52 protein-coding genes and 1 pseudogene (1 of these 53 cut by a window edge) are annotated in these 57,671 nt (G+C 58.7%); 9 read left to right on the top strand and 44 right to left on the bottom strand.

Translation table 11 applies throughout. The annotated features are described in order from the left end of the window. Positions 1-183: 183 nt before the first annotated feature. The 3 genes and pseudogenes from BPRO_RS21650 to BPRO_RS21655 all read right to left on the bottom strand — a co-directional run bounded on the left by BPRO_RS21650 (position 184) and on the right by BPRO_RS21655 (position 2,011). Positions 184-678, bottom strand: a complete 495-nt coding sequence (locus tag BPRO_RS21650) for an Lrp/AsnC family transcriptional regulator (protein ID WP_011485210.1) — start codon at positions 676-678, stop codon at positions 184-186. Positions 679-738: 60 nt separating this feature from the next. After that, a pseudogene (locus tag BPRO_RS30560) lies at positions 739-890 on the bottom strand (arginase); the annotation flags it as partial. 23 nt (positions 891-913) lie between these two features. Next, positions 914-2,011, bottom strand: a complete 1,098-nt coding sequence (locus BPRO_RS21655; protein ID WP_049764286.1) for an ornithine cyclodeaminase — start codon at positions 2,009-2,011, stop codon at positions 914-916. Positions 2,012-2,121: 110 nt separating this feature from the next. Here BPRO_RS21655 and BPRO_RS21660 point away from each other — a divergent pair, with 110 nt between their 5' ends. After that, complete coding sequence (locus BPRO_RS21660; RefSeq protein ID WP_011485212.1) at positions 2,122-3,282, top strand: IS30 family transposase; 1,161 nt, start codon at positions 2,122-2,124, stop codon at positions 3,280-3,282. A gap of 197 nt (positions 3,283-3,479) precedes the next feature. On the opposite strand, the gene BPRO_RS21665 is transcribed toward BPRO_RS21660, so the two are convergent. From BPRO_RS21665 to BPRO_RS21715, 11 genes are all read right to left on the bottom strand, one after another. Continuing rightward, the gene (locus BPRO_RS21665; protein ID WP_011485213.1) at positions 3,480-5,060 is read right to left on the bottom strand and encodes an ABC transporter substrate-binding protein; all 1,581 of its coding nucleotides are present in this window, start codon (positions 5,058-5,060) and stop codon (positions 3,480-3,482) included. Beyond that, positions 5,061-5,432, bottom strand: coding sequence for a RidA family protein (locus BPRO_RS21670; RefSeq protein WP_011485214.1), 372 nt, complete (start codon positions 5,430-5,432; stop codon positions 5,061-5,063). Positions 5,433-5,548: 116 nt separating this feature from the next. Further along, complete coding sequence (locus BPRO_RS21675; RefSeq protein ID WP_011485215.1) at positions 5,549-6,547, bottom strand: ABC transporter ATP-binding protein; 999 nt, start codon at positions 6,545-6,547, stop codon at positions 5,549-5,551. Then, a complete protein-coding gene (locus BPRO_RS21680; protein ID WP_011485216.1) occupies positions 6,544-7,548 on the bottom strand; it encodes an ABC transporter ATP-binding protein in 1,005 nt (334 codons plus the stop codon). The genes BPRO_RS21675 and BPRO_RS21680 overlap by 4 nt, the downstream gene beginning before the upstream one ends. Then, entirely contained in the window at positions 7,545-8,426 is an 882-nt protein-coding gene (locus BPRO_RS21685; protein WP_011485217.1) for an ABC transporter permease, read from the bottom strand. Before BPRO_RS21685 ends, BPRO_RS21680 begins: the two co-directional genes overlap by 4 nt. Beyond that, on the bottom strand, positions 8,423-9,334 hold the full coding sequence (locus BPRO_RS21690) for an ABC transporter permease (protein ID WP_232291443.1): 912 nt from the start codon (positions 9,332-9,334) through the stop codon (positions 8,423-8,425). Before BPRO_RS21690 ends, BPRO_RS21685 begins: the two co-directional genes overlap by 4 nt. A 26-nt stretch (positions 9,335-9,360) precedes the next feature. Continuing rightward, positions 9,361-10,752, bottom strand: coding sequence for an NAD(P)/FAD-dependent oxidoreductase (locus BPRO_RS21695; protein ID WP_011485219.1), 1,392 nt, complete (start codon positions 10,750-10,752; stop codon positions 9,361-9,363). Next, a complete protein-coding gene (locus tag BPRO_RS21700) occupies positions 10,749-11,045 on the bottom strand; it encodes a (2Fe-2S)-binding protein (RefSeq protein ID WP_011485220.1) in 297 nt (98 codons plus the stop codon). The genes BPRO_RS21695 and BPRO_RS21700 overlap by 4 nt, the downstream gene beginning before the upstream one ends. Next, on the bottom strand, positions 11,026-12,153 hold the full coding sequence (locus tag BPRO_RS21705; protein ID WP_011485221.1) for an NAD(P)/FAD-dependent oxidoreductase: 1,128 nt from the start codon (positions 12,151-12,153) through the stop codon (positions 11,026-11,028). Before BPRO_RS21705 ends, BPRO_RS21700 begins: the two co-directional genes overlap by 20 nt. Positions 12,154-12,285: 132 nt before the next feature. Continuing rightward, entirely contained in the window at positions 12,286-13,866 is a 1,581-nt protein-coding gene (locus BPRO_RS21710) for an ABC transporter substrate-binding protein (protein WP_011485222.1), read from the bottom strand. A 959-nt stretch (positions 13,867-14,825) separates the two neighbouring features. Beyond that, on the bottom strand, positions 14,826-15,956 hold the full coding sequence (locus BPRO_RS21715) for an NAD(P)/FAD-dependent oxidoreductase (RefSeq protein ID WP_011485223.1): 1,131 nt from the start codon (positions 15,954-15,956) through the stop codon (positions 14,826-14,828). A 434-nt stretch (positions 15,957-16,390) separates the two neighbouring features. Between BPRO_RS21715 and BPRO_RS21725 the strand changes: the two genes are divergently transcribed. Both BPRO_RS21725 and BPRO_RS21730 read left to right on the top strand, forming a co-directional pair. Then, complete coding sequence (locus tag BPRO_RS21725) at positions 16,391-17,317, top strand: LysR family transcriptional regulator (RefSeq protein WP_232291444.1); 927 nt, start codon at positions 16,391-16,393, stop codon at positions 17,315-17,317. Between the two features lie 34 nt (positions 17,318-17,351). Then, positions 17,352-18,278: a LysR substrate-binding domain-containing protein gene (locus BPRO_RS21730; protein WP_011485226.1), complete on the top strand. Its 927-nt coding sequence runs from the start codon at positions 17,352-17,354 to the stop codon at positions 18,276-18,278. Positions 18,279-18,417: 139 nt separating this feature from the next. Here the strand turns inward: BPRO_RS21730 and tkt are convergent, their stop codons facing one another. The 8 genes from tkt to BPRO_RS21770 form a co-directional block, all read right to left on the bottom strand. Beyond that, positions 18,418-20,499 (bottom strand): transketolase, encoded by a 2,082-nt coding sequence (gene tkt, locus BPRO_RS21735; protein WP_011485227.1) that lies wholly within the window; start codon positions 20,497-20,499, stop codon positions 18,418-18,420. A 77-nt stretch (positions 20,500-20,576) separates the two neighbouring features. After that, positions 20,577-21,539 (bottom strand): transaldolase, encoded by a 963-nt coding sequence (gene tal, locus BPRO_RS21740; RefSeq protein ID WP_011485228.1) that lies wholly within the window; start codon positions 21,537-21,539, stop codon positions 20,577-20,579. 94 nt (positions 21,540-21,633) lie between these two features. Then, complete coding sequence (locus BPRO_RS21745; RefSeq protein ID WP_011485229.1) at positions 21,634-22,545, bottom strand: amino acid ABC transporter substrate-binding protein; 912 nt, start codon at positions 22,543-22,545, stop codon at positions 21,634-21,636. After that, on the bottom strand, positions 22,530-23,087 hold the full coding sequence (locus tag BPRO_RS21750; protein ID WP_041389008.1) for a TIGR00725 family protein: 558 nt from the start codon (positions 23,085-23,087) through the stop codon (positions 22,530-22,532). Before BPRO_RS21750 ends, BPRO_RS21745 begins: the two co-directional genes overlap by 16 nt. Beyond that, on the bottom strand, positions 23,038-23,859 hold the full coding sequence (locus BPRO_RS21755) for an ABC transporter permease (RefSeq protein WP_011485231.1): 822 nt from the start codon (positions 23,857-23,859) through the stop codon (positions 23,038-23,040). The genes BPRO_RS21750 and BPRO_RS21755 overlap by 50 nt, the downstream gene beginning before the upstream one ends. Before the next feature lie 21 nt (positions 23,860-23,880). Further along, a complete protein-coding gene (locus tag BPRO_RS21760; protein WP_011485232.1) occupies positions 23,881-24,960 on the bottom strand; it encodes an extracellular solute-binding protein in 1,080 nt (359 codons plus the stop codon). 27 nt (positions 24,961-24,987) lie between these two features. Further along, the gene (locus BPRO_RS21765; protein WP_011485233.1) at positions 24,988-26,016 is read right to left on the bottom strand and encodes an ABC transporter ATP-binding protein; all 1,029 of its coding nucleotides are present in this window, start codon (positions 26,014-26,016) and stop codon (positions 24,988-24,990) included. Next, positions 26,013-26,777, bottom strand: a complete 765-nt coding sequence (locus tag BPRO_RS21770; protein ID WP_011485234.1) for an ABC transporter permease — start codon at positions 26,775-26,777, stop codon at positions 26,013-26,015. The genes BPRO_RS21765 and BPRO_RS21770 overlap by 4 nt, the downstream gene beginning before the upstream one ends. Positions 26,778-26,928: 151 nt before the next feature. On the opposite strand from BPRO_RS21770, the gene BPRO_RS21775 reads away from it, so the two are divergent. Further along, entirely contained in the window at positions 26,929-27,834 is a 906-nt protein-coding gene (locus tag BPRO_RS21775; protein ID WP_041389009.1) for a LysR substrate-binding domain-containing protein, read from the top strand. Between the two features lie 349 nt (positions 27,835-28,183). Here BPRO_RS21775 and BPRO_RS21780 read toward each other — a convergent pair whose 3' ends face one another. From BPRO_RS21780 to BPRO_RS21805, 6 genes are all read right to left on the bottom strand, one after another. Beyond that, positions 28,184-29,344 carry a mandelate racemase/muconate lactonizing enzyme family protein gene (locus BPRO_RS21780; protein WP_011485236.1) on the bottom strand — a complete coding sequence of 387 codons (1,161 nt, stop codon included), beginning with the start codon at positions 29,342-29,344 and terminating at the stop codon, positions 28,184-28,186. Between the two features lie 177 nt (positions 29,345-29,521). After that, positions 29,522-31,222 carry an ABC transporter permease subunit gene (locus BPRO_RS21785; protein WP_198140958.1) on the bottom strand — a complete coding sequence of 567 codons (1,701 nt, stop codon included), beginning with the start codon at positions 31,220-31,222 and terminating at the stop codon, positions 29,522-29,524. 101 nt (positions 31,223-31,323) lie between these two features. Further along, the gene (locus tag BPRO_RS21790; protein WP_011485238.1) at positions 31,324-32,373 is read right to left on the bottom strand and encodes an ABC transporter substrate-binding protein; all 1,050 of its coding nucleotides are present in this window, start codon (positions 32,371-32,373) and stop codon (positions 31,324-31,326) included. Positions 32,374-32,401: 28 nt separating this feature from the next. Then, complete coding sequence (locus BPRO_RS21795) at positions 32,402-33,490, bottom strand: ABC transporter ATP-binding protein (protein WP_011485239.1); 1,089 nt, start codon at positions 33,488-33,490, stop codon at positions 32,402-32,404. Beyond that, positions 33,490-34,695, bottom strand: a complete 1,206-nt coding sequence (locus BPRO_RS28100; RefSeq protein ID WP_011485240.1) for a M24 family metallopeptidase — start codon at positions 34,693-34,695, stop codon at positions 33,490-33,492. Before BPRO_RS28100 ends, BPRO_RS21795 begins: the two co-directional genes overlap by 1 nt. Positions 34,696-35,249: 554 nt before the next feature. Then, entirely contained in the window at positions 35,250-36,299 is a 1,050-nt protein-coding gene (locus BPRO_RS21805) for a LacI family DNA-binding transcriptional regulator (protein ID WP_011485241.1), read from the bottom strand. 259 nt (positions 36,300-36,558) lie between these two features. On the opposite strand from BPRO_RS21805, the gene BPRO_RS21810 reads away from it, so the two are divergent. Next, positions 36,559-37,974, top strand: a complete 1,416-nt coding sequence (locus BPRO_RS21810) for an amidase (protein WP_011485242.1) — start codon at positions 36,559-36,561, stop codon at positions 37,972-37,974. Positions 37,975-38,015: 41 nt separating this feature from the next. Here BPRO_RS21810 and BPRO_RS21815 read toward each other — a convergent pair whose 3' ends face one another. Next, positions 38,016-38,609 carry a helix-turn-helix domain-containing protein gene (locus BPRO_RS21815; RefSeq protein WP_011485243.1) on the bottom strand — a complete coding sequence of 198 codons (594 nt, stop codon included), beginning with the start codon at positions 38,607-38,609 and terminating at the stop codon, positions 38,016-38,018. Positions 38,610-38,700: 91 nt separating this feature from the next. Here BPRO_RS21815 and kbl point away from each other — a divergent pair, with 91 nt between their 5' ends. Further along, positions 38,701-39,903 carry a glycine C-acetyltransferase gene (gene kbl, locus BPRO_RS21820; protein ID WP_011485244.1) on the top strand — a complete coding sequence of 401 codons (1,203 nt, stop codon included), beginning with the start codon at positions 38,701-38,703 and terminating at the stop codon, positions 39,901-39,903. Beyond that, entirely contained in the window at positions 39,900-40,874 is a 975-nt protein-coding gene (locus BPRO_RS21825) for an NAD-dependent epimerase/dehydratase family protein (protein WP_011485245.1), read from the top strand. Before kbl ends, BPRO_RS21825 begins: the two co-directional genes overlap by 4 nt. A 65-nt stretch (positions 40,875-40,939) precedes the next feature. Here the strand turns inward: BPRO_RS21825 and BPRO_RS21830 are convergent, their stop codons facing one another. Then, positions 40,940-41,842: a LysR family transcriptional regulator gene (locus tag BPRO_RS21830; protein ID WP_011485246.1), complete on the bottom strand. Its 903-nt coding sequence runs from the start codon at positions 41,840-41,842 to the stop codon at positions 40,940-40,942. A gap of 124 nt (positions 41,843-41,966) precedes the next feature. Between BPRO_RS21830 and BPRO_RS21835 the strand changes: the two genes are divergently transcribed. After that, on the top strand, positions 41,967-43,361 hold the full coding sequence (locus BPRO_RS21835; protein WP_011485247.1) for an L-serine ammonia-lyase: 1,395 nt from the start codon (positions 41,967-41,969) through the stop codon (positions 43,359-43,361). Positions 43,362-43,462: 101 nt separating this feature from the next. Here BPRO_RS21835 and BPRO_RS21840 read toward each other — a convergent pair whose 3' ends face one another. The 11 genes from BPRO_RS21840 to BPRO_RS21890 form a co-directional block, all read right to left on the bottom strand. Continuing rightward, positions 43,463-44,356 carry a glutaminase gene (locus BPRO_RS21840; protein ID WP_011485248.1) on the bottom strand — a complete coding sequence of 298 codons (894 nt, stop codon included), beginning with the start codon at positions 44,354-44,356 and terminating at the stop codon, positions 43,463-43,465. Between the two features lie 76 nt (positions 44,357-44,432). After that, positions 44,433-45,578, bottom strand: a complete 1,146-nt coding sequence (locus BPRO_RS21845; protein WP_041389010.1) for an ABC transporter substrate-binding protein — start codon at positions 45,576-45,578, stop codon at positions 44,433-44,435. 94 nt (positions 45,579-45,672) lie between these two features. Further along, positions 45,673-46,026 (bottom strand): RidA family protein, encoded by a 354-nt coding sequence (locus tag BPRO_RS21850; RefSeq protein WP_011485250.1) that lies wholly within the window; start codon positions 46,024-46,026, stop codon positions 45,673-45,675. A 59-nt stretch (positions 46,027-46,085) separates the two neighbouring features. After that, entirely contained in the window at positions 46,086-47,243 is a 1,158-nt protein-coding gene (locus BPRO_RS21855) for an NAD(P)/FAD-dependent oxidoreductase (protein WP_011485251.1), read from the bottom strand. Further along, entirely contained in the window at positions 47,233-48,648 is a 1,416-nt protein-coding gene (locus BPRO_RS21860) for an NAD(P)/FAD-dependent oxidoreductase (RefSeq protein WP_011485252.1), read from the bottom strand. Before BPRO_RS21860 ends, BPRO_RS21855 begins: the two co-directional genes overlap by 11 nt. Continuing rightward, positions 48,638-49,015 carry a (2Fe-2S)-binding protein gene (locus BPRO_RS21865; protein ID WP_011485253.1) on the bottom strand — a complete coding sequence of 126 codons (378 nt, stop codon included), beginning with the start codon at positions 49,013-49,015 and terminating at the stop codon, positions 48,638-48,640. The genes BPRO_RS21860 and BPRO_RS21865 overlap by 11 nt, the downstream gene beginning before the upstream one ends. After that, positions 49,005-50,156, bottom strand: coding sequence for an NAD(P)/FAD-dependent oxidoreductase (locus BPRO_RS21870; RefSeq protein ID WP_011485254.1), 1,152 nt, complete (start codon positions 50,154-50,156; stop codon positions 49,005-49,007). Before BPRO_RS21870 ends, BPRO_RS21865 begins: the two co-directional genes overlap by 11 nt. A 7-nt stretch (positions 50,157-50,163) precedes the next feature. Further along, the gene (locus BPRO_RS21875; protein WP_011485255.1) at positions 50,164-50,961 is read right to left on the bottom strand and encodes an ABC transporter permease; all 798 of its coding nucleotides are present in this window, start codon (positions 50,959-50,961) and stop codon (positions 50,164-50,166) included. A 28-nt stretch (positions 50,962-50,989) separates the two neighbouring features. Continuing rightward, positions 50,990-51,907 (bottom strand): ABC transporter permease, encoded by a 918-nt coding sequence (locus BPRO_RS21880; protein WP_011485256.1) that lies wholly within the window; start codon positions 51,905-51,907, stop codon positions 50,990-50,992. Further along, positions 51,900-52,967, bottom strand: coding sequence for an ABC transporter ATP-binding protein (locus BPRO_RS21885; protein WP_011485257.1), 1,068 nt, complete (start codon positions 52,965-52,967; stop codon positions 51,900-51,902). The genes BPRO_RS21880 and BPRO_RS21885 overlap by 8 nt, the downstream gene beginning before the upstream one ends. Before the next feature lie 92 nt (positions 52,968-53,059). After that, positions 53,060-54,103 carry an ABC transporter substrate-binding protein gene (locus tag BPRO_RS21890; RefSeq protein WP_011485258.1) on the bottom strand — a complete coding sequence of 348 codons (1,044 nt, stop codon included), beginning with the start codon at positions 54,101-54,103 and terminating at the stop codon, positions 53,060-53,062. 203 nt (positions 54,104-54,306) lie between these two features. Between BPRO_RS21890 and BPRO_RS21895 the strand changes: the two genes are divergently transcribed. Next, positions 54,307-55,218, top strand: coding sequence for a LysR substrate-binding domain-containing protein (locus tag BPRO_RS21895; protein ID WP_011485259.1), 912 nt, complete (start codon positions 54,307-54,309; stop codon positions 55,216-55,218). 190 nt (positions 55,219-55,408) lie between these two features. On the opposite strand, the gene BPRO_RS21900 is transcribed toward BPRO_RS21895, so the two are convergent. From BPRO_RS21900 to BPRO_RS21915, 3 genes are all read right to left on the bottom strand, one after another. Continuing rightward, positions 55,409-55,636, bottom strand: a complete 228-nt coding sequence (locus tag BPRO_RS21900; protein WP_157045848.1) for a hypothetical protein — start codon at positions 55,634-55,636, stop codon at positions 55,409-55,411. A gap of 256 nt (positions 55,637-55,892) precedes the next feature. Next, entirely contained in the window at positions 55,893-56,960 is a 1,068-nt protein-coding gene (locus BPRO_RS21905) for a porin (RefSeq protein WP_011485260.1), read from the bottom strand. A gap of 371 nt (positions 56,961-57,331) precedes the next feature. Beyond that, a protein-coding gene (locus tag BPRO_RS21915) for an aspartate/glutamate racemase family protein (RefSeq protein WP_232291445.1) crosses the window boundary here: on the bottom strand, positions 57,332-57,671 show its 3' portion. It continues 413 nt past the right edge of the window; 340 of the gene's 753 nt are visible here — the last part of the coding sequence; its start codon lies beyond the right edge, outside the window — the gene reads right to left on this strand; its stop codon occupies positions 57,332-57,334.

The raw sequence follows: 57,671 nt of genomic DNA on the forward strand, positions 1-57,671 counted from the left end.
AGACTAACGAAGGTATTCGTCACGTTGATGTCGACGCAGGTCGTCGAGGCGAAATGGTTGCGCTTTCTTGGCTGGTACCTCGATTGCTCCACGTGCCCTTCGAAGCTCGGCCATGGTCAAGCTTGGTGAAAGAGTATGAAATAGAAATGCGGGGGACAGCAGTAGTGACTTCCAAGGAAACTGTCAGAAGTTAAGGCCATTTTTTGGTAAGAATGGCTGATCACTGTTCGAGGCTGTGCTACGGCGATCAATTTTTCGGCTAAGCACCATGGAGGTTTGTGTGTGATTGACGCCGTCGATCTGTCCTAACTGATCAAGGATCATGTCCAATTTTTCAGGCGTGTCGCATCGCAGGAGGACCATGTAGTCGATCTGGCCGCTGACTGCCCAAACCTCCTCCACCTCGGGCCGACGCTCTAGCGCCTTCATGACCGCAGACGCACCCTTGGCGTTGACGCTGAGGCCGCAGAATGCTCGCACTGCGGCTTGTTCGAGCTGTCGTCCGAGACGAACGCCATACCCCGAAACAATGCCCGTGCGCTCCAGTCGCGCAATTCGTGCGACAACCGTGGTTCTGGCGACCTTCAACTTGCGCGCCAGGTTGGCCGCCGGCTCTCGGGCATTGGCTTGCAGCAAGCTCAGTAGATGACGATCGAGGTCATCAAGTCGTGAGTCCATGTCCACCTTCTAGCAATATTTCAATGGATTGACAATGTGCCGGCAAGAGCCATGGCCTCATCAAGGCGTTTTACCAAATAGGCTCTCCATCAAATCCACCGCCACCTCGGCCGTGCCGCTACGACATTAACTGCCGGGTTGAGTTCCATCACGTCGGGTGAGCCCGGTAGGAAGGTGTCGGCAATCATTTCCATGCACAGCTGTGCTTCGCGGGGAAGGCGGGCTGCAGATTTCATCACCGCGCCATTTCGAGAGGTGTTCCGGTGATCGTATCTTGCGGAGTTTTGGCCACTGATTTGCTACCGCCTACAGCCAGCAAGCCAAAAAGGTCTTTCGGGTTGTCAAGGTGTGGGATCAGATCAATTTGCAGGCGGCCTTTGGCATCAGTTTGTAGTTTTTGCAGGTAGCAAAGGGCTGAGTAATCTTCAAGTGCGAAACCTACCGAGTCAAAAATCGTGACCTCGAGCGGCGTGGCGCGTGCAATTGCCGTGCCGTTCAACACATCTGCAAATTCGTTTACCTTGAAATCTTCGGACAGTTGCTGGATTTCGCCTTCAATACGCGACTGAGGCTCGTATTCAACGATCACACGCGCATCGCTTCTGAGCAAAATGTCAGCGTGCAGCTCGGTCTTGCCAGGGCAGTCACCGCCAACGGCATTAATGTGCATACCGGGCTCAATCATTTCGGGCGTCAGGATGATGGCATTGCATTTGTCGGCGGTGACCGTGGTCACAATGTCGGCGCCTTTTACGGCCTCAAGCGCCGAGTTGCAGATCACTACCTTCAGGCCTTCCAGGCTCATGCCGGCAAGGTTACGGGCCAGCTTCTCGCTGGCCTTGACGTCAATGTCAAACAAACGAACTTCGCGAATTCCGACCATACGGTGAAAACCAATCGCCTGGAACTCGCTTTGCGCCCCATTACCAATCAACGCCATCACGCGACTGTCGGGTCTGGCCATCCACTTGGCGGCCAACGCTGACATAGCGGCGGTGCGCAGTGCGGTGGTAATCGTCAGCTCTGACAGCAGCAACGGGTAGCCGGTATCCACGTCAGCGAGCACGCCAAAAGCTGTCACGGTCAGCAAGCCGACTTCGGTGTTTTTGGGGTGGCCGTTAACGTATTTGAAGGAATACATGCGCCCGTCGCTGGTCGGCATTAGCTCGATCACACCGACGGGCGAATGAATTGCGTGACGCGCTGACTTGTCAAACTCTTTCCAGCGGCGGTAATCAGACTCGATCTCGTGTGCAAGGCCCTCGATGAAGGCAGCAGGGCCCGATCTGGCCACAATTTTCTGAATACTTTCAATACCAATGTAATCAACCACGATGGGCTCCTTTTTTTTTGCCATGAAGGCGTGAAAGCCTGCTATATGCCTTGGATTCAACCGGTCGATGCAACACATTAAATACTGCGTGAGCAGTAGGAGTGTTGCAGATGAAGTACAGAACAAGGATTTACTATTCAGAGAGCCAGAAGGCTCTGATGTGGGAACGCTGGAAGAAGGGCGAATCCCTTCAACAGATTGCCCAGTTGTTTGATCGAAACCACTCATCTGTCAGTCGCATCCTGGCTGAGACTGGTGGCATACGCCCGGCACAACGCTGTCGTTCCCAATTTGCTTTGAGCTTGGCCGAACGGGAAGAGATATCACGCGCATTGGTGGCGGGACAGTCGATCCGGTCAATTGCTTCCCAACTTGGGCGAGCTCCGTCAACCGTCAGCCGTGAGATCAAGCGCAACGGTGGCCAAGGCAGCTACCGTGCGACCCAGGCCGACCAGGCTGCATGGGATAGAGCACATCGTCCCAAACGCTGCAAGCTGGCTCAGAACCGAATCTTGGCGCGCGTCGTGGCAGGCAAGCTCCAACGTCAGTGGGCTCCCCAGCAAATTGCAGGATGGCTCAAGCATACTTACCCGTGCGACGAGGACTACCACGTGTCACACGAAACCATCTACCGCAGTCTGTTCATTCAAGCCCGAGGCGCATTGAAGAAGGAACTACTGCAACATTTGAGACGCACCAGGGCCATGCGCCGTTCGCGCCACCACACCCAGAAGACAGACAACCACGGCAAGATCACCAACGCCGTGTCCATCAGCGAGCGTCCAGCCTCGGTGGAGGATCGGGCCGTACCAGGCCACTGGGAAGGCGACTTGCTGTTTGGTAACCTTAACACCCAGATTGCGACACTGGTTGAGCGGCAGACGCGTTACGTGATGCTGGTGAAGGTTGCAAGTAAAGATACCCAGACGGTCATCAATGCACTTATCAAAAACGCTCGCAAGTTGCCCCAGGAACTCTACAAGTCGTTGACTTGGGATCGGGGCAAAGAAATGGCTGACCACAAACGTTTCACATTGGCCACCGACATCAGCGTTTACTTCTGTGATCCCCAGAGTCCTTGGCAGCGTGGGAGCAATGAAAATACGAATGGACTATTGCGGCAGTATTTCCCCAAGGGAATCGATATCTCGAATTACTCACAGGCACAGTTAAATGCAATTGCGAGAAAACTGAACGAACGCCCAAGGAAAACTCTAAACTACGAAACGCCCGCTGAACGATTCAGCCAACTTGTTGCATCGACCGGTTGAATCCAAGGCCCACAACAGACACAACAGATAATTGGGGCAAGAGCCAAGCCAAATAAAAATCAGCAGATTGCGTTTTACTTATATTCAGTTCGGCAACCCACTGATCACGCGGCCGAGTAGTACGCAACTGAAGCCGTCGACCCCGCAACCGATTACGGCGAGATCGCAGTTCACCACTCAGGTACTGCTCGTAGCGATCATTTCTTCAGTGTCGATTTTTCGTTGATCGGCGGAAAGAGGTTCATTGCGCCCTCAAGAGGCACTCCATAGTCGAGCGCACCGCGACGGGCCCAGACCTGCTGCAGATCAAATAGCGGGATGGCGCAGAGATCTGCGTTGATCTTCACCTGTGCCACGCGCCAAAGCGAGCTTCGCGCAGCCGCATTTGGGGTTGCGCGCGCCGCATCAATTTCCTTGTCGGCTGCATTGCAGTGGGAGAAATTGGTAACCTGAGTAGGTGCGCCGATCTCGGAGCGGGAGTGATAGAACTCTGTGAGGTAGGAATCGGCCACCGGGAATCGAGCAGCGCCGTAGAAGACGATTGCACTCACGTCCTTGCGGATCTGCGCGTGATAAGCGGCGTGCTCGACCACGTCCATGGTTAAGTTGATGCCCGCGCGCTTGAGCTGTTTCTGCACCACATCCATAACCGACAGTTGCGAGGCGGTACTGGACACTACCGCCCTTAGGGTGATGCCGTTGGCGTAGCCGGCTTCCGTCAGCAAAGCTTTTGACTTGCCGACGTTATAAGGAAACTTTGGCCCAACGTCTACCTCACCTGCGTAGCCTGGCGGAATGACAGATCTGCCAGGCTTGACGATATCCGCGCCGACGAAGTGAACTAGTTCCTGCACATCCACGGCGCGTGCTACGGCTTCCCGAACACGCGGGTCGTCCAGCGGCTTGATGCGCCGATTGAGCATCAGGGTACGAAATTCACCTGGTCCGAAGACATCGACTTTGACGGACGATTGGTCCTTAGGCGGCGCCCAGAGCCGGGCCCGCTGCACCCAGCGCTGATCGCGCTGGCCGGCGACCAGGTCAAGCTCGCCAGTAGCGAACGCTAGCCCCCGGACGGCCTCGGAGGGGATGAATCGGTAAACGATGCGCTCTATCTTCGGCTTCCCACGGAAATACTTGTCGTGCGCCTTCAGCACCACCTCGCGCTGTTTCTGATGTTCAACGAACTCGAAGGGCCCAAAGCCAACTGGCTTCAATTTGAACGCGTCTTTCAGATCCTGGTCGGCCTTGCGGCTTACGACCATTCCGCCGTGGTAGTTGGCAACCAGTCCCAGCAGACTGGGTACTGGCGCCTTGAGCTGTATGCGCACCGTATGCGAATCGAGCGCGCTCACTTCCTTCACCGGCTCAAAGGTAGACGAAAACGAGGACCGCTTTGGATCGGCTGCGCGCATTAGGCTATAAACCACATCCTCCGCATTCACCTCGCCATAGTTGCGGTGGAACTGCACACCGTGACGCAGCTTGAATGTCCAGGTCAGTCCATCAGCAGAAGCCTGCCAGCTCTCGGCCAAATCACCTTCTATTTTCTCGGGGTCAGCGGAACCGGGTGGAAATCTCACCAAGCCACCGAAGATCATGCTAATCAAGCCCTTTTCTTCCGACACCGCCGTGCGGTGCGGATCCAGAGTAGTGATGTCAATCGCATCACTTCCGATGCGGAGGATGGACTCCTGAGCAAATACCGGCCCGACAAGGCCAATACATGCGGCGATGAGGAGCGCTCGACACGCGATCACATAGTCGACCGCCTTCATTTATGCTACTTCCTTTTTTGCGATGGCCGCAGTGACGATCATCTCTATAAGAACGTCGGGTGCTCCCATCTCGCACTGGGCAGTGGCACGGGTGGACGTCGCGCCAGGCGGAGTCCATGCATCCCAGATCTCATTCATGCCCACGAAGTCATTCTTGATATCTTTGAGCCAGATCTGCGTGGTGAGCAAGCGGCTCTTGTCGGTACCAGCCTCGGCGAGAAACTTGTCTATCTTTTCCAGGGTCTGCCGGGTCTGGCCGCGGATGTCCTGGCTTCGGTCATCGGCGGTTTGCCCGCCTACGAAGACGATGCCGTTGTAGACCACGACGCTGCTGCGGCGCTTGGTGGTAGCGATACGAGTGATGTCGTTCATCTGACTTTCCTTTTTTTGAGTGAAGAAATTCCCGCACATGGCCAGTTCATGGCTGTGCTCGCCTCGAAGAGGTGCTCTTATGCTGGGGTGGCCGCGCGAATCAAGCGGTAGCGGCGCTACGGAGTTATTAATCGACCTGCAGGATCCTTTACCAACGGATAAAAGCAAGCCACTGCACGTCCTGGCCCGATACCCTCCATAGTCGGCACTCGCGACTCGCAATCCGGGCGTGCCCGGGCACAGCGTGGATGGAAAGTGCAGCCAGAAGGCAGATTCGTCGGCGCCGGAATTTCGCCCATGATCTTCGACAGGCGTACCCGCGCCGCTGGATCTGGCACCGGAGAGGAATCGCGCAACACGCGGCTGTAGGGATGCAGCGGACTATCCAGCACCTGTGCAGTCGGGCCTTGTTCGATGATGCGGCCCAGATACATCACACAAACCGATTCACAGAAGTGGCGAACTACCCCCAGGTCGTGCGAGACAAACACGAACGACAGACCGCGGTCGCGCTTCAGGCGTTCCAGTAGTTGCAGGATTTGCGCCTGCACGGACACGTCGAGCGCGGAAACAGGTTCGTCTGCCACGATCAGCTCCGGGTCCAGCACCAAAGCGCGAGCGATACCGATACGCTGGCGCTGCCCGCCCGAGAACTCGTGTGGATAGCGGTCCAGTGCAGTTCGCGGCAAGCCCACTTCGTCGATGGTCTGCTCCACCTTCGCGGAAATCTGTTCAGCGTTGCCCAGTTTGTGAACGAAAAGAGGCTCGCTCAGCGCCTGCCGAACGGTGCGGCGCGGATTGAGCGAGGCGTACGGATCCTGGAACACAATCTGAATACGACGGCGCAGCGCGCGCATATCAGACACGCTGGCTTGGCGTATGTCCTGGCCATCAAAGAAAATGTTGCCTTCGTCAGGTTCGATCAGACGCAGCAGGGTCCGCGCTACGGTGGATTTGCCGCAGCCGGACTCGCCCACCAATCCCAGCGACTGGCCGCGGCCCACACTGAATGACACGTCGTTCACCGCCCGCACGACTTGCTTGGCTCCACCCAGCCAGCCGCCGCCGCTTTCAAAGCGCTTGACCAGATTTCGCACTTGCAGAAGATCGCTCATGCCATGTCTCCATATTGTTCAACGCGAACCACGCAGCGTACTTGGTGCGAAGTACCAATGCGCATCAAATTTGGCCGTTCGGCCTCGCAGCGCGCTTCTTTTAGGCGACAGCGCGGTGCAAATGCGCAACCTTTGGGTAGTGCGTTGATGGCTGGCACACCGCCTGGAATGGATTCAAGCACTGCGCTCGCGTCCACCCTTGGCATGGCGCGCAAGAGCGCTTCCGTGTAGGGATGCATGGGCCGGGCGAACAAGGTCTGAACGTCGGCAGTCTCTACAACTTCGCCGGCATACATCACGGCCACCCGGTCGGCGATCTGCGCCACAACTCCCAGGTTGTGGGTGATGAACACCACGCCCATGCCGTGTGCGGTCTTCAATTCGGACAAGAGGCTGAGGATCTGCGCCTGAATAGTCACATCGAGCGCGGTGGTCGGCTCGTCGGCCAGCAGAACGCGGGGCTTGCAAGCCAACGCCATCGCGATCATCACACGCTGGCGCATTCCACCGGAGAACTGGTGTGGATAGTCGTCAAAGCGCTTGGCGGCAGCGGGGATCTTCACTTCTTCCAGCACCTCTAATGCAAGCCGGCGTGCCTCTTTCCTGGACAGGTGGCGATGCTGCTGGATAGCTTCGGAAATTTGGTCGCCCACAGTCATAGTGGGATTCAGTGAGGTCATTGGCTCCTGAAAGATCATGGCAATCGCTTCACCGCGCAGCTTTGTCATCTGCTTCTCGGACAACATGGTCAGATCAACGCCGTCCAACAGAATCTGCCCGCCACCATGGCGTGCAGCGGACTCGGGCAAAAGTCGCAGCACCGACAGCGCCGTCACACTCTTGCCGCTGCCTGACTCGCCGACCACGGCAAGCGTCTCATTAGCCGATACTTGCAGCGACACTTCGCGTACTGCGGCATGCCATGCGCCGCCCACGCGAAACTCCGTGCGCAGGTCACGAAGCTCCAGGACCGGAGGTTGGGAAACAGGAGAGGGATTCATGCACGCTCCGAACGAAGTTTTGGGTCTATGGCGTCGCGTAAAGCATCGCCTAGTAAATTGAGTGCCAGAACTGTTAACAAGATGGCCAAGCTGGGAAACACTGTCAGCCACCAGGCGTCCAGGATGTGCTCGAACCCTTCGCGGATCATGCTGCCCCAGGTTGCGACCGGCGGCGGCACGCCGAGCCCGACGAAGCTGAGTGAAGCCTCGGTGCGGATCGCGGAAGCCATCCACAACGATCCGAGTACCACCACGTCTGACACCATATTGGGCAGTATGTGCACGCCCATTAAGCGAATCGGCCCAAAGCCCAGCGCTCTACCCGCCTCCACGAAGTCGCGTTGCTTCAGCGCGATGGTTGGAGCCCGTGCCACTCGAATAAAAGGCGCTATCTCTGTGATCGCAATGGCGATGATTAGGTTTTCCAGACTGGCGCCCAGCATGGCGGCCACCATGATTCCCAACAACAAGGTAGGAAATGAGAGCATGACGTCAACCAAACCCATGACAACCTGATCGACGATCCCGCCCAAGTATCCTGCCAGGATGCCTAGCGCCGAGCCGATGCACATGGCAATTAGGATTGCGACAAACCCGACCAACAACGACACGCGCGAGCCGTAGATAAGGCGCGACAGCACGTCTCGGCCATAACTGTCAGTGCCCAGCCAGAACTCCGCAGACGGCGGTTCAAGTCGGTAGGCAATGTTCTGCTGGAACGGATCGTATGGAGCAAGCCAAGGCGCGAACACCGCAGCAACCACGATCAACATCAACAGTCCTATGCCTATCCAGGACATCCGGTTCTTGCGCAAGGCTTGCCACACGGAGTTCGGCTTAACGACTGCAGAGGCAGCAACGATACTAACGGTACTCATTTGTATTTCACCCTTGGATCGACCAAACCATAAACCAGGTCTGTCAGAAGATTGACCACGATCACGCATGACGCGAACACCACCATCAGCCCTTGCAGCAAGGTGTAGTCCCGCGAGTTCAGCGCGCCGAGGATGAGCTTGCCGAGGCCCGGTCGGTTAAAGACAATCTCCGTCAGCACCGAGTTGCCGATCAACGTGCCAAAGTACAGGCCTACCACCGTCACGATGGGGATCAACGCGTTGCGGAGACCGTGCCGCAGGATCAGCCGCATCGGCCGAACGCCCTTGGCACGCGCGGTGCGGATATAGTCCTCGCCCATCACACCCAGCATCGACGACCGCGTGACCCGCATGACATAAGCCGTCATGATCAGTCCCAAGTTAAAGGCGGGCAACGCCAGGTTGTGCAGTTGCTGCGTAAAGGTGCGCGCTCCCGTGTTGCCGATGACCGGGAACCAGCGCAACTCGACGGCAAAGACCAGCAACATCAGGATGGCGGACACAAAAGCGGGAAACGACAGTCCAATAAGGGAAAGCACGCGACCAAGGTAGTCAGGCCATGCGTTGCGGCGCAGCGCAGCCCATATTCCCAGCGGCAGGCCGAAGACCGCGCCGATCAAGAGGGAGGCGGCGGTCAATTGCAACGTCCAGGGCAACACCAGCGACACTTCGTGCAGAACGGTTCTTCCACTGGTCATGGACACCCCAAAATTTCCCGACAGCATGTCGCGCAGGAAACTCAGGTACTGAAGGTGAACAGGCAAATCCAGGCCCAGTTGCTTGCGCAAGGCCTCGAGCGCTTCCGCGCTGGCCTGGTCGCCCAACATAACTGCGGCTGGATCTCCCGGCACCAAACGCACCAGGATGAAAACTGCGGTCAACATGGCCAGAAGTGTGGGGATGGCCAATAGCAGGCGCTTGATGGCATATCGCATCATGATGGTTGCTCCAGGGATGCCAACTCTCCGAGCGTCAGCGGTTTGAGTGGCGGGCGAATGCGGTAGAAGCCCACCTCCGCAACTTGACGGTTCTGTATGGCCGCGATGATGTGCGCGACCGTATAGCCGCATTGACGGCCTTGGCACGGACCCATGCCGGCGCGGGTGAATGCTTTAATCTGATTGGGTCCTGGCTGGCCGATCGCGGCCGCCTTGCGAATTTCGCCCGCTGTCAGCTCTTCGCAGCGGCAAACGATTGTTTCATCAGGCGGAGAAAAGATGCTGGCCCGAGGTGGATATAGGGCGTCCAACATGGGGCGCAGGCGCAACAGCCCACTCAGCTTCCGCCGAAGCGGCGCGGCATGTGCGGCGGCTACTTCCGGTGAGAGACGCCCAGCGCGCTTGGCGATGCCAAGCGCGACCAGTTCGCCGCGTACACACGCCGCTTTCGCGCCGCCAATATTCGCGCCGTCACCTGCCACATACACGCCTGGCTTGCTGGTCTGTCCCCAGTCATCCAGGTCTGGCATGAGGCACACCTGCTGCGCGTTCCAGCTGTGCTCGCACCCAAGTGCTTGCGTCATGTGGATGGACGGCAAAACGCCTTCATGCGACAACAGCACACTGGCCGGCGCGCGCACTGTTCTTCCATCGGCCTGCGTGTATTCCACTTCTTGTAAATGGCCATCGCCCAGCGCCCGCACAGCGGTAACGCCGCGCACGTGTTTAACTCCCGCTGCCCTGATCTCGAGCAGCCAAGCCAGGCCCTTGCTGATCTCGCCCCAGCCCGCCAGAGCGGCGCCCGCCCAAGGCAAAGCGCGACGCCAGCCGCCTGGCGGCGACGTGTCCAGCCAGCCTGCGATCTTGCCGCCCGCGCGCAGCAACTGTGCCATGTACAAAAGCGGCAGAGGCCCGCTGCCCGCTACCCACACGGGCTCTGATGGCACCTCGCGCGAGGTCTTCAACAGGATCTGGCCCGCGCCAACAGTCAACACGCCCGGCAGGGTCCAGCCCGGGAACGGTGTCGGCCGTTCCTGCGCACCTAACGCCAGCACGACGTGATTGGCGCGCACCACTTCGGCCCGCCCGTCGCGTGTCATGTAGACATGCCAGCCCGGCTCGATCTGCCAGACCTGTGTTTGCGGTTCATAAACGGCACCACAACCGCGGAAGCGGCCGGCTAGACCGGCGCCAGCGCGGTACTCGTCACCCAGCAGCCTGCCTGTGGGAGTGGGCGCTACAGCCTCTACCGCGCGCCAGATCTGGCCACCAGGCGCAGGCTGCTCGTCCACTACCAGCACGGAGAGTCCCTGACCCCTGAGGCCGATAGCCGCGCTCATGCCAGCTGGCCCCGCTCCGATCACTACTACATCGAATTCGCGCGTCATGGCGTCACACTCCGGCGGCCGAACTGACGTTCCACGCGCATGCCTTCGCGCACCGTGACCAGACAAGACTGCGTGGACGCCACGCCGTCGATGATGGCCAGGCAATCGAAGCACACGCCCATCATGCAGTACGGTGCTCGCGGGCTTTCATGCACGGGTGTGGTCCGACAGACTGGCGTCTGCTGGCGCAATAGCACGGCGGCCACGGTTTCGCCGCTTTCAGCGGCGACGGCGTGGCCGTCTATATAGAAAGTCAGCGCGCAAGCGCCGGACTCATGCAGCTTTTTGAACATTGAAACGCTCATGGTGAAAAACATTCAGGGTGTCGGGCAGCGAGCCGCCAGCCAGCGCACGGGCATAGGTGCCCGCGTGGAACGAGGCCAGCGTCACGCCCGAATGGCACAGCGCGATATCCGCACCGGGGTAGAAAGGGGAGCTTGCATACACGGGACTGCCATCCGGCGTCATGATCCGTAGGCTGGACCACTGACGCACCAATCGGGCTCCGGCCAAATCCGGCAAGATGCGCAAGGCCCTTTGTGTCATGCGCACCGCAGCCTGGGATGTTGTGCCCACGTCGTAGCCCACTTCTTCCTGGGTCACGCCGATCATGACGGTGCCTTCGGCTGTCTGACGAAGGCCACTGGCCGGTAGGGGCAACAAGGGAGCTAAGCGCTCAGTCACAAGGAGTTGGCCACGTTGTGGCCGCAATGGCACATCCAGTCCGACCATTGCGCCAAGCGCAGATGAACCCAAACCAGCGGCGATGACCACGCGTTGGGCACGCGCCTGGTACTCACCGGCTCTGACCTCAAAGCCACCGCCTGGCAGCGCGTTGATGGCGGTCACCGTATGGCCGCTGCGTAACTGTCCGCCCCGCCGCAAGAAAGCCGTGTGCAATGCGACCAGCAAGCGCAGCGGATTGACTTGACCGTCCAACTCTCCCAAGCTAGCACCAGCCACCTCCTCGCCCAGACGCATGGTAGGAAAGAAGCGTTGCAGCTCGCTGCGGTTCAAGATGCAAGTTGAAGGCGCGAATTCCGGTGTTTGGGCGTGCCATGCATCAAGGCTTGCGGCACGGGCAGACAGTTCATCGTCACTCATGCAAAAATGCAAACCGCCTTTGCACTCGTAGGCGAGCGCTACGCCGCTGTCTGCTTCTAGCCGCTCCGCAAATTCGGGCCAAGCCTTGACAGCCAAGAGCGTCAAGCGCTGGTACTCCGGCTGGGCATGCCCTTTGCCTTGCACCCAGACCAGGCCGAAGTTGGCCTTCGCGGCGCGGAAGTCCGTGTCTGCACCATCCAGCATCAGCACGCGGCGGTTCTGTCCAGCCAGCCCATACCCTATGGCGGCGCCAACCATGCCGGCTCCCGCCACAATCACGTCATACTCATGAGACATGGTGAAGCCCGGCCTTTCGCATGCATTGCACGCCACCACTCCGACCACAATCTTTCGAATTGCGGTTCATAGGGCTGCCGCTCTGGACTCCAAGTAATTGACCAAAGGGCAAGGGATGGACGACTTTGAGACTCAAGGTGCGCTCCGCGTAACGGTCGCCAGTTCGGTGATGGGCGGCTGTAGGTTCAGGGCGCCTTTCAGCGTATAGCCGTAGTTCACGCGGTCGCTATGCACCCACACTTGCTTCAGGCCAAAGAGCGGCACGGAGCAGACATCCGCATGGATCTTTTGCTGCGCTTGTTTCCACAATGCCAGCTGCTTCTGCGCATCAGGCTCAATGCGCGCCTGCCGGATGGCGTCGTCACCCACGGAGCAATGCGAGAAGTTGGAAATTGCCTTAGGCGCCCCAATGGAGGCGGCCGAGTCGTAGAACTCCGTGAGCCAGACATCTGCGATAGGAAAACGAGCCGCGCCATAGAACACCAATGCGCTTTGGTCTTTCCGGCTTTTGGCTTGATAGGTCGCATGGTCCACGACCTCCATTTCCAGCTTGATGCCGGCTTTGGCCAGCTGTGACTGGACAATTTGCATGATGGGTTGCTGCGCAGAGACGTTCGACACCACCGACTTGATAGAAATTCCGTTAGGAAAACCGGCTTCGGTCAACAATTTCTTGGCGCGCGCAACGTCATAGGTGTAGCCCCCCGCGCTGCAATCCTCGCCTAGATAGCCGTTGGGGATGATCGAGCAGCCTTTGTCGCCCACACTTTTGCCGACATACCTCAGGATTTCGTCCACGTTGACCGCCGCAGCGATTGCCTGGCGCACCTTCAGATTATCCAAGGGCTTAATGGTGCGATTGATGTGAAGCGTACGGAACTCGGCAGGGTCAAAGACATCGACCTTCATGCCGCGTTTGCTCGCGCCGTCCACCCAGCGTTGCTCCCGCTTACCACTCATCATGTCGACTTCTTTGGACGTAAACGCCAGTTCACGCGCGCTGTCCGACGGAATCATGCGATAGGTAATGGCGGCCAGTTTTGGCGCGCCACGGAAGTACGCGTCGTTAGCGACCAACTTCACATATTGCTGCGTAACGTGTTCGCTGAATGCAAATGGACCGGTGCCGATCGGTGACTGACCGAATCTGTCCCCGAGTTTTTCGGCCGCCGCCTGACTAACGATGTTGCCAGCGTGGTAATTCGATACGCGACCGAGGAACGCGGCGTCCGGATACTTCAGCAAGAAACGCACGGTGTAGTCGTCCCGCGCCTCAACTTTTTCGATGACTTCGAAGTTCGCTGCAAAACTGGATCGACCTTTGTCGGCTGCACGCATGAACGAATACACAACGTCAGCGGCCTTCACCTCGCCATATCCACCATGGAACTGCACACCCTTGCGCAGATAGAACGTCCAAGTCCTTTTGTCGGGGGATGATTGCCACTTTTCCGCGAGATCGGGCTGAAGCTCTTTTGGATCGGCGCTGCCCGGTGGAAAGCGCACCAGGCCGTTGAACACTTGCGACGCGACGCCCTTGTCGTCCGAAGTTGTCGCGCGGTGCGGGTCGAGCGTTGAGATATCTGTTGCGTCCGAACTGATGCTAAGCACAGGGCGGTCCTTAGCTTGGGCGAACGCAGGCGGACAGATGCCACTGAACGCCAAGAGGGCGGCAAACGCGGTCGTCTTAATGGTGAGAACAGGAAGTTTCATCGTCTTTGCTCCTAGAAAAAGGTGGAAGAACATCACACGGAATTCGTGTGGTTATGCGTCTGAATGTCATTCATGTTACTGAGCTGCGGCGCTTTTTGGAATGGTAAAAACCACGAGCAATGTCATTCAGCAATAGATGTGCCAATCTGAAATAGATGGTTGATTTTGTTATATTTTTATTTTCATAATCTTCATAAAAATAGCATTTTGAAATACATCAATGTCTTAATGCTATTGAGCTTGGAATCAAGCTACGCCATCTTGAAGCGTTCACGCCATGATGGTGCGGAGGACTGTCACCGGGCGAGCGGAAATGCTTGAGGTCACCCAGTCTGTGGTGACACACGTGATCGTCGATCGTGCTTGTTGTGAATCCATTGCGGCTAATGCTAAAACTGCTGCCATGTGGGAACAATGTGCAACAAAACCTGTATTCATCCAGGATTGCTATGTGTATATAACCGTGCCTGCTGGGACTCACTTAGCGCAACTGCTTTCTCCCAGGCATGGAGGTGCATCGGCGTTCTCGGGGCGGACCATTTCTACTCCGAACTCGTCTCCGGCTCCGCTAACGCGGAACCAACCGACAACCGTGATCGTTTCGCCATAGGCCTTACCGAGAACCGGCCCGCGGCGTGCCAGCGACGGCTTCGAACATCTCCAAATCTGGCCTCTGGGGGCCGAGCCTGACGCGCCGGCGCCATCGCAGCGGTAACCAAGGGCCGCGTCAATAAGCGCGCCAGCATGGGTGCGGTGGTTATGGACACAAGCGAGAGCGAGGGAAAATTCCGATAGGTTGCCGCTGTCCGCCAGAGGACTCTTGGTGGCAGCGAGCGAAGGCCGGCCGATGGCCTCAATCTTGAAGGCAAAATCGATCTGGGCGTGTGCGGCGTGAATCGATACTGCCGATTGAATCCCAATGCGTTAGCAGGTCGTGGTTTCGGGCATAAGGGCGTGTATCATGCGGCGGCTCGCTGTTGCATGAGCCGATCCGCAGAGAAACCCTCTATCAGTCTGTTGGTGCCACCGCGGACGATGAGGTCGGCCAAGATGGCGCCAACCACCGGAACGAGCTGGAAACCGTGGCCGGAGAACCCGAAAGCGTGATAGGCGCCGCTCGCGTTCGGCGAGGCGCCGATCACGGGCAGATAGTCATCTGTTTTCGCCTCCATGCCCGTCCAGGCACGCACGATTCGCACTGGCCCGATGGAGGGAAAGAGATCGGTCGCCGCCCGCGCGCCTTTGGCGAGTTCGGTGAAATTGACGAAACTTTTCTGCGCTTCGATGTCAGCGCTGCCCTGAAGCCCTCCCCCGATTACCAGGGTTCCCTGGTCGGACTGCTTCAGGGAGAGCGGCCGCCCGACGACGCTGACGACCGGCCTGAGGAGCGGCGCAATGCGCTCCGTCACGACCATCATCGAGGCCTTATGGCCGAGTGGGATTTCGTCGCCCAACATGGCCGCGATCTTTCCCGCCCAGGCCCCGGCGGCATTGACGACGGTCGGCACCACGAAATCCCGAGCGTCGGTACGGACTCGCCAGTCGGAGCCTGCCCGCTCGATCGCCGTGACGCCGAGACCTTCGTGGATCGTAACGCCCGCGGCCTCCGCGCTGCGGCGGAACGCCTGCAAGGTCCGATGCGGATCAGCTGCGCCGTCACGTCGGGCAATCAGCGCAGCCATGCAGTGGGGCGAGATCGCAGGAACGAGCCTCAGCAACTCTGCCCGATCGACCAGTTCCTCATGCCGGTACCCAGCGTCCCGCATCATCGCGAAACGCGTCTCCAGGGCAGGCAGATGATCCGGGTATTCAGCAACGTTGATCTGACCATGAGCATGAAAGCCACAATCACCGGCAACGATAGACTCGATGTTGTGCCACATGTCCATGGATTCCAGCGAGATCGGAATCTCGGCCGGATGGCGGTTGAGTGTGCGGACCCCGGCCGCTGTCGCGCCGGAGGCATGGCGGCCAACCCACGACCGTTCTAGAATCACGACGCGGCGGCCAGCACGGGCCAGATGCAGCGCGGCCGACAGTCCGTGCAAGCCACCGCCGACAACAAGGGTGTTGATAGCCTTCGTACTCATGAGGCCGCATCCACGGTGTCGATCGCCGCAAGCGCGCCAAGGCCGACGGGCTTCAACGGCCTGAGAGCCAGTGAAACCGCAGGTATATCGCCGCCGAGCGTGCGCACACCTCCACAGTTCACCTCCGATGCGTGTCGAGCCACGTAGTCTTTCTCAAGAGCCACGCAGTCGATGCCCCTCTTCGCCAAGTTCAAGGCGATACTGCGCTCATGAATTCCGCCGCCTACGAGCACCGCATTCATATTACGGGAGGAAGGTGAATGGTTCGTCTTGGCGGAGCTTATATTCATGTCCGGCCGACTGAGGAACATATGTAACACGGGGATGCTATCTCCTAAACTGCCATGGGATTGAATCGAGGATTTTCCGGAAAAACGCACACACTAACCATCGCGCGGCGTCTGGCGAATCATGCACACAGGCTATAGGTTAAGTTGATCAACAAGGTCGTTATGCCAACAGAAGTACCCACCCACCGGATGATCGAAGCGTTCCGCGCGGCCATCATCAACGGCGGGATTAGTGCGGCAGCAGATGCTCTAGGCATGTCGCAGCCGTCGATGAGTCGCGTCATAGCAGAGCTTCAGAAAATCGTGGGTTACCAGCTCTTCGTCAAGCACGGTCGAACAGTGAAACCGACGGAAGAAGCCCTTGCGCTCATGACGAAAGTACAACAGTCCTTCCTGGGGCTTGAAGACATCGCCCGCTTTTCCGAGCAGTTACGAAAACAACGAATGGGACGGCTGTCGATCTGCGCGTTACCAGCTATCGGTCATTCGATCATGCCTGAAGCGATCTATTTCCTTCGGCAGAAGTACCCGAACGTGGTTGTAAGCCTCGACATCGCCTCCTCAATCGAAGTGGCTGGCCGTGTCCGAAATCGTCAGGCAGACATCGGTTTTGCCGCTCACGGACTAGCGCTCGGCGAGGTGGAGACCGTCGCGGAGTTCACTGCCAACTGCGTCTGCATCGCTGCAGCTGGTGGACTGCCCGACGAGTGGGACTACGTCGAGCTCCAGCAGTTGACTGGAAGGCCCTTCGTAGCGCTTACGGGCCCACTTCAAAAGCGGCTTGAGGTCATGTTGAACGGGGTCGGCGGAGAACTCGACATCATGGCAGAGGCAGGACTGTCACTCTCAGTCAGCGAACTCGTACTGCGGGGGCTCGGAATCTCCGTGGTCGATCCATTTACCGGGAATCTGCATCGTTTACGAGGCGGCGCCACTTTACCGCTGCGTCCAAGCTTGCCGTACCAAGTACAGGCCATGGCATTGGGCGATACCCGACTGAGTGCACCCGCAAGAGATCTCCTGCAATATCTAGAGTCCGCTGCTGACACGATACAGGACGCATGCCGGTGACGAATAGGCCACGTGGCCGGAAAGTACTACGACTATGGATCAAAGAATCACACTACGCCACCTCGAAGCGTTTCGCGCCGTCATGGTGCGAAGGTCAGTCACGGGGGCGGCGGAAATGCTCGAGGTCACCCAGCCTGTAGTGACACGCCTGATTGCCGATCTTGAGGAACGCATCGCAATCCCTCTCTTTACGCGCACTAAGGGACGCCTGGTGCCGACTCCAGAGGCCGCGCTGCTGTTCAAAGACGTGCATCAGTCTTTGGTAGGAATCGAGCGCATTGCTAACGCGGCATCCAATATCAAGGCGCTGAAGCTCGGGCACCTCGAAATCGCTGCTGCCCCATCCATGGCGCTCACCTTCCTGCCCCACGCGATAGCAAGTTTTACGCGCGAACATCCCGATGCCCTGGTGTCCATGCATATGCACAGTTCGTCCATCGTAATCGACATGGTTCAGAGTAATCGCTGCGATTTAGGGTTCGCCATCATGCCCATGCGTACAACGCGCCACGGCAACAGCGAAATCTTGGTGTCAGCGAAGTCTGTCGGCGTAGTGCCAATCCACCACCGCCTTGCAAGTCGCCAAGTTTTACGCCCGGAGGATTTCGAAGGTGAGAGCTTCATCTCCTACCCGCCCTTGATGGATGCGCGCACCAAGATTGATTCGCTGATGCTGTCGTACGGTGTGAATCGCCGCATCAACGTCGAGACCCCGATTTCTGCCGTCATCACCAAGTTGGTCGAAGCGGGCGCCGGTGTCTCCATCATTGATCCGCTGACGGCAAGTTTTTACACGGGGGGCTTGCTGAAGTTTATTCCATTTGAGGTTGAGCACGTCAATGATTACTCTCTCGTCATTTCGGAACGCAATTCATCCACACTTATCCTCAAGCCGTTCATTGATCATGCTCGCCGGGAGATTCGTAAGATGGTGCCCGCGCACCTAATTGTTCGTAGCTAAGTGCTAAGCTTCCACGAAAACCTGACCCGAAGTTACCCTCGAAACTTGGATCTACTGAACTCGTAGAACGTCAAATCCGTCAGCAGGCGCTCATCGGCCTTATTGACAACAGGTATAGCCTGTCACTCCTAATAAGCATTCATGATGTCAACGGCGCCAGCTGAGACAGCTGCGGCTTAGAAATGACCTCGCGCACAACACTCGCGACACCCTGAGGCGTAAATCCGAAGTGATTGAATAGCACTTCGGCGGGAGCCGACTCCCCGTAGGTATCTATTGCGACTACAGCAGAACAACCGTATTTCCACCAGCCGTGCGAAACACCCATTTCAACCGCAATTCGCGGCAACCTGCTGGGTAACACCAGGGACTTATAGTGCGAGCTTTGTTTATCAAATGTCGTCGTGCTCGGCATGGAGACGACCCTGGTCAAAATCCCGGCGTCTGCTAGCAATACTTGCGCGCGTAAGGCAAGCTGGACTTCTGAACCAGTAGCAATCAGTACTGCCTCCAAGGGCCTGCCGACTCCAGTCTCTGGTGGGTCTTTAAGGACGTAGCCACCTTTGCAAACGTCATCTGTCTCAGTTTTGGGCTGAAATTTGAGGGACTGCCGACTAAGAAGCAACGCCGTAGGCTGAGATTTATTCTGAAGCGCCACCGCCCACGCAACTGTCGCCTCGACAGTGTCTGCGGGGCGCCACACGTCAAGGTTTGGGATTAAGCGCAGGCTTGCGGCATGTTCTACCGGTTGGTGGGTGGGTCCATCCTCACCGAGGCCTATCGAGTCGTGAGTGAACACGTGAATGACTCGCAGCTTCATGAGCGCGGCCATTCGCAAAGCGTTGCGACTGTAATCACTGAACGTTAAAAAAGTCCCGCCGTAAGGTATGTGCCCGCCATGCAGCGCAATCCCATTCATGATAGATGCCATGCCGAACTCACGGACGCCATAGTTAATATGTCGGCCAGGTACTTCCACCCCTTTGCCGTTGGAGCAAGCTTCAACCTGTCCATCTGTTTTGAAGCGCAAGCTACTCGTAGACTTGGTGTTTGTAAGATTTGAACTGGTGAGATCCGCTGAACCTCCCAGCATCTCAGGTAACTTTGCAGTAAATTCTTCCAATGCCAATTGGGACGCTCTGCGGGAAGCGACGCTATCGGCCCGGTTGCAAGATTTTTCGATGGCCTCATGGGCCAGTTTCCCAAAAGCGTTCGGCAGATCTCCGCGCATCCGCCGGTACAGCTCAGCACCTAAATCAGGATATATGGCTTCATAGGAGGCGAATTGCGCGTCCCAAAGGGATTCCGCCGTATGGCCTTTATCTCTAGCATTCCATGCTGCATAGACATCGGCTGGGATGTGGAACGGTTTATCTGTCCATTCCATAGCGTCACGGGTCAACTGTATTTCTTCGGCGCCCAATGGTTCGCCATGAACTTTTGGTGTATTGGCTCGGTTGGGCGAGTATTTTCCGATTTGCGTCTTGCAGATAATTAATGTCGGTTGGGTGTTCGACCGCCGTGCACACCGGATAGTTTCCGCCACGAGTTCACCATCGTGGCCGTCGATGGGGCCAAGAACATTCCACCCGTATGCAGCGAACCGCGCAGCTGTGTCTTCAGGAAACCATGGTTCTACCTTGCCATCAATCGAGATTCCGTTATCGTCGTATAGCGCGACTAGTTTGTTGAGCTTCCACGCGCCGGCTAAAGCTGCCACTTCGTGACTAATGCCTTCCATCAAGCAACCGTCGCCAAGAAAGACGTACGTGTTGTGATCGATAACGGTGTATCCCGGTCGATTAAATTCATTTGCCAATAGCTTCTCGGACAATGCCATACCGACCGCATTACCAAGACCTTGCCCTAGCGGCCCGGTTGTGGTTTCGATGCCTGGGGTAATGCCGAGCTCTGGATGACCCGGAGTTTTGCTGTGGATCTGCCGGAAGTTCTTTATATCTTCGATAGAAAGTTCGTAGCCAGTCAGATGCAGAACAGCATAAAGGAGCGCTGACGCATGGCCGTTGGATAACACAAATCGGTCGCGATTGAACCAGTTTGGATTGCTCGGGTTGTGCTTTAGATGACGAGTCCATAAGGCAGCCGCCATGTCAGCCATGCCCATGGGTGCGCCTGGATGGCCCGAGTTGGCGCGCTCCACGGCGTCGATAGCGAGCGCCCGTATTGCATTGGCCATAAGAGAGAGGGATGAAGCAGTCATTGTCGGTTGCCTGAGGTTCAGTAAGATTTTTATTGGGCAGCTGCAGTGCTATTGCAGATCCTTGGCAATCCGCCTGCTCATGCGGGGACGGAAGTAGTGCCGGCAATAATCTGTTCAAGTGCCTGAAGATCTCTACAAAACAGGCGGATTCCCTCCGCCAGCTTCTCGGTCACCATGGCATCTTCATTCATTGCAAAGCGGAAGCTTGCTTCGTCGCAAGCCAGCGGCGCTAGCGCTACGTCGTCCGCATCACTCGCGGCGAGATGAATACTGCAAGGCTCATCATGGGACTCAAGTTGCGCCAGAAGCTGCGGGCTGATCGTTAGCAGATCGCAACCAGCCAAACTACGGATTTGGTGGAGGTTTCTGAAGCTAGCGCCCATTACTTCCGTCGGGATTGCAAACTTTTTGTAGTAATGGAATATCTGACGGACAACCTGCACGCCTGGATCGGTCACCCCCAAGCCCTCGCCTTCGTTCCAAGCTGCCCCCGCTTGCTTGCGGTGCCAGTCGTATATTCGACCGACAAATGGGGAGATGAGTTTTACCTTTGCCTGGCTGCAAGCGACCGCCTGGGTTAGCGAGAACAGAAGCGTCAGATTCGTATGAATACCTCGGCTCTCAAGCTGGGCCGCGGCCTGGATGCCTTCCCACGTCGAGGCAATTTTGATCAGCACTCGCTCTGGCGCGATGCCGTTAGCCTCGTACAAGGCGATGATTCTCTCTGCGCGAGCCACGGTGGCGTTGGCATCAAAGCTTAAGCGTGGATCGATCTCGGTTGATACCCGTCCCGGGACCAACTTGAGGATTTCGCAACCGAATCGAACCAGTAGCTGATCCATGACGAGGTCGAGCGGTTGTTTTTTTTCAGCACTGACTGTTGAATCCAACAAGCTTCGATATTCTTGCTGCTGGACTGCCTTCAGAATTAACGATGGGTTGGTTGTCGCATCTGTTGGTCGAAAGCGTGATATCTCATTGAAATCTCCGGTATCGACAACGACAGTAGTAAATTGCCTGAGTGATTCGAGCTGATTCATGGTGACACTTTGAAGATATAGGTCCGGGAAATAGCGCAGCCCCGCAACTGACGACGCATATCCTCAGCCAATGACCTGGGAGTTGAAAGAAATGCTAGTCCGGAAGGTGGCCGTACGCGTAGTCGGTGTACACGTCGGTTGGGGTCTTCCATGTATCTCGCAGAAGGTAGGAGATCGGAGTTTTGAGATCAACCACGCTGTCAGGAAGTGGGGAGTTAAACCACTGCTCATGCGCCCTCTGAATAAGGCCTGATGCGATCAATGTTTTGATTTCACGCGTGACAAGAGTCCGAAGCCTTTCATCATCTTTGCGATAAGCAAGTGCCTTCGGACGAAGCGAGTAGGTTTTTGGAAGCGTGGTGAACTGCGCTTGGTCTTTGGTCAGATTTCGAATGCCAAAGAGGGTAGCGTCATCGGCGAAGAGAGCCTGGGCTTGCCCAGTTGTCAAGACTTCTGTCGCCGCCTTGGCAGTCCGTGCAACCACGACGTCGGCGGTAACACCCGTTTGCCCGAGCACATGACGGAGCATGGCTTCATTACCCGATTGGGTAGTGGTCACCACCTTCATTCCAGAAAGCGTGCCAATTTCGGCAATGGAAGCGGCCTTTGGAACCAGGAGCCGCGTTCCTGCAAGGTATATGGGAATGGAAAAGGCAATTACCTTCTGGGATTGAGCAGTAACGGTTGAGTCACCACAATCCAAGTCGATCAACCCGTCCATCAAAGCCGAATTTCGCTCGTTGGGTCCTATCGGAATCCAGACGATTTGCATTTCTGGTTGCCTAATCTCTTTGGCTATGGCCGCCGCAAGATGCTTGCATAGGTCTATCGCGTAGCCAATCGGTTGTCCGGTGTTTCCCAGATACGAAAAGGGAATGCTTCCACTGCGATGTCCAAGATGCAGAGCTTTACTCACTCTGACTTTGTCAAGCGTATCGGCTTCAACTGTCCAGCTGCCGGCGCATAAAAACAGTGCCACGGCGAGCGAAACTATGCGTCTCGACATACAAGCCATGCTGCGACCCATTCGAGGAGTTGATCAATATCTCGCGCGGTCTGTACGCCTGGCAGCTGGATATCTTCGTACAACGAGAACACCGTCTTCTCCCATTTCAATCCCAGCGCCATCTCGGAAATCGTGCCCATACCACCACCGATGGCGACCAGGCAAATACTGCTGCGGGCAATTAGCGCGTTTCTCATCTCACCTATGCCGGTTGGAATTGCTACGCTGAGATAACGATTAGCGCACCGAGTATCTTCTTCGGGAAGAATTCCGATAGTTACGCCGCCAGCCTCAAATGCTCCCCTTGAAGCGGCTTCCATGACCCCGCCACGCCCACCGGAGACAACGGCCATCCCTGCTCGACCCAGCAAAGAGGCGATCCGATACGCTGCTTCGCATTCACGAGTCCCACCGTCACCCGGACCAATAATTCCCACAGGCTGGATACAGCGCTTCGGACTTCGCTGGATCGCTGAGAGTCGCCCAAGCAACTCAATGACTCGCGTCGAGCATGCTTCGCTCGCGCTTACTTGTGATGACATCACCGACTCCTAAAACAATAAGGCAAATCGCCATCAAGACCAGCGACATGGCAGCCGCAGCAGGGAAGTCTGAGCCACCATCGCTCACCTTCGAAAGCAACATCAAGGGAAGTATGTTCAGCTGAGTGCCGACCAAAGCCAGGGCTGTCCCGTACGTACCCATCGCCAGGGCGGCCACCATGCAAGCTGAGGCCAGGACAGTTGGCGCGACTTCAGGGATGACCGTGTCGACAAATGCTCGAAATTTCGAAGCCCCCAAGGTGCGCGCAGCTAGCAAAGGCCGCTCGTCAAAATTTGCGAACACAGGATAGAGCGAGAGCGCCACACGAGGTATCAGGTAATAGGCGTATGCAAAGCCCAGACCGGAGACCGTGTAAATCCAACCGCCGACGCGAGCGGGATCCGCTCCTAGGAATGCTAGGATCTGCGTAACAAAACCGGCACGTCCGAAAGCCAGGATGAACCCGTAAGCGATCACCAAACCGGAGAATGCCAGTGGTAGTCCCAACAGCATCATCATCCACTGACGACGCCGCTCAGGCTGCCGCGCCAGCTCGATAGCGATTGCCGTACCCACTACGGCGGACAATCCGCCGGCAAGTAATCCAAGCACGATCGTGTTGCGCGTAGCGGCCAGGAACAGGTTGTCCGAAAATATTCTCGAGAACGCGGTTCCGCCGTCTGTCATTGCCTCTGGCACCAGTGCTGCCAAGGGTAGGAAAAAGAAGGCCAGCATGAACAGCCATGCGGGCCAAGCGCCATATCGCTTCATAGTCAAACCGCTTAAGGGTTATTACTTGGTAAGAACAGCTTGTGCCCAAAGGCGGTCAATCTCCGCCTTGCGCTCGGACGCCTTTACAACATCAAGCGGGCGCAGCTGCGGTGCAGCCGGCATTTTTGCTTGAATGTCCGCGCTTAGCCGCACACCTGGGACCGAAGGACGAACGAATCCTTGAGCGAAGAGTCCTTGCCCCACTTCGCTCATGATGAAATTCAGCCAGAGCTTGCCGCTGTTCGGATTTGGGGCGTTCTTGACAAGACTAATGGCGTAAGGCGCGGCAACGCTCGCCTCCTTGGGAATGATGACTTCTAGGGCATCGCCCATACCATCCACGTGTTTCGCTTTGAGGCCATCGTTTTCATAGCTGATCCACACAGGTATTTCACCTTTGAGGAACTTCGCATAAGGGGTGGTTCCCTCGACGCGCTGCACATTACCTAGCGCATGGAGTTGCCCGAGATAATCAATCCCCGGCTTCACGTTATCCACCGATCCTCCAGTCGCGTATGCAGCGGCAAACACCATCACTTGGCCCACGCCTGTTGTCCGGGGATCAAGGTAAACAACTGAGTTCTTAAACTCCGGTTTAAGCAGGTCGGCCCAGCTGGTAGGGGAGTTTTTGACGAGTTTTTTATTCACCAGGAAGGCAATATTTAACGTGTGGATCGTGAACCACTTGCCGCTCGCTTCTCGAAACACAGCCGGAAGCTTCTCAAAGTTAATCGGCTGAAATGGTGCGACGACATCCTTCTTCACTGCATCAACGGCTGAAGCGGCAAAATAGTAGGCAGTGTCTGCCTGAGGCCGGCGGCGCGTCTTCTCCAGGGCAACGACAGTTGCAGCAGAGCCCAGGTCGTTATAGGTGAGTTCGACTTCTGGATAGCGCTTCTTGAACTCGCGGAACAGTGATTTCCAATTTGCCCATTCCGGCCCCGTGTCAAAAGAGACGACCAAGCCTTCTTTTTCCGCAGCTTCGTACAAGACTTTTTCACCCGGGTAGAGTTCGGGACCTTCGAATGAAAAAGCGCGGGTCACTCCAAATGAGCCCACTGCAGCAAAGCTGGCTGCTTTTATAAGATCTCTACGTTTCATGAATATCTCCTGTTGGTGGAAAAGCGACTAGGTATCAAGCAAGCGAATATGCTTCGGTGAAATGGCAATCGACGCGGCAGCCAAATGGCGCGACTCGACCAGAAGCGGCTTAGGCGCATCTGGGATTTGGAAGTCATAGCGGAACATGGATCCAAGGTAGCGCTGAACGCCCACCGCACCGGTCAGGCGATTCACGGTATCCACGGGCGGATCAGTATCGAAGTGCTCAGGGCGCATCAACGCAAATAGTTTTGCGCCGCGCGGCCTGCCGTTCGTGCCGACATGCAATTTGCAGAATCCGACATCAATGAGGTCCTTGTCGGCCACAACGGCCGGAAAGATAGTGGAAAGCCCTACAAATTCCGCGACCGCTTTGCTCTTTGGTGCTTCATATATTTCTTTCGGAGAGTCAAATTGCAGAAGCTTTCCGTCTTTCATGACAGCTACCCGATCAGCCATAGTCAGGGCCTCCTCTTGATCGTGCGTGACCAAGAGGGTCGTCGCATTGAAGCGGCGCTGGATCGACTTGATTTGATCCCGCAGCTGTCCGCGAATGCTCGCGTCCAACGCGGACAGGGGTTCATCTAAAAGCAAAGCACTTGGATCGATCGCTAGGGCTCGCGCCAAAGCAACTCGCTGCTGCTGACCGCCAGATAGCTTCGTCACACTCCGGGAGTCAAAACCGTCCAATCCAACAAGTATTAGCAGATTTTTGGCCCGTTCTAAACGTTCAGCTTTCGGCACGTTGCGAAGCTTCAGTCCGTATGAGACATTTTCGGCAACGTTGAGGTGAGGAAATAGGGCATAGCTTTGAAACACCATACCCATATTTCGTCGATGAACTGCCATATGAGAAAGATCAGCACCATTCAGCAGAATCGATCCAGAGTGCCCTGTAGTCAGTCCTGAAATCAGCTTGAGCAGTGTCGACTTACCAGACCCGCTAGGCCCTATAACCGCCACCAGTTCCCCAGACGCTACATTGATTGAGATGTTTTCGACGCCATGGCTGGTGCCCGGATAGGAAAAGCCAACTTGCTCTAAGACTAGACTCATGATTTTTTGACAACTGTTGAAGAAATGAATGCGGAGAAGCTGGCCAGCACCAACAAAATTACGGTAGCTGCACAAGCAAAACCCGTTGCGCCATAGAAGGCCTGCAGTAGCACGACTGGGTAGGTTCGATTCTGAAAACTCGTCAGTAAATTCGATAGCCCAAACTCACCGATGGAAATGGCAGCAACCATCACAAGACCACTTAGAAGGCTCTGGCGCAAGTTCGGTACGACGATTCCCGTGAACTGCTGCCAAGCAGAAGCACCCAGCGTTGCCGCGGCGTTCTCCAAGCGCTCGAGTCCAAGATGACGCAAATCCGAGAGCAACGTATTTGTTAAATACGGCAATGTGTGCACTGCATGCGCGGCAATCAGCAGTGGCATCGAGCCCAGCCATGGCGCGAGATCACTGTTGAAGACAATGATGTATCCGAAGCCAAGAGTGATGGTTGGCACCGCCACCGGCATGGCGCTGACAATCTTTGCAGCGAAGCTACCTCGGTTCTTGGCACCGTGATAGAGGGAATAAGACAGCGGGACGGCGATCAATGCGTTAACTACGCAGGCACTGCCTGCAACCACAAGACTCGTGGTGAACGCCTTGCGAAAGGAGGTATCACTCCACAGATCAAGATACCACTGCGACGTTATTCCGGTTGGCAGAAGTGAGTTGGTCCAGGAACCACCGACGCTGCCCACCATCAGGAGGGCGATGGGTAGCAGCAAATAGATTCCGTACACCACGGAAATCGATCGAATCATTTTTGTCTCCGCCTGTCAGGTTTCAAACCTGAACTGTTTTACGCTGAAGTCTTCCAGCAATGCTCGAATTCTAGGCTTCACCTCGCAGGCGACAAGTGAAAAATCTGCCTCAACTGTTGACGATTAGGAAAGTGTTTGTCATAGTGTGGACATGAAACGAGCATGTCCCACAATCCAAGAATTGCTTGCTTTTGACGCTGTCGCTCGGCACGGCAGCCTGACCCGTGCCGCAGGCGCGCTGTGCGTTTCGGTTAGCGGCATCAGCAAACAGCTTGCCGGATTGGAAAGTTTTGTCGGACATCCGCTGCTCGAGAAACAGGGGCGTGGCGTCCAGTTGACCACCATTGGTCGTGAGTACTGGACGAAAATTGGCCCGAGCTTGCGGACAATTGAGACGGCGAGCTTTGAGGCGAAGTCAGCAGGGTCCGGCGCTGGAGTGCTTTCGTTGGCGAGCGTGCCCACGTTTTTGACTAAGTGGCTGATTCCGCGATTGGCTGACTTTCGTCGGCTTCATCCGGGTGTGACGTTCAGCTTCAGCCAGCATCTGGGTTCTACAGAGCCCCATCCTACTGAGATTGATGCTGCAATTCGCTACGGCTCAGCTGTGTGGCCGGGCGTAGAGAGCGAATACATTGCTGGTCGCGAGTTTGTCTGCGTATGCTCCACTGAGCATCTCCAAAGCAGGAGATGGACACCGAAAGAAGTGCTCAAACAAACGTTGCTACATCACGACCAAGCCCCTGCAGCATGGGCTCACTGGGCGGAGCGGCACGGTATCGACGACGTTCACACGCTCGCAGGTCCGAGATTTGCTCAATATTCGGCGCTAATACAAGCTGTTCTAAGCGGGCTTGGAATAGGCCTTGTCCCAAAAATCCTGATTGAAGAAGAACTCGCCGAGAAACGAGCGATTGCCCTGGGAGAAGTTGTCGTTATGGATCAGGGGCACTATCTGTGCTTTATGCCAAATCGCCTGGATCGCCCGATTTTTGCGGCGTTTCGCACTTGGATACTGCAAGAGGGTAAAGGCAGCTTATCAAGTGATACAGCCCCCTAAAAAGGGCGACCATGCTGTTGCTGTTGGGGTCTACTGACAGGGCTCTCGGCCTTACCTCTTCCCTTCGTGTACGAATTAACTAATAGCCAGAGTTGCCGCCAACCACATTCAGAAAGTCCTCGCCCGCATGCATTCTCCGAACGTTCTCGCCGAAGATGGCAAGAGACTTCGTGACATAGTCAACTGGGCTATCTGATGACACATGGGGACTGACCGTTAAATTGGGCACGTCCCACCATGGCGACTCCGGAGGTAACGGCTCTACTCCGTTAAATGGACGGGGACGCAGGCGGCTCGTATCCTGGCGCGGCGGGTTCCGCCTCATGTCGGTTCAGCCCGCCCTCGCAAATCATGTTTTAATCTCTGCCCAAAGATAGGTGTCGATTTTTTCCTCAATAAGTTCGATGCCTATTCCGGGCTTGTCCGGCACTTTGAGGTACCCGTTCTTCACCTCGTGCTCGGGTATCACGTCGGTGAACTCTAGATAGCCGGAATGCCGATTCGAGTAGGGATACATTTCCAGTATTGAAAAGTTCGGCACGTTCGCCGCGATGTGCAATGTTGCTGCGGTGCAGACTGGACTCGCGCAGTTGTGCGGCGCGACGCGCAGGTTATAGGCCTCGGCCATTGCCGCGATCTTCTTGGTTTCCATGATGCCGCCGGTATTACCAACATCCGGCTGGACTGTGTCTGCTACGTGCATTTCCATTAATTTGCGAAAACCGTAACGTGTATAGAGACGTTCGCCCACCGCGATGGGGATATTGACCTTCTCTGAAATCTTCTTGAGCGCGCCCAAGTCAAATGGGTCGGCCGGCTCCTCGATGAACTCAATGCCCAGATCTTCGTAGCGCTGGCACAGCCGGATGGTCTCGTCCGTAGTCAGCGCGCCGCTTAGATCTAGCATGATGTCGATATCCGGGCCAGCCAAATCGCACACAGCTCTCACGCGGTCGAAAGCCAAACGTACCTGCTCGCGATCCAGCGCCCGGTGCGTGGGGTGACAAATGGTCCCTTTGGAGTCTGGCATTGCCAGCGGGTAGAACTTCAGCGCCGTATAGCCGTCTTTGAGTGGCCGCTCTGCGGCGCGCGCGAAATCTGCGGCTGTCGTTGCCTCGGTGCTCCACCCGTTGGCGTAGACCCGGATGGCATCACGAACCTTGCCGCCCAGCAGTTGGTAGACAGGGACATTGAGCGCTTTACCTTTGATGTCCCAGAGGGCCTGTTCGATGGCGCTGATGCCAGCGAACACGATGGGGCCGCCTCCCTTTGCCCAGAAAGAATGGTCATACATCTCCGACCAGATTGCTTCAATGGCGTGCGGATCCCGGCCAATCAGAATCCGGTTCGCAAGGTCTTTAACCATGCCGGCAGCAGCTGTTCCGCCTAACCCATACGCAATTGCAGCCTCGCCGACGCCATAGATGCCCTCGTCGGTGTCGATTCGCACGATGACTGGGTGCAGTAGACCGCTTTTGATCAAGTAGACCTTTACGCTGCTTATTTTCATAATTTCTCCAAAGAGCGGACGCTGCGCTCGTAAGTGGTTGGAATTCAGCCGCCACCTTCAAATTACCGATTGTCAGCAATCGGTAATCGGCAACGACCCATCTTGCTCAGCCATGGACCTGTCTGAATCGAGGACCAGTGTTCTTCACGGGTGCGCCAACGAAGACAGCTGATGCCGTCAAACCGGTTCAGGGCGCGCTTGCACCGGCAACAGAGCGTTCTTCCGGCGCCTGAGTACAACCACCATGCCGACAACGACCACGGCGCATGTCACACCCAGCAGCACGACGGAGACGGCCGCAGATTCGGGACTGGTATTGAAGCGAATGCCTTCCCACAACTTTCTCGGCAAGGTCTTCACCGACAGGTTGCTGAGAAAGATCGAAGAGACAGATTCATCGAACGAGAGAAGCATCGCAAGCAGAGCTCCGATTGCGAGGCCCGGAAGGAGCAAGGGGAAAACGATCGTTCGAAAGATGCGCCAAGGATTCGCCCCAAGGCTTGCCGCTGCAAGGGACAGCCAAGGGTCGATGGAACTAAATGTTGCCGACGCGACCTGGTAAACAATTGGGAATATCAAAACAGTATGAGCAATGATGATCCCTGTCTCGGTATCCACGAGTCCCACACGCGAGAAGGCCAGATAAGCACCTAGCGCGAAAACAACGCTTGGGACGGTCAAGGGCGACATCAGCAGCGCTTCGGCAGCACCCTGGTAACGGAAATGGCGACCAATGCCAAGAACCGTCAGGGTGGCGATGACGAGGGTCGCGACGCAGACGGCGGCGCCGATCCGAAGGCTGGTCAGTGCCGCCGCAATCCATTCCTGGCTGTGAAAGATCGTTTCGAACCATCGCAAGGAGTAGCCGGGTGGCGGAAAGATGAGAACCTCTGCCGAGCTGAACGACACAGGAATGAGCACGACCAGCGGAAGGAGGATATAGGCAGATATGAACAACAGATAGACCGGTTCGACAAATCGCGCGCCGCCGCGAAAACCCGCAGGAATGTGGAGACGGGAGGGAAGCAGCTTTACCGGTCTGCGAAGAAGCGACTTGTCCACCTGCTCCACATGCTCTTGCGGCATAGTCAGCGGCAATAAACCCGGACGCTGCCAACGCGACAAGTATCTCGCTACCGCGGCGAGTGCCGTGACGATGATCGTCGCTATGAGGGCAAGCGTGATGCCGAGTGCCGCGGCCAAAGCCCAGTCGGCTCCGATGTCGATTTCCGACTGAACTACTTGGGCGAGCATCTGCTGGCGCTGACTGCCGAGAAAGGTCGGCGCGATGAAGCTCGCCATGGTGAAGAGGAAGATGATGGTAACGCCGGATTGGATGCCGCGGATTGCGAGAGGAATCAGTACGCCTGACCAGATGCGCAGCGGGCTGGCCCCGAGCGTGTGAGCGGCCAGGAGAATGCGTCCGTCAATGCGCCGGAGGACGGTGACGAGAGCGAAGACCATCATCGGGATCGAACATTGCACGAGGGCGAGCACAACTGCCAGTTCGCTGAACAGAAGCGAGAGCGGCTCTGAGGTCAACCCCAGGCTGAGAAGCGTCGCGTTGACAAGGCCACGTTGTCCGAGGATCGCCAGCCAAGCAAACGTCCGCACCATCACGCTGGTCAGGAAGGGAACCAGCACCAACAGCCCAAGAAGCAGCGCCTTCACCCCAGTCGCCCGGCTCAAGATCCATGCCAGCGGGAACGAGACAACGAGAGTTATCGCTGTGGCTTCCAGGCTAATGCGCACCGTTGTCCAGATCACCGTTAGGTACACGGGATTGCCGAAAATTCGTATGAAACGCCCGGCGGCATCACCGCCGAACGCCGCCGGCACGATCGCCAGCAACGGTAGAGCGAAGGCGAGGAGAAGCAAGATGGCTATTGGAGTCAGCAGTAAGAACCGCGCCCAATTTACAACCCAATTTACGAACCTACTGCTGCGTGTCATCTTCGCGTTCTCCTATTTACGCGCTGTTAGCGCAAGACGTACGTGTTCCAGCGGGCCGTCACAGACTCGAGGTTCTCGTTCCACCATTTCGAGTTAAGAATTGCGCCGAACTTCTCGTTAGCCGGATTGCCCGGCAGATCCTTGGCGACGGCTGAGAGCGCTGCACCGTCAATAAGCTTCAGCGCGTCGACATTGGTCGGGCCATAAAAGATATGGCGAGGAAGTTCCGCCTGCGGCTTTGGCTGAACGGCGAAATTGATGAATTTCATCGCCTCTGCTGCATTCGGAGCACCCTTGACCACCGCCCAATATTCGACCACCGTGATCGCTGAGCTCCACCCATAAGCCCAGTTGGCACCGGCCTTTATGGCATTTTGGACGCGACCGCCCGGGGCAAAGGCGACGTCGACCTCGCCCTGCTGGATGAGCGCTTGGACATCCGAGGGCGACTTGAAGCCGACAATCTGGTGCTTGACCCGGTCGATAACTCTGAGGGCGCGGGCCACGTCCAGCGGATAAAGTTCGGCCGGCTTCACACCGTCAGCCAGCAGCGCGAATTCGAGGTTGTAGTACGGCACCGCCAACATCACGCGACGCGCTTTCACCGTTGGGTCGAAGAACTGTGCCGGGGTAAGTCCATGCGGAAACTTTTCTTTGTTCCACGCCAGATTCTGTGCGAACTTCATGTAGCCGATGCCGTATTTTGTGCGGAAGCTGGCCGGGATGCCATCGGCCTTGATCACCGAATAATCGAGCGGCTGAAGAAGATCATCCTTCACCTCGTTCTCAAAGGCCGCGGCGTCGGCCGAGACCACGTCCCAAGTGACGTTGCCGCTCGTGACCATGGCTTTGATCTTGGCATGCCCAGTACCGGTCGTGCCGATGACTTTGGCACCCGTTGCTCTGGCGTATGGATCGAAAAAAGCCTTTGTCTGGGCGTCTTGGAAGGAGCCTCCGTAAGAGGCGACCACGACCTGGGCGGGACCGGCCGCCGGTGCCGCCTGGTGGAAGAAGACTGCGCTGGCCGCAGCGAGTAAGCCGGCTGAAATTCTCAAATACAGTTTTGCTTGCTTCATGGTTGCACTCCTTTAAAAAGACTCTGTTTCAGGAAGATTTTTCAGCCGGAAGAGCGGCAACGAATGTCGGCGCCCATCGCGCGACGACGGGTTCGCCGGGCGCCAGGTATACGTTCTTGTGATCTCCACGCACGATGCTGGCCAGCAGGGATTGCCCGTCAGGAAGCTCCAGCGTTACGCGCCAGCCAGCGCCGAGATATGTAACATCACGTATCGTCGCGGGGACGCCGGAAATATCGCCTGATACGGCTTCCACTACGGGATGGACTGCGACGTTCTCTGGCCTCACCACAATATCGAAAGGCGCCGTTGCGGGAGACAGCAATGGCTGACGCACGCCACAGATCTCGTATCCGCGGCCGCCATCCGTCGCGGTGACGCGCAGAATCGAGCAATCGCCGAGGAAACGTGCGACGAAATGATTGGACGGCGCGGCGTAGATGGTTGCTGGATCCGCAACCTGCAGAAGCCGCCCCTCGGCCATGATCCCGATACGGTTGGCCATGGCCATGGCTTCCGATTGGTCATGCGTAACGTAGATGACCGTGATGCCGAGCTCGCCTTGGATACGCTTCAGTTCTTGCTGCATTTGATCGCGGAGCCTCCGATCAAGGGCACCGAGCGGTTCGTCCATAAGCAGGAGGTCGGGGCCGAAGACGAGAGCTCGGGCGAGCGCCACACGTTGCTGCTGCCCACCTGACATCTGCGATGGATACGATGACCCGCGATCGGTCAGGTTGACGAGACCGAGCGCCGACTTTACTCGCGCCTCACGCTCGGCACGCCCGACGCCGCGCATCCTGAGTGGATAGGCGACGTTTTCGGCAGCCGTCAGATGCGGGAAAAGCGCGTAGTTCTGGAAGACCACCCCGATTTGCCGCCGATGCGGAGGCACGTCGGAGACAGACGTGCCCGACATCAGGACGCGGCCTTCGGTCGGTTTATCGAACCCTGCAAGGAGCATAAGAAGCGTCGTCTTGCCAGAACCGCTCGAGCCAAGCAGCGCGAAAAATTCCCCCGGCGAGACGTCAAGGCTCACGTCGCTCACCGCATTGACGAGTCCGTACCGCCGAGTGACGCCCTGAAAGGAAACGGCAGGGAGCAACTGGTCTTTCATCAGAGGTCCCTCCCGAGGTCGAACGGGGTGAGCACTTCGCATCCGGTTTCGGTCACGACGACCGTGTCGCCAAAGCGCGCGCCGCCGACGCCATCTACATAGATTCCCGGCTCGACGGTGAAGACCATGCCCGGTTGAAGCACGGTCGGCGAATCGGCTTTGAGCTCGTGCCCGTCCCAACCGGAGTAACCAATCGAACGCCCGGTGCGGTGCAGGACGGGGTTCTCCCAACCGCCGCGCTCGATCACTTCCATTGCGGCGGCATGTACTTCACCAGCCGTCACTCCGGGGCGAACCATCGCCAACGCCGCCTCTTGCGCCTCACGCGCGAAATCAACGACCCTGCTCATTTCTTGAGACGGCTCTTTTGAACCAACCTGGACCGGCCGGTCGAAACCGATCAAATGCCCGAAGAAGCCCGTGCTACAACGGCATATTTGCACGATTTCGCCATTCCGCATTTTGCGGCCAGCGCCAGCGGCATGGCAGCGCGCCGTGCGCTCAGGCCCGCTCCCCGTCATATGCAGGCCCAGCGCCAATGGTGACTGCTCCTCGTCTCCGTTCCATAGTTCTGCAGCCCGCCTGGTACCGGCCACAAAAGAAGCGAGCGACACTTCCCATTCGGGAACGCCAGGCGCGATGTTGGCACAGCTGGCGTTGAACTGGTGGGCAATGACGTCGCAACTGAGCCGAATGACGCCGATCGCCGCCGCATCCTTTACGGCGAGCAACTCGCGCATCATCGGCGTGACGTCCTTGACGCGTTCGACGCCAAGTGCCTGAGTGACCAGCACGATGTTTCCGCCATTCGTTCCATTGAAGTCGACGCCGATCATGCGGGCGTCTGGAGCGATCTTTTCGAGATGTTTGGCGAGGGCATCCTGATGCGTCATGGGGGCCGGCACGGGCTCTTTCCATTCGACCCATTTGGCAGCCACCGGCGTGCCGCATCGAGCCCGTATTTCCTTGACTTCGCTGCCGGGCGAGACGAAGCCGGCTTTGCCGGCCTGCGGAAGGACCAGCCAGATCGGTCTACTGACCGGCAGGCCGTGCAAGCCGGTGAAGAAGCGATGCATGTCGATACCTGCTAACGCGAGAACATCGATGCCATGCTTCTTCATCGCAGTTTGGGCGCGTTCGATGCGATCGCTGTAATCCGCATCGGAGGGAAAAGTGAGCCTGGAGGTCACTGGGTTCTCAGTCATGGGCTTTCTCTGTGTGAAGTATCTATCCAATCGTTTGTATTAGAAATGCAATCGATTGTATTGTCAATAACTAATATGGATTTTTTTGAAAACAGCGATTTGGGGACGACTAGCAGGACTTGAATGCATTGAGTGCAGCCGCGCGCTGCTCGGCTGCGCATGGAGGTACCGGACTGCGCAATCCGTCAACGCGGCCGATGCACAACTTTGCAGCCGCCGTCAGTCAGAGGCGCCCTAGCGAGGCCCACTGCCAAGCGCCGATCACAAGCCAAGTACCCAACATATGTCAACTCACTTGCTGCTATCGCACCTTAGGTCGGATAGCAAATAGTTCGAAGCGCGGCGCGGATAGCCTCTCCCCGCTCGGCAGGGATCCTCAACGCTCAAACTTCGCAGGTACGCCGTCAAAAGCTCGTGAACATAGTCAGCGATCTCGCCTTAATCTGACACTTCAGCAGTCCCTGCAACGATCTGGCTATAGAACTAGTTGCGACCCTAATTTCCGATCGTCAGCGGCAAGCGCGGGCATCACCACGGATGTGCCAATCAGATCATCAGATCTTCGCCACACTGTCCCGCAGTACCAGTCGATGCTCGAGCACAATTTTGGTCGATGGCATCTCACCCTTGTAGATCTGGCGGAAAAGCTCTTCCGCTCCCCTTCTCCCCATCTCGAAGCGTGGGACGGACACTGTCGACAGCGGGGGATGCATCAGCCCCGCCAATTTCAGGTCGTCAAACCCAAAGAACGACACGTCACCTGGTATGTTTCGGTTGGCTTGTCGAGCAGCTGCCATAGCGCTTATCGCAAGCTCGTCGGTGGCACAGAAGACAGCCGTGGGGCGTGAGCCATCGTTGAGCATGGATTTCATGATCTCGAAACCAGACTCAGCATCATCATTGAAAGAGTCGGTTGAGCGTACGTTCGTCAGTTCGACGAGGCCATGATCGCGCATGAAATCGACGTACGCTGCACTACGGTCACGGTATGTCTCGGAGTGATTCGGTCCGCCGATGTGGACAATACGCCGATGCCCCATCGCATAGAGGTGTGCCATCACTTCCTTGGCGGCAGCGTAGTTATCGATTGTCACGCACGTGACGCCCTCGTGCGGTACGGGTCGCGATATCGCGACGACTTTGCGGTCGAAGCCCTGCATGTTGAGGATCGGCTTGGGTACACTCCCGGTGACCGTGATGATGCCATCCACCACGCCGGTCAGCAGTTGCTTCCCCAGTTTTGCCTCGCGCTTGGCCTGACGCAGCGTAACGCCCAACAAAACATTGATTCCACGTTCCGCTAGCGTCTCGACGATGCCCTGAACAACATCAGAATAGAACGGTGCAGCGATGTCCGAAACGATGACAAGCACCTGATTAGCGCGGCCATCCCGCAGATTGCGGGCTGCTTCGTTCAGCACGTACCCGGTGTCGCGCACAATCTGATCGATCAGCGCCCTGGTCTCCTTGGTGACGCGCGGGCTTCCTGCCAAGGCGCGGCTGACGGTCGAGATGTCGACTCCTGCCATGCGCGCTATATCGGCCATCTTTGGTCGTCTGCCGGTTGGCCGTTCCGTCGTATCGTCGATCGATAAAGTGGGCATGTTCCGTCCGTTCAATGGGTCCAAGATGGTAGCGTGCTCGCTTGTAAGGTGCTGTTGCGTGTAAGTGCACACAAGAGGGGTTTGGGGTCCGTTGTGACCTTCCGAAAAGGGAACGGTAAGAGACCTCCCCCACAAAATTTAACGTCATTACACTAGTTTGAGCTCTTCGCCGATCCGATCATTTTAGTCCGAATACAATCGGTTGCCTATTAAATACAATCGATTGGATTACAGTATGAACCTTATAAAAGGAGCTGACATGGACTTTGCTTTCCTTTCCGCCACCGATCTCGGACTAGCATTGGCCAAGGGCGAGCTCACGTCAGTGGCACTCGTGACTGAGTTGCTCGCTCGCATCCGCACCTACGACCCAATATTGAACGCTTTCGTCGAGGTCTATGGCGACGCTGCACTTCTGGCGGCACGGGACTCGGACGGACGGCGGTCCCGCAACCAGGCAAGGGGCCCCCTTGACGGCGTTCCGTTCGCGGTCAAGGATCTGTTCGACGTCGAGGGCCATGCCACGTTGGCCGGATCGAAGGCGTCCGCCCCTGCGGCCGCTGCGCAATCGGCCACCGCGGTCCGGCGATTGCTAGCTGAGGGCATGGTCTTGCTCGGCAAGACGCATACGGTCGAGTTCGCGTACGGCAGCTGGGGAACGAACCCTAGCTGCGGCACCCCGGTCAACCCGCGCGATCCTATAGTTCAGCGCGTCCCGGGCGGATCGTCCAGCGGATCGGGTGTGGCGGTGGCAGCCGGGCTGGTGCCCGTCGCGCTGGGCACCGATACAGGCGGCTCGGTGCGCAGCCCGTCGGCACTATGCGGGATCGTCGGGATGAAGACGTCGCTCGGACTGATCGGGCGCGGTGGGGTGCAGCCGCTCGCCCTTGTCTTCGACGCCGTGGGCCCAATGACTCGCTCCGTCGAGGACGTGGCGCTCATCCAGGCGGCGTTGCAAGGAGAGGATGCGGACGATCCGGCGACGTTCGGGGTACCGCGGACGGATTCGCTCGTCGACCTAAACAAGGGTGTCGCAGGGCTGACGCTGCGCTACCCGACCATGGAGAACCTAAAGGCTGCGGAACCCGACATCCTTGACCGGTTCAAGGAGACGCTCGCTGATCTGAAAGCCATGGGCGCCGTCCTCGACGAGACGCCGCTACCTCGTCCCCTCGAAACATATGCGACCCTCACGGCCAATATCACGACGGTGGAGGCCTGGAGCCGTTACCGACATCTAATCGAGAAGGAGAACAGCCTCGTGGACCCGGAAATCGCGACGCGGATGTCGCGCGGCAGAACGATGAGTATCACGGATTACCTCGGCTACCTGGAGCAGCGGCGGCTGATGCAAACGGAGTTTCACCGCTACTTTGCCGGGGCGAATGCCGTCCTGCTTCCCTCGTCGCCCATCACAGCGAAGCCCATAGACGGAGTACACAATACCAACGCTCCGTTTGGCCTTTTCACTCGTCTCGCCAATCTGATGGACCTCGCCTCCCTGAGCATACCGATGGGTGACGCCGAGGGCCTCCCCACCGCTGTTCAGATCATGGTCCGTCGCTACGCCGACCCCCTGGCTTTTCGAATCGGACGCGCGCTTGAAATTCAGCGCGGCGGATTGTTCGTGCCCCCTCCCGGCTACGAGCGCCTGGATCGCACGAAGATGCTTTGACTTAAAGTATGAGTCATCCATCTGCTGGCCGTTTTCGCCACTCAATGGCCGTATTCGACAACAAGTAGTGCTGTTGCTGCCGTCTTGCCTTGATTGGCAATCGAATGCTGCAGATCGGCTGAATACCGTGCCGTATCGCCACTGCGCACAATCCCTTCGCTGGCCCCGGCACGCACCGTCATAGCGCCGCTTTGCACGGAGAGGTGTTCCTTGGCCCCCTTCTCATGCGGCTCAGATGCCAAAACGCCGCCGGCCGTAATGGTCAGCTGGTACCACTCGACAGCACCTGCCATGTTGATTGGACTGAGGATGCGAAGCTCACATTTCCCGTCGGCACTTTTGATCGTCGGCATCTCATGGGCCGCGGTGACGGTAACGGCGGCCGCTGCGGTCTTGGCTTGGCCAGCGCTGAGGAAATCAGTGATGTCGATGCCAAGAGCACTGGCCAGGCGCCAGAGAATCGCCACCGTCGGATTAGCCTCATTGCGCTCGATCTGCGAGAGCATCGATTTTGAAACTCCAGCACGCCTCGACAAGTCATCAAGGGAAAGACGCTGCGATTGGCGCAGCGTCTTCAAGGTCTCGCCGACGGCTGGCGGTCCTTCAGAACGGCTCTCTGAACGCGAGATTTGCATATTCACGAATTGTTCGATATAGTGGACATACGGCGTTTATTAGTGGAAATCGCCAAAATGATGAATAACCCGATCCTAGCAGGACTACCCAATGCTTACCACCGCTCATTTCTACGCGTCTCTCCGAGAGGAGTTGCAGCAAATCGAGGCCGCTGGCCTATTTAAGGTTGAACGGCCGATCACCTCCGCCCAAAGCAGCATCGTTTCAACCGCTGACTCAACCGAGGTCATCAACCTCTGTGCGAATAACTACCTGGGGCTGTCTTCCCACCGCGGAATACTAGAAGCCGCGCATGCAGCCCTAGCCACCCGTGGTTTCGGCCTGAGTTCGGTGCGGTTCATTTGCGGCACTCAGGACATCCACAAAGAGCTAGAGGCACGGCTGTCGAAGTTCCTGGGTACCGAGGACACGATCCTCTACGGCTCGGCCTTTGATGCCAATGGGGGTCTCTTCGAGACCTTACTAGGCGCGGAGGATGCAATCATCAGCGACGAGCTCAACCACGCCTCAATCATCGACGGCATCCGCCTGTGCAAAGCTAAGCGCTACCGTTATCGGCACGACGACATAGAGGATCTGCGGCACCAGCTGCGGGAGGCCGACGCCGCGGGCTCGCGACACAAGCTTGTGTTCACAGACGGCGTCTTCTCCATGGACGGCACTATTGCGCGCTTGGACGAGATTCGCGCCGTGTGCGACGAGTTCGGCGCCTTGTTGGGAGTTGACGACTCCCATGCCACCGGTTTTATCGGCAAGACAGGGCGCGGAACGCATGAATACCGAGGCCTGTTCGGCAAGATCGACATTATTACCGGCACTCTCGGCAAGGCGCTTGGCGGCGCATCCGGTGGATTTACAAGCTCGAAGGCAGAAGTGATCGCATTGCTGCGTCAGCGCTCTCGGCCTTACCTCTTCTCCAACACGCTTGCACCTGTCATCGTCGGCGCGAGCATCAAGGTGCTTGACTTGCTTGAGGCAGACACCTGCTTGCGCGACAACCTCGAAGAAAACACTCGCTACTTCCGCGCCGGCCTCGCGGCGCGCGGATTCGACCTGAAGGCGGGCACTCAGCCCATCATCCCTGTGATGGTGTACGACGCAGAGACGTCGCAGCGCCTTGCGCGTCGTCTGCTGGAGCTGGGTGTCTACGTTACCGGCTTCTTCTACCCGGTAGTTCCGAAAGGGCAGGCACGCATTCGCGTGCAGATCAGTGCCCAACACACCAAACAACAGCTCAATACCGCTCTCGATGCCTTTGCGCAAGCAGGTAAAGAATTGGGAGTCACGGCATGAGGACGCAACCCAGAATTCTCATCATTGGTGCCAACGGACAACTCGGCACCGAACTCTCAACCGCACTCGCTGAGCGCCACGGCTCATACAACGTAATCACGAGTGATATGGTTCCTAGAGGCCGTCATGCGCACATCGCCCATGAAATGCTGGACGTCACCGACGCGGGGCAGCTCAAGGACATTGTGAAACGCCATGGCATTACGCAGATTTACCATCTCGCTGCGGCACTATCGGCCACCGGTGAGACCTCTCCTACGTGGGCATGGAATTTGAACATGGGCGGACTGCTCAACGTTCTGGAAACAGCACGCCACCACAAGCTGGACAAGGTGTTCTGGCCAAGCTCGATCGCGGCTTTTGGTCCCACCACACCGGCCGATGCAACGCCGCAGAGTACGGTCATGGAACCCAGGACCGTGTACGGAATCTCCAAGCTCGCTGGAGAAGGCTGGTGTCGCTGGTATTTTGAAAAGCACGGCGTGGACGTACGTAGCCTGCGCTACCCCGGCCTGATTTCGTATAAGACAAAGCCAGGCGGCGGCACGACTGACTATGCCATTGATATCTTCTATTCTGCACTTAAAGGCGAGCGATACAACTGCTTCCTTGCCGAAGACGAAGCGTTGCCGATGCTCTATATGGACGATGCGGTGCGCGCAACACTTGAATTGATGGAGGCGCCGGCGGAATCAATTACCGAGCGTGGCAGTTACAACCTGGCAGGGATTAGCTTCACGCCCGGTGAAATTGCCGCAGAAATCCGCAAGCATCGCCCGAACTTCGAGGTCGCATACGAGCCGGACTTTAGACAGGAGATTGCAAGCAGTTGGCCAAATTCAATCGACAATACACGCGCGGAACGCGACTGGAAGTGGAAATGCAAGTTTGACCTGCCCGCATTGGTGACAGATATGCTCAAGCATCTCCCTGAGTCCTCGAACATACCCTCCTCTATTGCACATGCTTAATCGGATTGACTAAACAACGATGCGTGGGTGGTCCGCCATCACGCATTACGAAGCAACCGATCGAGTTAAGGCGTCATCGTTTGCGCAGTGCGCAGCAGCTGTTCAACGAAAACCTTTATGGCGGGATGCGACCTTTCCCCTTGGCGAAAAGCTACTGAGATTCGACGAGTCACAGCCGGCCGTAGGGGGCGAGCAACCAACTGCTGCGAGATCTGCCCAAGGCGTAGTCCGGGAATGATGGACACAGAGCAACCGGATGCCACCATCGCGGCAATGATTTCTGAGCCGCGGCAAGCGGCGTTGACCTGAGGGGTGAAGCCGGCTTGGCGGCAAAGATTCATTACGAATTCACCATAGAAACTAGTTGCGGAATCCATCGCCCACTCCTCATCCTTTAGCTCAGATAGGACAATGGATGCTTTGACCGCAAGATGATGGTTCTTTGCCATCACTACTTTCAGCTCGTCATCAATAAGGCGCACCTTGTGAACCGTCTTCTCCATACGGGCCAAACGGACGGAAAGATCGTCCACTATTGCCAAATCAACGTTCCAGGAACCAAGGGCTGCCAAACCCTCAGACGGCTCCATCTCAATAATTGTTATCTGAAGACGCGGATAGCTTTTTCGAAGCGCTTGCAGCACAGGAGGGAGCAGTGCCGCTGCAGCAGTCGCAAAGGCGGCGATCCGCAAGGTGCCGGCGATCTCTTTACGTATTAGGGCCAGCTCCGAGCTGGCCTCATCTAGAACGCCCATGATGCGCTCCACATGCGATACCAAGACTTCGCCCGCGTAAGTCAGCTTGACCCCACGGCCTCTGCGCTCGGTTAGAGGAACACCGACTTCCTCTTCAAGCTGGGCGATCTGTTGGGAAACAGCCGACGGGGTGAGGTTTAGTGCCTCAGCAACCGCAGCCATCGTTTGGCGGATTGAAAGTTCTCGCAATGCTTTGAGGCGTGCAATATCCATATCCATCCCCGATCAATAAGTAAATATTCCTAATGTATACATCAAATAAAGATAAATTGTATTGCCTGAATAGCACCCGTACTATGCACGTTCCTACATTAGTCACGAGTGACTTGGAGATTTTGTGGCGGTCAGCGTTTTCGATCTTTTCAAGATAGGTATTGGCCCTTCGAGTTCACACACGGTCGGACCGATGCGTGCGGCGCGCATGTTCACGCAGCGCTTGGTGAATGAGAACAAGTTGGACACAACGGCGCTCGTGAGATGCGAGCTCTACGGATCGCTCGGCGCGACCGGCAAAGGCCATGGCAGTGGAACCGCCGTATTACTAGGGCTTTCTGGTTTTGAGCCAGACACGATCGATCCGGATAAGATTCCTTCAATCCTAGAGCGTATCCGCTCCACCAATCAGATCCTGCTGCTTGGAGTTCACCCCATCACCTTCGATGAGAAAGTGGATGTTCTCTTCTTTCTTTCTAAGACGCTTCCGTTTCATGCAAATGGCATGACGTTCTCAGCGTTTCACGCATCGGGCGAGCTCCTATGCTCGTATACATACTACTCAGTGGGCGGCGGATTTGTCGTAAGCGAAGAAGTAGCCGGCGACGGGTCTCGACACAAGACCATCGCGCCGGATACCACCGTGCTTTCACATCCTTTTCACAGTGGCGATGAGTTGCTGGCCATTGCGAACATAAACCATTGCAGCATCGCAGAGATCATGCGACGGAACGAACGGTACTGGCGGACTGACGCCGAGATTGATCGCGGCCTACTTAACATCTGGTCCGTCATGCAGGACTGCGTCACGCGTGGCTGCCGTGCTGAGGGCACACTGCCTGGACCCTTTAAGGTCCGTCGCCGTGCCGCCACTTTGCAACAGTCACTATTGGCAGCGCCAAAAACTGGTGCAAAGCCAGATCCGCTGAGCGCGATAGACTGGATTAACCTGTATGCATTGGCTGTCAACGAAGAGAATGCGTCTGGTGGGCGAGTCGTCACGGCACCGACGAACGGTGCCGCGGGCATCATCCCTGCCGTATTGCATTACTACACAGGCTTCGTGCATGGCGCCAACGATGCCGGCGTGATTGAGTTTTTACTCACCGCCGGCGCTATTGGCCTTCTTTACAAGGAGAACGCCTCCATCTCGGGAGCCGAGGTCGGTTGCCAGGGCGAGGTGGGGGTCGCATGCTCAATGGCAGCGGCCGCGCTATGCGCCGTGATGGGCGGCACGCCTGAGCAAGTCGAGAACGCCGCCGAGATCGGCATGGAACATCATCTTGGGCTGACATGCGATCCAGTGGGTGGACTGGTGCAGATTCCTTGCATTGAGAGAAACGCCATCGCGTCTGTCAAAGCCGTCAATGCCGCGCGCATGGCACTGCATGGCGACGGAGCACATCACGTGAGCCTGGACAAAGTCATCAAGACCATGCGCGAGACTGGTGCCGACATGATGACCAAGTACAAAGAGACTTCTCGCGGCGGTCTCGCAGTGAACATTATTGAGTGCTGATTACGCCACAGGTTTGTCCCGAAGACCGCATGTTGAATTCCGTCGAAATCTAACCCGGGTAGGCCGTACCTTATTAGTTTTGAATCCAGGCTAAACGCTTGTCACAGCGCCTTAAAGGTTCTTGCGGGTGATCCCAGTACCGACAAACCTGTATGTTTTGCAAATAGTTCAATTGCACGTCCGGCGGCCAAGCTATTGCCAGCACCGTCGAGACCGGGCGACCACGCACACACACTGCCAACCCCGGGAATGACCGCGACAATGCCTCCCCCCACGCCGCTTTTCATAGGCAATCCAACGCGCGCGGCAAAATCGCCTGCAGCGTTGTATGTTCCGCATGTGAGCATCAACGCAGTCACGCTATGGCGTTGCACTGCTGATAGCCTTTCGCGTGCGCGATGAGCTGAAAGCCTTCCGCTAATTGCCAATGGCAATGCACACCGGGCAATCTGGCGGGTATTCATGGTTAGTGCGCACTGCCGACAATAGGTATCCAGCACCGTATCGACTGAGTTGCAGATGCGGCCGTAGCTTTTAAGTAGGTGGGCAATGGCGGCGTTGCGGTGGCAGCTCTCGCGTTCCGAGCGCATGACTATTTGATCAATGTCTACCCGCTCATCATCTGCGCTTTGTCTCAAAGTTTGGAGTAGTGCGAGTTCAGGTTGCGCAAAACTAGAGCAAAGCACATCGGTGACGACAAGCGCGCCCGCATTGATGAACGGGTTGCGCGTGGCACCTGCCTCCTGATCCACCTGCACCCGTTCGAGAGCCAGCATGAGGGCGAACAATTTGGAAATACTTTGAATCGAAAACGGCACATCAGCGTCTCCGACGAATGCTTCCCGGCCGTCCAGCATGAGCAGCGCCATGCCGAACTGCATCTTGTCCACCCTTCCCAGTTGTGGAATGTATTGGGGCAACTGGCCCTGTGGCAGAAGGGGCCGCACTTGCGCGGCAATGTGGGCCAGGAGCCCGTCGGCATCGTCAATTGGCATGTCGCTAGGGGTCAATTCCCCGACGGAGCGGGGAAACCCGCGATACGGCTATCGGCAAGCGCTACCGGAAGTTCGCTCATTGCCGGATCTTGCCGGTGTCGCTGATGATGGAAAGCGCCACGAACCTCGAGCCGCTGCGCATGCCAGGCTTGAAGCCGACCACATACCCGGCCAGGTTGAGGTTATCGATGCTCTCCAGCGCCGCAGCCATGCCTTCGCGGGTCGGCCGCTGGCCCTGGCGCCGCACGGCTTCGACAATGACCTTCGCTGCGATGTAGCCTTCCATCATGACGTAGCTCACCGGCACATCGGGTTTTCCACCTTTGGCCGCTTCGTTAAGTTCTTTAGCCAGCCTGGATACATCGTACGGATTCGGCACGACATGCGAAATTGCCACCCCTCGCATCACGGTGGAGACGAAGGACAGGCGATCTTCCGCGATCCGCTTCGCCACACGCTCCATGTCGGCGCCCGAATACACAAAAATTTGCGCGCCGCCCCCGTTCGCGCGGTATTGCTCAATAGAGCGCGCGCCAGCCACCCCACTGCACACCAGAATGATCGCCTGGGGCCTGACCTTGATGAAACTGTCGATCGCGTCGGAGACGCGAGTCGTGCCTGCTTCATAGGAAACTTTCGAAACGACAGTGGCCTCGCTTTTCCCGGTGGCCTCTTCGGTTGCCGCGATCAGCGCGGCGGCGCCAGGGCCCTCCTCGTAAAGCAACGCCAGGCTTGTCACCCCGATCGTCGCCAGGTGCTCAGTGATCTTGCCGAGCTCATCCCGCAGGCTGGCGCGAACGTTGTACAGCAAAGGGGTGTCAGGGCGGACATCGGCGGCGCGGTAGCCCACCAAGGCGACTCTCTCCTTCTCCAGGACTCCCGCACTCACCAGTTCGGAGACATTCCGATTGCCGAGGTATCCCGCAAGCACTGCCGGTTGCTCTTCGGAGAGCATTTTCCGGGTGAGCCTGACGGTGTATTCGGGGCGGCCGCCGTCATCCTTGCTCACCAATGCGAAGGTATGGCCATTGACACCGCCGGACTTGTTGACGCCGTTGAAGAGCAATTGCATGCCCGCGGCGTAGGCACGCCCCTGGCTGGCCTCAGGCCCGGAAAGTGGCGCGACCTGGCCGATGACGATTTGCGCGGCTCGCGCCGGTTGGGCAGCGGCCAGTGCGGCGCAGGCCAGGATGAGTGGCATTGCCAGCTTGATGTGGTTCATCGACGACCCCAGTAGTACGTTAAACCCCACGGTGGAACATTTGCCACGCCACGCACTCGCGCAAGTGTGGGAAGAGGCCCGACGCAAGGGTTGCTTACAACGCCGCCGTGACGATGATTTCCACAAGCAGTTCCGGTGCAGCGAGCTTGGCTTCGCAGGTAGCACGTGTCGGCACCGCATCGGCAGGAACCCAGGCTTCCCAGACAGTGTTCAGGCCGGCGAAATCGCGATCGATGTCCTTGAGCCAGATCTGTGCGCTCAGGATTTTTTCCTTGCTGCTGCCGACGCTGGCCAGGCGTGCGGCTATGGTATCGAGCACACTTTTTGTCTGCACGATGATGTCGCCGTCACGCACAGCGGAGGTGATGCCGGCGAGATGAACGATGCCGTTGTGCACGACGACGCGGGACAGGCGGGGCGTGGATTCGTAGCGCTGGATGTCAGACATTGAGTGGTCTTTCTGTGTGGTTGGTGAGAAGGAAAAAGGGAAGGCAAGGAGCGGGCCGGTCAATGCACGGCGGCCGGGGCGAACCGGTCCACGGCAAACGGCGCGATCGGCAAGGTGCTGCGCCCATCGAACACCAGTTCGGAAACGATCTGCCCGCCGATGGGACCGAGCTCGAAGCCGTGGGCCGAGAAACCGAAAGCGTGCACCAGTTGAGGCGCATGGCGGCTCAGGCTGATGACGGGGATCTCGTCGGGCATAAAGGCCTCGACGCCGGCCCAGGCGCGCACGACGTTAATGCCGGCCAGGTGCGGGAACAGGTCGGTCACGGTCTGTGCGCTCGACGAAAGCTTGAGGAAGTCGATCTCGCCATGGCGGCGCACCACGTCGGCCGCGCAGCGCAGGCCGCCGCCTATGAGCACGGTGCCGTTGGCGAACTGCTTGAAGGACAGCGGACGGCCGGCCGCGCTCAGCACCGGATCGACGAAGTGCGGCACACGCTGCGTGATCATCAGCATCAGCCCGCCGGGCTTCATCGGCACCACGTCGCCCGCCTGCGCGGCGAAGTCGCCAGACCAGGCGCCAGCCGCATTCACCAGCCACGGCGCGGTGAAGACGCCGCGCGGCGTGGTGACGTGCCATTGGCTGCCCACGCGTTCGATCGTCTCCGCAGGCGTGGCTTCATGAAACTGCGCGCCCAGCCGCTGCGCGGCATGGCGAAAGGCCGTGACGGCGCGGTAAGGCACGGCATGGCCGTCGTCCTTAACCCAGATGCCGCCGACCACGTGATGCGCCAGTCGCGGCGCGATCTCGCGCACCTGCTGCGCGTCGACGATGACTTCGTGGGTGAAGCCGAGCGCGTTCAGCTCGGCCACGCGGCGGCGGAGCTTGTCCAGTTCCTGCGGTGTTTCGGCGATCTGCAGCATGCCGCTGGCCACGAAGGCCGCGTCGTCGCCCAGGTCTTTACCGATAAGCTCGGGCAAGCTGTGCCACAGGCCAAGCGAGGCGCGCGCCAGGGGCACCTCGGCATAGTGGCGACCCAGGCTTCGCACACCACCCGCATTGACGCCCGAAGCATGGCGCGCGCAGTACTCGGCTTCCAGCAACGTGACCTTCGCGCCGCGGCGCGAAAGGTGCAATGCGCTGGAGGTGCCGTGGAAACCGCCACCTATGACGATGACGTCGCTGCCCAGCGGCAGCCCGGTGCCATCAGGCCTCATGCGCAAGCTCTCCAAGTGTGATCGGCTTGATCGGCGGACGTATGCGAAAGTAGCCGGTCTCGCCGGGCGACACGCCGCGCGCATCGGCGATCACCTCGGTCACCGTCAGGCCACACTGCCGACCCTGGCACGGCCCCATGCCGCAGCGGCCGAAGCTCTTGGCCTGGTTGGGGCCGGTACAACCGATCTCGACATAGCCGCGGATGTCGCCGGCGGTGACTTCTTCGCAACGGCAGACGATGGTGCCGTCGGCCGGAATGCGATTGGCCTTCTTCGGGCGGTACAGTGCATCAAGGAAAGGCCGGATGAACAGGTGCTCACGCATCTCGGCGCGCAGCGGCTCGGCCAGGCTATCCCGTGTGTGGACGGCCAGCTTGCCGATTTGTGCGGCGGCGGCCAGCCCGGCGAGTTCGCCCTGCAGCGCGGCCACGCGGGCGCCGCCGATGCCGCCGCTGTCGCCCGCGACGAAGATGCCGGGCACATCGAGCTCGCCCCAGGCGTCAGTGACGGGCGACCAGCAGAGCTGGGCCTCGTCCCATGCGTGCCGGGCGCGCAGCGACCAGGAGAACTGGGTGTTCGGCACCACGCCCTGGTGCAGCAGCACCAGCGGGCTGTCCACCTTGCGCAGCGTGCCGCCGCTGACAAAACCCAGGCCGCTGGCTTTGCCATTGCCCAGCACGTGCAGCCCGGTCGCGCCCCTGTAGAACGGCGCGCCGGACTTCTTCAGTGCGGCCATGAGCGAGAGGCCTTTCTTGAGGTAGCGCCAGCCGGCCAGCGCGCCGCCCGCATGGCGGATGGCGCGGCGGTAGTCGGCGCCGTCGGTGGTGTCGATGATGGCCGCGATCGGCACACCGGCGCGGACGTATTGCCAGCCGAGCAGGTAGAGCAGCGGGCCGCAGCCCGCCAGTACCACAGGCTGCGTGGGCGCCATGCCCGAGCCCTTGAGCAGGATCTGCGCGGCACCGGCCGTCAGCACGCCGGGTAGAGTCCAGCCCGGGATGGGAAAGGGCCGCTCCATAGCGCCGGTGCACAGCAGCACGCAACCGGCCTGGACGGAACGCACACCGCCGTCCTGCAGGTAGTGCACTTTGCGTTCGGCCGTGACCTGCCAGACGGCGGCGCCGGTGATGTGGCGGGCGCCGCTGGCGGTGAAGTCCCTGGCCAGCGCCGCACCGGCGGCGTAATCAGGCCCGAGAATGTCCAGGCGCCTGGCGGGCACATCGGTGATGCCGCGGTAGATCTGGCCGCCAGCGGCGGGCTGTTCGTCGAGCAGCATGACACTGGCGCCGTGTTTACGCGCGGCGATGGCCGCGGCCATGCCGGCGGGGCCAGCGCCGATGATGGCGATATCAACCATGTCAGCTGGCCGGCCGGGCGCCATCCGGGATGATGTTTCAAACGCCATGGGGTGCCTCCATCGCCTGGGCGAGAGCCATGGCCGGGTCTTTGGCTTCGGCAAGCAGGTCGCGCATACCGTCCTGGGTACGGATGGCCATGCCGGCCTCCAGCGGCACCAGGCAGCCCTGGCGGTTGGGCACGCCGTTGATTTCCAGCAGGCATTCAAAGCACACGCCCATCATGCAGTAAGGTGCGCGGCCCTCGCCCGACACCGGCGAATTACGAAAGCGATTAACGCCGGCAGCTAGCAGGGCGGCCGCCACGCTGGAGCCCACGGGCACCTGCAGCGGCTGGCCGTTGAGGGTTACGGCGATGGTCGCCGCCGTGGAGGCGCCGGCCTGGGCCAGCGGTTGGAAGAAGGAATCAGTGGGCATGGCTGGGGCGGTAGTTGGGGTTCAAAAAACGGTCGCCCTGGAAGACGCCGATCTCTTCGGGCCGCGGCGCACCGCCGACCCAGGGTGCGACGCGGAATGCGTGCGCGGCAGCGAGCGTGACGCCGCTGTGGCAGGTGGTGACGAAAGCGCCGGGGTGCCGGGTCGACTCGTCGTAGATGGGAAAGCCGTCGGGGCTCATGACACGCAGGGCGCTCCAGGCCCGCACGAGGCGCAGGCCGGCGAGCACAGGAAAGGTGCGCACGCCGCGCTGGGCGATGTTGGCCAGCACGCCGGTCGTGACGTTGTCGTCGAAGCCCACCTCTTCCATCGAGTCGCCGAGCTGGATGGTGCCTTCGTCGGTCTGCCGCACATTGAGCGTGGGGTAGTCCAGAAAGCGCGCGGTGCGCTCGCCGATGAGCACCTGGCCGCGGTTGGGCACCACGGGCGCATGCAGGCCGAGCCGCTCGGCCAGGCCCCGGTTGCCGAGGCCGGCGGCGAGAACCATACGCGGCGCCTGCCAGCGGCCTTCGACGGTAAAAAGGCAGCCGCCGGCGCGCGGCTGGGCCACCACGCTTTTCACCGGCTGGCCGCTGACGTAGTGGACGCGGCGCTTGAAGTTGGCCTCGTGCAGGGCGCGCAGCAGCTTGAGCGGGTTGGTGTGGCCGTCCATGGGCGTGTAGCTTGCGCCGGTCACGGCGGGGCCCAGGGCCGGCACGCGGGCGATGACCTCCTGCCGGTCCAGCATCTCGAAGGGATAGTCGCCCGCGAGTTCGTCCTGGATGGCCTGCATGCGTTTTCGGCGCTCCTCCTGCTCTTCGTCGGAGAAGGTGAAGCAGAAGCCGCCGGGCTGCTCCAGGCGCACATCGATGTCGGTGTCATCCAGCAGCGCCTGTGCAAGCTGCGGCCAGAGAGCGGCTGAAGATCGCGTCCAGCGGGCATACGGCGTCATGCCGTAGCCTTTTCCCTGCACCCAGACCAAGCCGAAGTTGCCGCGTGAGGCGCGGAAGGCCTGGTCGCCTTCGTCGAGCAGGGTGACCTGGGCGCCTTGGCGCGCCAGGCCATAAGCCACGGCGCTGCCGACGAGACCGCCGCCGATGACGATGACGTCGCTATTGTTGTTGGGGGTTGTGGTGTTCGCCATGCGGGGTTCAGTTCTTGCCGATCAGCACGCGGTCCAGGCCGACGAGGCGGTCCATGGCGACCATCACGACGAGCGTGCCGACGATGAGCACGGTGGCCACCGCGGCCACCAGGGGGTCTATGGTCTGGGCGATCTGGTTGTACATGGCGACGGGCAGCGTGGTGGTGCCCGGCGTGGCGACGAAGACCGTCATCGTGAGCTCGTCAAAGCTCTGAATGAAAGCCAGCATCCAGCCGCCGGCCACGCCCGGCAGGATGAGCGGCAGCACCACGCGCCGGAAGGCGGTGAAAGGGGAAGCCCCCAGCGACAGCGCGGCGCGCTCGGCATCGCGGTCCAGCCCGGTGGCCGACGACAGCACCAGCCGCAGCGCATAGGGAATGATCACGATGACGTGGGTGGCGGCCAGCCAGGCGAATGAGCCGGTCACGTTGATCGTCGTGAAGAAGCGCAGGAAGGCCACGCCCAGCACCACGTGCGGGATCATCAGCGGCGACATGAAAAAGCCCACCAGCACGCCGCGGCCGGCGAACCTGTAGCGGGTCAGCGCCAGCGCCCCCGGCACGGCCAGCGCGATGGCGACGGTGGCCGAGGCCAGGCCCAGCCAGAGCGAGAACCAGAAGGCGCGGATGATCTCGGTCGAGTCGAAGATGGCGCGGAACCAGCGCAGCGAAAAACCTTCGGAGAAAGGCATGGAGATGAAGCCCTTGCTGGTGAAGGACACCAGCATCACCACCACCAGTGGCGCGATGATGAAGCCGATGAACAGGGCGTGGTAGAGCAATGAGAAGAAACCGTTCTTGCGCATGGGGAAGTCCTTGGATGTTCTGGGGTGCTCAGGCGTCGAAGACCTGGCTGAAGCGGCGCTCCACCCAGCGGTTGGCGCCGAGGATGATGAGCACGTTGGCCAACAGCAGCAGCATGGCGATGGTGGCTCCCAGCGGCCAGTTCAGCGTGTTGAGGAACTCGTCATAAGCGGCCGTGGCGACCACCTTGAGCTTGCGCCCGCCCAGCAGGGCCGGCGTGGCGAAGGCCGAAGCCGACAGGGCGAAGACGATGATGCAGCCCGAGAGGATGCCGGGCAGCAGCTGCGGCAGCATCACGCGCCAGAACACCTTGAGCGGCGGGGCGCCCAGCGAAAGGCCGGCGTTTTCCACCTGCGGATCAAGCTTTTGCAGGTTGGCCCAGACCGAGATCACCATGAAGGGAATCAGCACGTGGGTCAGCGCGATGGCCACGCCCGTCATGCTGAAAAGCAGGCGTACCGGCTCGCTGGTGATGCCAAGGGCCATCAGCGTGCTGTTGATCAGCCCGTTGTTGCCGAAGAGGATGGCCCAGCCCAGCGTGCGCACCACCACCGAGATCAGCAAGGGGCCGAGGATGACGATGAGGAAGAGCGCGCGCCAGGGGCTTTTCATGCGCGCCAGGATCAGCGTCTCCGGCACGCCCAAGACCATGCACAACAAGGTCACGCCCAGCGCCAGGCCGCCGGTGCGCAGGAAGATCTCGTGGTAATAACCATCGGAGAACACCTCGAGGTAGTTGCGCCAGGTGTAGTCGGGAAGCACGCCGCGCGTGCCGTCGAAGGCGTGGAAGGACAGCAGCGCCGTCAACAGCAGCGGCACCAGCAGCAAGCCGATGAACAGCAGCAGCGCGGGCGATGCCAGCAGCCAGGGCGCGGCGCCCGCGCCTTCGGTGGATTTGCGGCGCGGCACAGCGCCGGCCGCGGACAGGGCGGCAGTCGCTTCAGCCATGAGCCACCTCCTGCAGGGGCAGCACGCGCAGGTCGTCGTCCGACCAGCTCACGCCGACGGTGCTGCCTTCGGCCGGCGGCACTTCGCCGATGTTGGGCAGGCTGACACTCATCAGGCCCATGGCGGTGTCGACCTGCAGCATCCAATGGTTGCCGAGGAAGACGCGCGTCTTGACCTGGCCGGGAAACCCGACACTGGCCGCGCCCAGGCGGAGCTTTTCAGGCCGCACGAAGACGTGCACGTCTCCATCGAGGCTGCGGCCGCCGTGCGGGATGTGCAGCTGGCGCTCATTCACATTGACGATGGCGCAGCGCTGGTTGTTGGTGACGACGCGACCGCGCAGCGAATTCGTCTTGCCCAGGAAGGCCGAGGCGAAGGGCGAGCCGGGCTGCTCGTAGGCTTCGAAAGGCATGGCCAGCTGCACGATCTTGCCGCCGTGCATGACGGCGATGCGGTCGCTCATAGTCATGGCTTCGACCTGGTCGTGCGTGACCAGCAAGGTGGTGATGCCCAGGTGGCGCTGGATGGCGCGCAGTTCGATGTGCATGTCTTCGCGCAGCTTGGCGTCGAGGTTGGACATGGGCTCGTCGAGCAGCAGCAGTTGCGGGCGGATGGCCAGGGCACGGGCGATGGCCACGCGCTGGCGCTGGCCGCCGGAGAGCTCACGCGTGAAGCGCTTGCCCAGGCCACCCAGGCGCACCAGGTCCAGCGTCTCGCCGATGCGCTGGGCGCGCTCGCTGCGGCCCATGCCGCGCATCTCCAGGCCGAAGCCGACGTTGGCTTCGACCGTCATGTGGGGAAACAGCGCATAGCTCTGGAACACCACACCCATGCCGCGCTTCTCGGGACGCAGGGCGGTGATGTCCTGGCCTTCGAGCACGATGCTGCCGCGCGTCGGATTCACGAAGCCCGCAATCATCTGCAGGGTGGTCGTCTTGCCGCAACCGGACGGGCCGAGCAGCGAGATGAACTCGCCCCGCTCGATGTCCAGGTCCAGCGATTCGACCGCGACGAAATCGTCGAAGTGCCGGGTGAGCTTTTGGAGGGAGAGGAAGGTCATGGTGTTCTGGTGGCTATGGGCTGCCGGACAAGGAAGGCAAGAACGGCATCAATCCCGCGGCGAAGGGCCGCGGGGGCAAAAAACGTCAGGGCTTAACGTTCAATCGTGCGGTTCCAGCGATTCGTCCACTCGCCGCGCTTCTCGTTGACGACGGACCAGTTAGTCGGCAGCAGCTTGCCGATCTGCGCCGGGCCGTAAGGGACCTTGGCGGCGATGGCGGGGTCAAGCTTGACCTTGCTGTTGACAGGACCAAAGCCCTGGGTCTCGGCCAGCAGGACCTGCACTTCAGGCGTCATCAGGTATTGCAGCAGGGCCTGGGCCTGCTCGGGCACGTCGCTGTTGACAACCGGGCAGGCCGCGATCAGCAGCGCCATCGCGCCTTCCTTGGGATAGACGAATTCGATGGGGAAACCGGTGGCCCTGAAGGACTCGGTGCGCCCGCTGCCCCACACCGCGAGGTTGATGTCGCCGTTCTGGAAAAGCTCGGTCATCTTGCCAGGCGATGGCTCCCAGGCCAGCACGTTGGGCGCGACTTCCTTGGCCATGGCGTCGAAGCCGGCGTCGATGGCCTTTTCGCCGCCGCCGCGCATCCTGGCGTACATGATCAGCGTCTGCAGGCCGTAGGTGTTGGAGATCGGCGGGATGGCCAGCTTCTGCTTGAACTTCTTGTCCGTGAGGATTTGCCATGAATCGGGCTTGGGCAAGCCGGCCTTCTTGAAGGCTTCGGTGTTGTAGGCCAGGCCCGTGGCGACGGCGCCGATAGCCATGGAGCGGTCGTCGATGCGGGCCAAGGGGTAGATATCCTTGTAGATAGGCGCATCCTTGACCTTGTCGCAGAAACCGAACTGCACGGCCTGCTGCATTGGGCCGTCATCCAACAGCACGAGGTCAAGCTCCTGCTTGTCTTTCTGCGCCTGCAGCTTGGCCAGGGTGTCGGTGGAGTTGCCCGCGACATAGACGATCTTGACCTTGCGGGCCGCCTCAAAGGCCGGGATGATTTTTTCCTTGAACGCCTTTTCGGTGGAGCCGCCGTAGGCGCCGACGTAGAGGGTAGGGACGGATTGCGCGTGGACGATGCCCGCACAAGCCAGGGCGACGGCCGTGGCAAGCGATGCTCTCAGGAATTTTGCTTTCATCGGGGTTTCTCCATAACGGTGCATCCGGCCCACTCTGGGGCGCATCACGCACTAATTTGACACACCAGGTTATGGGACGATAATGGACCGCACAACCCGCTACACACTGACGAATTCAATGTTAGGTGGCAGTTTGATGTAAAACAAATACAATTATTTTTTTAGCCCATAACATTGTGTTATGGTTTTACCGGGGTTTTCCCTTGCGCCTCAGACAACTCGAAGCCTTCCGCGCCGTCATGCTGTGCCAGACCGTCACCCGCGCGGCCGACATGCTGTTCATTTCGCAGCCGGCCGTCACGCGCCTGCTCGCCGACCTGGAAGAAAGCGCGGGTTTCCCGCTCTTCGAACGCTCGCGCGGGCGCCTGCATCCGACGGCCGAAGCGCAGCTGCTGTACGAGGAGGTCAACCGCTCACTGATCGGCGTCGAGCGCATTGCGCGTATGGCCCACGCCATCAAGACGCAGCAGCGCGGGGCGCTGCATGTGGCCGCGCCGCCGTCGATTGCGCTATCCTTCATGCCGCGTGCAATCGGGCATTTCCTGAAGGAGCATGGCGAGATCAAGATCATGCTGGGGGTGTACGACTCGCGCACCATCGTGGACATGGTGATCGGCCAGCGCTGCGACGTGGGCATCGTCAACCTTTCCATCAGCAACACCGGCACGCACGGAGACAGCCTGCTGTCGGCCGCGCATGTGTGCGCTGTGCCCGTCGGCCATCGCCTGGCCGGCCGCGAGGTGGTGGTGCCGGCCGACATCGAAGGCGAACTCTTTCTTTCGCACCCGAGCTACCTCGGCACACGGCTGGTGATCGACGCCATGTTCGCGGCCCACGGCGTTAAATACAAACCGGCGCAGGTGGAGGTCCAGGTCTCGGCCGCGCTGTGTTCGCTGGTGGCGGCAGGCCAGGGCATCTCGCTGGTCGATGCAATCACGGCCATGGAATACAAGGGCAGTGACTTGCGCTTCATCCCCTTCGAGCCGTCGGTGCCGCTGGAGTTTTCGGTGCTGACACCCTTGCAGCGCACCCCGACCAAGCTGGTCGAGCCCTTCATTGCGCATGTGCGCAAGTTCGCCATAGCCGAACTGGATCCCCGGTTTCTGATGAAGTAGGCTCGTGCCTCGGACAGCCCGAGCCTGACCTGGTGGCCAGCGCGTGAGTCGTCCACTGCATATCCGCCCAGATGCCGTAGCGTCGTCATCCGGTAGGTCGAACGAAACCCCGCAGTACGGGAGGGATACGACAGAACTGGGGCATGTTGGTCGGCATCTAGGCATGAAATACGTTTGTCAGGCGAAGCGGCTACTGCCGGATCTTGCCCACCGTGACGATCGACATCTCGACAAACCTGGAACCCGACCGGATGTTGGGTCTGAAGCCAATCGAATAACCGCCCAGGTCGAGCGTGTCGATCGAGTCGAGCGCTTGGACGAAGCCTTCGCGGCTGGCGCGTGCGCCCATCCGGCGGGCCACCTCGATGATCACCTTGGCTGCGATGTAGCCTTCCATCATGGCGTAGCTCACAGGCACGTCGGGCCTTTCCGATTTCGCGAGTGTGTCGGCGAAGTCCTTCGTGAGCCGGCTCGATGAAACTCGCGGCCGCGGCGCCGGTGGCAACCATCAGGACCGCCTGCGGCCGCGCGGCGATCATCGCGCCCACCGCCTTGTCGGCGCACGATTGCTCTGCGCACGCAGGTAAATATGTAGCGCAGGTTTTTCATAGAAGCACCCCCGTCAAAAAGGCACCGGGTCAAGCCCGGTGCAAGTACTTGGAGACAAAGCAACCTCAAAAGGAATGACGTATACCCAAGTCAAACCCTGAAGATGACTGGTTCGCCGCAGTGACGGATCCGTTGAGCGCAGTAGTCGCGCCTCCACTGTTGCGTACCCGCGCATATGTGCCATAGATTGCGGTCCGCTTCGACAGGTTGTGAACGTAGCCCAGCGAGAGCTTCTTGGTTTCAGGATTGCCAGCAGCAGTGGTTTTGTAGTTCGACCACTGCGCCTTGATGTCTCCCGAGCCTATGCGGTATATCCCACCGATCTGCGCGCCACGGCCCGTCAACCCTGCGATCGTGCCCACCTGGTCGCGGTAGTAGCCGCCCATAGCCGTGAAATCACCGAACTCGTAGCGTGCAGCGATATTGCTGGAGGCAATGTCACCCGTGGTCGCAGTGCGTGCGTACTGCGTGCGAGCATGGGCGATCGCCACATTTAACGGCCCCGCGCGGTAGCCCATGCGAGCTCCACTGCCTGTGCCATCATCCGCGGTTGTTCCGGCATTGCTCGCGTTTTCACCTCGATAGTGCTGCAATTCGCCATAGAAGCCGCCGAGATCCGCCGGAAGGAAGTACATGATCGCGTTGGAAACCCGCGAGGACACCGGCCCTCCGAGCGAACCCACATTGGTCTGCGAGGAGCCCACGCCGTTGTTGCCGAAAGGATCAAACTCGAAGCGGTTGTAGTACTGCACAGAGTAATCGCGCCCGAGGCGTACTTCGCCCCAGCCGCTAGAGAGGCTGACCGTGGAACGGCGACCGAAGGTCAAACCACCGCCACCAGTCGTTCCGGTAGTTTGGTTGTTCGTATTGGTCGTGCCACCAGTGCCGTTGTCCAGCGAAAAAGCAGCTTCGAGCCAGAAACTGGCCGAGAGGCCGCCTCCCAGATCTTCAACGCCACGAAAGCCGATGCGCGACGAAGAATTGCCCCCCGAGCCAATTTGCGTGGCACTAGCACTGCTGCCCGAGCCGCGTTGAAAAGTCGCGTCAGCAATACCAAACAGCGTAACTGACGATTGAGCAGTTGCAAAGCCAGAGACGGCCAGCAACGTTAAGGAAATTATGATTTTCTTCATGGGTTGTTCCGATAGAATGCCCCGACGCAGCTCCTCTCCTGCGTGGCCCCAGTGAGGGTCGCATCCAGTGCTCGAGGCCGACGACAGAAAAAAGAACCTCCCTCCCTGGCGCGCATCGGAATCAGCGGCGGGATAAGAAGCAGCGATGGGTTTGAAGGGGCTATGCGATAGGTCCTCCTTTTCCCGGCAACGGCACGGCGCGCAGCATCAAAAGGTCCTCCTCGACCTCGAAGGTCGCAAGAACCGGTAGGTCGCTTTGCGGCCAGGCACGAACTCGACCAATTGCGGCGATTGCGGCGATTGCGGCGATTGCGTGGGGCATAGAGGCATACAAGGAGACAGCGAGATTTAACAGATGAATGGATTCGGTACTAGCGCACATTCGGCTGTTTCACATGGAATCTAAAGTGGTTCAGCGCACAAACAGCGAGCGAGTCAATCGAGTCCACTACCGGCAATTCGAGCGCCTCTTGGCTGAGAGATGCGTGAGCGATGGGGAGCTCTGTGCATCCGAGAATCACTGCTGTAGCGCCACGGTCGTATAGCACTCGCACTGAATCTGCGAGTGCAGTGCCAGCCTCCCTCAATCGGTTCTGCTTTACCGCCTGGATCGGACGCACACATAACTGGAGCACATCGTCCTCCGTGTACGGAAGCACGGTGTAGCCCGCGTTCGTCAGCTTATCTTTGTAGAGACCCGAGTTGACTGTG

The organism is Polaromonas sp. JS666, assembly GCF_000013865.1.
In the GTDB taxonomy this organism is placed as follows: Bacteria; Pseudomonadota; Gammaproteobacteria; order Burkholderiales; family Burkholderiaceae_C; genus Polaromonas.

Bases quoted from the DNA above. Each gene is read 5' to 3' on its own strand.
- BPRO_RS21650 (WP_011485210.1), bottom strand. From the start codon at position 678: ATGGACTCACGACTTGATGACCTCGATCGTCATCTACTGAGCTTGCTG.
- BPRO_RS21660 (WP_011485212.1), top strand. From the start codon at position 2,122: ATGAAGTACAGAACAAGGATTTACTATTCAGAGAGCCAGAAGGCTCTG.
- BPRO_RS21665 (WP_011485213.1), bottom strand. From the start codon at position 5,060: ATGAAGGCGGTCGACTATGTGATCGCGTGTCGAGCGCTCCTCATCGCC.
- BPRO_RS21670 (WP_011485214.1), bottom strand. From the start codon at position 5,432: ATGAACGACATCACTCGTATCGCTACCACCAAGCGCCGCAGCAGCGTC.
- BPRO_RS21675 (WP_011485215.1), bottom strand. From the start codon at position 6,547: ATGAGCGATCTTCTGCAAGTGCGAAATCTGGTCAAGCGCTTTGAAAGC.
- BPRO_RS21680 (WP_011485216.1), bottom strand. From the start codon at position 7,548: ATGAATCCCTCTCCTGTTTCCCAACCTCCGGTCCTGGAGCTTCGTGAC.
- BPRO_RS21685 (WP_011485217.1), bottom strand. From the start codon at position 8,426: ATGAGTACCGTTAGTATCGTTGCTGCCTCTGCAGTCGTTAAGCCGAAC.
- BPRO_RS21695 (WP_011485219.1), bottom strand. From the start codon at position 10,752: ATGACGCGCGAATTCGATGTAGTAGTGATCGGAGCGGGGCCAGCTGGC.
- BPRO_RS21700 (WP_011485220.1), bottom strand. From the start codon at position 11,045: ATGTTCAAAAAGCTGCATGAGTCCGGCGCTTGCGCGCTGACTTTCTAT.
- BPRO_RS21705 (WP_011485221.1), bottom strand. From the start codon at position 12,153: ATGTCTCATGAGTATGACGTGATTGTGGCGGGAGCCGGCATGGTTGGC.
- BPRO_RS21710 (WP_011485222.1), bottom strand. From the start codon at position 13,866: ATGAAACTTCCTGTTCTCACCATTAAGACGACCGCGTTTGCCGCCCTC.
- BPRO_RS21715 (WP_011485223.1), bottom strand. From the start codon at position 15,956: ATGAGTACGAAGGCTATCAACACCCTTGTTGTCGGCGGTGGCTTGCAC.
- BPRO_RS21730 (WP_011485226.1), top strand. From the start codon at position 17,352: ATGGATCAAAGAATCACACTACGCCACCTCGAAGCGTTTCGCGCCGTC.
- tkt (WP_011485227.1), bottom strand. From the start codon at position 20,499: ATGACTGCTTCATCCCTCTCTCTTATGGCCAATGCAATACGGGCGCTC.
- tal (WP_011485228.1), bottom strand. From the start codon at position 21,539: ATGAATCAGCTCGAATCACTCAGGCAATTTACTACTGTCGTTGTCGAT.
- BPRO_RS21745 (WP_011485229.1), bottom strand. From the start codon at position 22,545: ATGTCGAGACGCATAGTTTCGCTCGCCGTGGCACTGTTTTTATGCGCC.
- BPRO_RS21750 (WP_041389008.1), bottom strand. From the start codon at position 23,087: ATGTCATCACAAGTAAGCGCGAGCGAAGCATGCTCGACGCGAGTCATT.
- BPRO_RS21755 (WP_011485231.1), bottom strand. From the start codon at position 23,859: ATGAAGCGATATGGCGCTTGGCCCGCATGGCTGTTCATGCTGGCCTTC.
- BPRO_RS21760 (WP_011485232.1), bottom strand. From the start codon at position 24,960: ATGAAACGTAGAGATCTTATAAAAGCAGCCAGCTTTGCTGCAGTGGGC.
- BPRO_RS21765 (WP_011485233.1), bottom strand. From the start codon at position 26,016: ATGAGTCTAGTCTTAGAGCAAGTTGGCTTTTCCTATCCGGGCACCAGC.
- BPRO_RS21770 (WP_011485234.1), bottom strand. From the start codon at position 26,777: ATGATTCGATCGATTTCCGTGGTGTACGGAATCTATTTGCTGCTACCC.
- BPRO_RS21775 (WP_041389009.1), top strand. From the start codon at position 26,929: ATGAAACGAGCATGTCCCACAATCCAAGAATTGCTTGCTTTTGACGCT.
- BPRO_RS21780 (WP_011485236.1), bottom strand. From the start codon at position 29,344: ATGAAAATAAGCAGCGTAAAGGTCTACTTGATCAAAAGCGGTCTACTG.
- BPRO_RS21790 (WP_011485238.1), bottom strand. From the start codon at position 32,373: ATGAAGCAAGCAAAACTGTATTTGAGAATTTCAGCCGGCTTACTCGCT.
- BPRO_RS21795 (WP_011485239.1), bottom strand. From the start codon at position 33,490: ATGAAAGACCAGTTGCTCCCTGCCGTTTCCTTTCAGGGCGTCACTCGG.
- BPRO_RS28100 (WP_011485240.1), bottom strand. From the start codon at position 34,695: ATGACTGAGAACCCAGTGACCTCCAGGCTCACTTTTCCCTCCGATGCG.
- BPRO_RS21805 (WP_011485241.1), bottom strand. From the start codon at position 36,299: ATGCCCACTTTATCGATCGACGATACGACGGAACGGCCAACCGGCAGA.
- BPRO_RS21810 (WP_011485242.1), top strand. From the start codon at position 36,559: ATGGACTTTGCTTTCCTTTCCGCCACCGATCTCGGACTAGCATTGGCC.
- BPRO_RS21815 (WP_011485243.1), bottom strand. From the start codon at position 38,609: ATGCAAATCTCGCGTTCAGAGAGCCGTTCTGAAGGACCGCCAGCCGTC.
- kbl (WP_011485244.1), top strand. From the start codon at position 38,701: ATGCTTACCACCGCTCATTTCTACGCGTCTCTCCGAGAGGAGTTGCAG.
- BPRO_RS21825 (WP_011485245.1), top strand. From the start codon at position 39,900: ATGAGGACGCAACCCAGAATTCTCATCATTGGTGCCAACGGACAACTC.
- BPRO_RS21830 (WP_011485246.1), bottom strand. From the start codon at position 41,842: ATGGATATTGCACGCCTCAAAGCATTGCGAGAACTTTCAATCCGCCAA.
- BPRO_RS21840 (WP_011485248.1), bottom strand. From the start codon at position 44,356: ATGCCAATTGACGATGCCGACGGGCTCCTGGCCCACATTGCCGCGCAA.
- BPRO_RS21845 (WP_041389010.1), bottom strand. From the start codon at position 45,578: ATGAACCACATCAAGCTGGCAATGCCACTCATCCTGGCCTGCGCCGCA.
- BPRO_RS21850 (WP_011485250.1), bottom strand. From the start codon at position 46,026: ATGTCTGACATCCAGCGCTACGAATCCACGCCCCGCCTGTCCCGCGTC.
- BPRO_RS21855 (WP_011485251.1), bottom strand. From the start codon at position 47,243: ATGAGGCCTGATGGCACCGGGCTGCCGCTGGGCAGCGACGTCATCGTC.
- BPRO_RS21860 (WP_011485252.1), bottom strand. From the start codon at position 48,648: ATGGCGTTTGAAACATCATCCCGGATGGCGCCCGGCCGGCCAGCTGAC.
- BPRO_RS21865 (WP_011485253.1), bottom strand. From the start codon at position 49,015: ATGCCCACTGATTCCTTCTTCCAACCGCTGGCCCAGGCCGGCGCCTCC.
- BPRO_RS21870 (WP_011485254.1), bottom strand. From the start codon at position 50,156: ATGGCGAACACCACAACCCCCAACAACAATAGCGACGTCATCGTCATC.
- BPRO_RS21875 (WP_011485255.1), bottom strand. From the start codon at position 50,961: ATGCGCAAGAACGGTTTCTTCTCATTGCTCTACCACGCCCTGTTCATC.
- BPRO_RS21880 (WP_011485256.1), bottom strand. From the start codon at position 51,907: ATGGCTGAAGCGACTGCCGCCCTGTCCGCGGCCGGCGCTGTGCCGCGC.
- BPRO_RS21885 (WP_011485257.1), bottom strand. From the start codon at position 52,967: ATGACCTTCCTCTCCCTCCAAAAGCTCACCCGGCACTTCGACGATTTC.
- BPRO_RS21890 (WP_011485258.1), bottom strand. From the start codon at position 54,103: ATGAAAGCAAAATTCCTGAGAGCATCGCTTGCCACGGCCGTCGCCCTG.
- BPRO_RS21905 (WP_011485260.1), bottom strand. From the start codon at position 56,960: ATGAAGAAAATCATAATTTCCTTAACGTTGCTGGCCGTCTCTGGCTTT.